The organism is Yersinia similis (assembly GCF_001053095.1).
Taxonomy (GTDB): Bacteria; Pseudomonadota; Gammaproteobacteria; order Enterobacterales; family Enterobacteriaceae; genus Yersinia; species Yersinia similis.
Genome location: NZ_CGBP01000023.1, coordinates 1 through 57,671, shown reverse-complemented (window position 1 = coordinate 57,671; position 57,671 = coordinate 1). Strand labels below are relative to the sequence as shown.

The following is a 57,671-nucleotide window of genomic DNA, read 5'->3' as shown; positions in this document are numbered from 1 at the left end:
TTAAGCCCTTTTTTTATGTCTTGGGGGTGGGCTTGTCCACATTAGAACAAAAGTTAACAGAGATAATTTCAGCACCGGTTGAAGCTTTAGGCTACGAATTAGTTGGCATCGAATTCATCCGGGGGCGCCAATCGACGCTACGAATTTATATTGATAGTGACGACGGGATCACTGTTGATGCTTGTGCTGATGTCAGCCACCAGGTCAGCGCAGTATTGGACGTAGAAGATCCGATTACGGTCGCTTACAACTTAGAAGTTTCCTCTCCTGGCCTTGATCGCCCAATGTTCACGGCTGAACATTATACTCGTTACCTCGGCGAAGAGGTCACTTTGGTTTTGCGGATGGCAATGCAGAATCGCCGTAAATGGCAGGGTATTATTAAAGCCGTTGATGGCGAAATGATCACGGTTACTGTGGATGGAAAAGATGAAGTGTTCGCGCTGAGCAACATCCAGAAAGCGAACCTGGTACCCCACTTTTAAAGTTTGGATGAGGCAACTAGGATGAACAAAGAGATTCTGGCTGTTGTAGAAGCAGTTTCCAATGAGAAATCCCTTCCGCGCGAGAAGATTTTTGAGGCGTTGGAAACCGCTCTAGCGACAGCAACCAAGAAAAAATACGAACAAGAGATTGAAGTCCGCGTCAGTATTGACCGTAAAACCGGTGATTTTGATACTTTCCGCCGTTGGGTCGCTGTTGACGAAGTGACTATGCCAACCCGTGAAATCACGTTGGATGCGGCTCAATTTGAAGATCCTTCTCTCCAATTGGGTGATTATGTCGAAGACCAGATTGAATCTGTGACTTTTGACCGCATTACCACCCAAACAGCCAAGCAAGTCATCGTACAAAAAGTACGTGAAGCTGAACGGGCGATGGTTGTTGAGCAGTTCCGTCAATATCTGGGGCAAATTGTCACTGGTATTGTTAAGAAAGTTAGCCGTGACAGTATTGCACTGGATCTGGGCCACAATGCGGAAGCTGTTATTGGTCGTGAAGATATGCTCCCGCGTGAAAATTTCCGCCCAGGTGACCGTATCCGTGGTGTTCTGTATGACGTACGTCCAGAAGCTCGTGGCGCACAGTTGTTTGTCAGCCGTTCACGTTCTGAAATGTTGGTCGAACTGTTCCGCATTGAAGTACCAGAAATTGGTGAAGAGCTGATCGAAATTAAAGCCGCTGCCCGTGATCCTGGCTCTCGTGCTAAAATTGCGGTCAAAACCAATGACAAGCGTATCGATCCGGTTGGTGCTTGCGTTGGTATGCGTGGTGCCCGTGTTCAGGCTGTGTCCAGTGAGCTTGGCGGCGAGCGCATTGATATTGTATTGTGGGATGATAATCCAGCCCAGTTTGTTATTAACGCTATGGCGCCAGCTGATGTTGCGTCTATTGTGGTTGATGAAGACAAACACACGATGGATGTTGCCGTTGAAGCCAGTAATTTGGCCCAGGCAATTGGTCGTAATGGCCAGAACGTACGTTTAGCCGCGCAGCTTAGTGGCTGGGAACTGAACGTAATGACGGCGGACGATCTTCAGGCGAAGCATCAGGCCGAGGCTCATGCCGCTATTGATACCTTCACTAAATATCTTGATATCGATGAAGACTTTGCCACCGTATTGGTAGAAGAAGGTTTCTCTTCTCTGGAAGAGTTGGCTTATGTGCCAATGAAAGAACTTCTGGAAATCGATGGTCTTGACGAAGATACGGTTGAAGCGCTGCGTGATCGCGCCAAAGCTGCATTGACCACGCTGGCCCTGGCACAAGAAGAAAGTTTTGGCGACCAGAAACCCGCTGATGACCTGTTGAATTTAGCGGGTCTGGAACGTAGCATGGCATTCAAATTGGCTGCGCGCGGTGTATGTACGCTGGAAGATCTTGCCGAGCAGGGTATCGACGATTTGGCAGATATTGAAGGGCTTAGCGATGAGCAAGCCGGTGAGCTGATTATGGCCGCACGTAATATCTGTTGGTTTGGCGATAATGCGTAATAAACTGTAGCAGGAAGGAACAGCATGACAGATGTAACCGTAAAATCGCTGGCAGCAGAGATTCAGACCCCGGTTGATCGCCTGGTACAGCAGTTTGCTGATGCAGGGATCAAGAAGTCTGACGTAGACTCAGTTACCCAGCAAGAAAAAGAAATACTGCTGGCACACTTAAACCGTGAACATGGTAGTGTGCCTAACAAACTCACGTTGCAACGCAAAACGCGTAGCACCTTGAATATTCCGAGCACCGGCGGGAAAAGTAAATCGGTGCAAATAGAGGTCCGCAAGAAACGCACTTATGTAAATACGCCGGAAGCTGAACAAGCGAAAGCGGAAGAACAGGCACAGCGTGAAGCGGAAGAGCAGGCACAACGTGAAGCGGAAGCCACAGCGCAGAAAATCGCTGAAGAAAAAGCTAAGCGTGAGGCCGAAGAACAAGCCAAACGTGAGGCCGCTGAAAAAGCTAAGCGGCAAGCAGCGGAAAAAGAAAAAGTGACGAATCAACAAACCGACGAAAAAACTAAGCCAGCTCAGACCGATAAAGCACGTCGTGAAGCTGAAGCTGCCGAGCTAAAACGCTCTGTAGAAGAAGAAACACGCCGTAAGGTCGAAGAAGACGCAAAACGCGTTGCTGAGGAAGCCCGTAAAATGGCAGCCGAAAATGAAGGCAAATGGCCTGAGCCAGTGGCTGAGCAGACTGAGTCTGCTGACTATCATGTCACCACCTCACAACATGCACGCGCCGCGGAAGATGAAAACGACGCCAAAGTTGAAGGTGATCGCCGCAGCCGTACTCGTGGCGGTAAAGCGACTAAACAGAAGAAAGGCAATAAACTCTCTGAGTCTAAAGCTGATCGCGAAGAAGCACGTGCTGTTGGCCGCAAAGGCAAACGTAAACCAAGCACATTACAGCAGAGCTTTAACAAGCCTGTTGTTGCGGTGAACCGTGATGTTGTGATTGGCGAGACAGTGACGGTTGCTGAATTAGCCAACAAAATGGCGGTTAAAGGTTCTCAGGTCATCAAAGCAATGATGAAACTGGGTGCAATGGCAACCATTAATCAGGTTATCGATCAGGAAACAGCACAGCTGGTTGCTGAAGAGATGGGTCACAAAGTTATCCTGCGTCGTGAGAACGAGCTGGAAGAAGCCCTGATGAGTGACCGTGATATTGGTGTTGAAGCTGCCGCTGAGCACCGCGCTCCGGTTGTGACCATCATGGGCCACGTTGACCACGGTAAAACGTCTTTACTGGATTACATCCGCTCCACGAAAGTGGCGTCAGGTGAGGCTGGTGGTATTACTCAGCACATCGGTGCTTATCACGTTGAAACTGAAAACGGCATGATCACCTTCCTGGACACCCCAGGACACGCAGCGTTTACATCAATGCGTGCTCGTGGTGCTCAGGCGACGGATATCGTGGTGCTGGTTGTTGCAGCGGACGATGGCGTGATGCCACAAACTATCGAAGCTATTCAGCATGCTAAAGCGGCGAAGGTGCCGGTTGTGGTTGCAGTGAATAAAATCGATAAACCAGAAGCTGATCCAGATCGCGTTAAAACGGAATTGTCTCAGTACGGTATCCAGCCTGAAGAGTGGGGCGGTGAGTCTCAGTTCATCAACGTATCAGCGAAAGCGGGTATCGGCATTGATGAATTATTGAACGCCATCCTTCTGCAAGCTGAAGTCCTGGAACTGAAAGCCGTGCGTACTGGTATGGCAAACGGTGTGGTTATCGAATCCTTCCTAGACAAAGGCCGTGGCCCTGTGGCAACTGTGCTGGTCCAACAAGGTACCTTGAACAAAGGCGATATCGTACTGTGTGGCTTTGAATATGGCCGTGTCCGTGCGATGCGTGATGAGTTAGGCCGCGATATTACTTCTGCGGGTCCGTCTATTCCGGTTGAGATTCTGGGCTTGTCCAGCGTCCCTGCTGCCGGTGACGAAGTGACTGTTGTTCGTGACGAGAAGAAAGCCCGTGAAGTTGCACTGTATCGTCAGGGCAAATTCCGTGAAGTTAAGCTGGCTCGTCAGCAGAAATCTAAGCTGGAGAACATGTTTGCTAACATGACCGAAGGTGAAGTTTCTGAACTGAACATTGTTATCAAGTCTGACGTACAGGGCTCCTGTGAAGCTATCTGCGACTCACTAGAAAAACTGTCTACTGATGAAGTGAAAGTCCGGATTGTTGGTTCAGGTGTTGGTGGTATCACCGAAACTGATGCAACACTGGCCGCTGCATCTGGCGCAATCATTCTTGGCTTTAACGTTCGTGCTGATGCTTCAGCGCGTCGTGTAGTGGAAACTGAAGGCTTGGATCTGCGTTACTATTCAGTAATTTATAGCCTGATCGACGAAGTGAAACAGGCAATGAGTGGCATGCTGGCACCTGAGTACAAACAGCAAATCATTGGTCTGGCTGAAGTTCGTGATGTCTTTAAATCACCGAAATTTGGCGCCATCGCGGGTTGTATGGTTACTGAAGGTATGATTAAACGTAACAATCCAATCCGTGTTCTGCGTGACAACGTGGTTATCTACGAAGGTGAGCTGGAATCCCTGCGCCGCTTCAAAGATGACGTTAGCGAAGTTCGTAACGGCATGGAATGTGGTATCGGCGTTAAGAACTACAATGATGTCCGTACCGGTGATGTGATCGAAGTCTTCGAAATTATCGAAATCAAACGTACCATTGCTTAAGCACTTCTGATTTGCAAATATCCATTTGGGGGGCTTTGGCCCCCCAAACTGTCTGGAGAATCCAAATGGCAAAAGAATTTAGTCGTTCTCAGCGTGTTTCGCAGGAAATGCAAAAAGAGATCGCACTCATCTTACAGCGCGAAATCAAAGATCCTCGTGTTGGTATGGCTACAGTGTCTGGCATCGAACTGTCCCGTGATTTAGCCTACGCTAAAGTATTTGTGACCTTCTTGAATGTGTTAACTGATAACGCAGATCCAGATACGGTTAAAAACGGCATTAAAGCTTTGCAAGATGCTTCAGGTTATATCCGCACTTTGCTGGGGAAAGCCATGCGTCTGCGTATCGTGCCAGAGCTGACCTTTGCCTATGATAACTCCCTGATTGAAGGGATGCGGATGTCTAACCTGGTGAGCAATGTCATCAAAAATGATGTAGAGCGTCAGGTTAATCCAGGTAGTGACGAGGAGAAGTAATGGGTCGTCCACGTCGTCGCGGCCGTGACATTAACGGCATTTTGCTATTGGATAAGCCGCTAGGCCTCTCTTCTAATGACGTTTTGCAAAAAGTAAAACGTCTCTTTAGCGCTAACCGTGCCGGTCACACTGGCGCTCTCGATCCGTTAGCAACAGGTATGCTGCCTATTTGTCTGGGTGAAGCGACTAAGTTTTCTCAATTCTTACTCGATTCAGATAAACGTTACCGGGTTGTTGCTCGGCTGGGGCAGCGCACGGATACCTCAGATGCGGAAGGTGCGTTAATCAGTGAGCGTGAGGTCAGTATCACTCAGGCTCAGATCGATACTGCACTGGAGAGTTTCCGCGGTGAAAGCCAGCAGATCCCTTCCATGTATTCTGCGTTGAAACATCAAGGTAAGCCTCTTTACGAATATGCCCGTCAGGGGATTGAAGTCGAACGTGAGGCTCGCAGCATTACGGTCTACGAGTTGCTTTTCATCCGTTGGGAAGGCAATGATCTGGAACTGGAAATTCACTGTTCGAAAGGAACGTACATTCGTACTATCATCGATGACTTGGGTGAATTACTGGGTTGCGGCGCACATGTAAGTTATCTGCGTCGCTTGCAGGTTGCGACTTACCCGAGCGAACGCATGGTAACCTTAGAGCAGTTAACGGCGATGGTTGAGGCTGCGCAGGCAGAGGAACGTTCGCCTAACTCTGAGCTGGATTCACTCTTATTGCCGATGGACAGTGCCGTTCTTAATTTCCCTGAAGTCAATCTGTTACCTTCAGTTGCTGCTTATGTAAAACAGGGGCAACCGGTGCATGTGTCTGGTGCTCCCAGTGAGGGAATGGTCCGAATCACTGAAGGTAAAGAGCGTAATTTCATTGGTATTGGCACTATCGCAGAAGATGGCCGCGTTGCCCCTAAACGTTTGGTTGTGGAAAGCGTGGAAGTAGAAAATCTGCCTGTTGAAAATAAAAAGTAGGCCACACGGCCTGCCTTGCGATCCCTCGATTCAAAGAGTAGAATAGTGCGGCTTACATATTGGGTTGCTGAATTAGAGATCGGCGCCTGTCTTAATTCATTTATATATTTGGAGTTGTATCATGTCTCTAAGTGTTGAAGCGAAAGCTAAAATTGTTGCTGACTTCGGTCGCGGTACTAATGACACCGGTTCAAGCGAAGTTCAGGTTGCTCTGTTGACTGCTCAAATTAACCATTTGCAAGGTCACTTCTCCGAGCACAAAAAAGATCACCATAGCCGTCGTGGTCTGTTGCGTATGGTATCCACGCGTCGTAAGCTGCTGGATTACCTGAAGCGTCAAGATGTAGCGCGTTACGCTTCCTTGATCGAACGTCTAGGTCTGCGTCGCTAAGTCTGCGAGTTTCAGGAGAAAGGGGCCAAGTTGGCCCCTTTTTTCTAAGAAGTAATGATAGAATACGTTAGTATATTGTTATTATTATATAAGATTTATAAATAGGATCTTCCAATGCAGAGGTTCGCGCGGCTAATGAGAGACTTTAACTTAATGAAAGTTAAGGATTGTCATTAGTCGCGAGGATGCAGTGTGAAGGTATCAGTAACAGGTGGATTCGATCGTCAATACGATCAGGCACCGCAAAGCATAAGGGTACAATTTTGCTGACTCCGATTATTCGTAAATTCCAGTATGGTCAACATACCGTAACTATCGAAACTGGTATGATGGCTCGCCAGGCCACTGCAGCCGTAATGGTAAGCATGGACGACACTGCAGTATTCGTGACTGTTGTTGGTCAAAAGAAAGCCAAACCAGGCCAGAGTTTTTTCCCTCTGACGGTTAACTATCAGGAGCGTACTTACGCTGCTGGCCGTATCCCAGGTAGCTTCTTCCGTCGTGAAGGCCGCCCAAGTGAAGGCGAAACACTGACTTCACGCCTGATTGACCGCCCAATTCGTCCACTGTTCCCAGACAGCTTCCTGAACGAAGTTCAGGTGATTGCAACCGTCGTTTCGGTTAACCCACAAATTAACCCAGACATCGTGGCACTGATTGGTGCATCTGCGGCACTGAGCTTGTCAGGCATTCCATTTAACGGCCCAATCGGTGCTGCTCGTGTTGGTTTTATCAACGACCAGTATGTGCTGAACCCAACCACTGACGAGTTAAAAGAGAGCCGTTTGGATCTGGTTGTTGCCGGTACTGCGGGTGCAGTACTGATGGTTGAGTCAGAAGCCGATATTCTGTCCGAAGATCAAATGTTGGGTGCGGTCGTCTTCGGCCACGAACAACAGCAAGTTGTGATTGAAAATATTAACGCTTTGGTTGCAGAAGCTGGCAAACCTAAGTGGGATTGGCAGGCTGAGCCCGTCAACGAAGCACTGCATGCGCGTGTTGCTGAACTGGCTGAAGCGCGTCTGGGCGATGCATACCGTATCACTGAAAAACAAGAACGTTATACTCAAGTTGATGCTATCAAAGCTGACGTGACCGAAGCGCTATTAGCGCAGGATGACACATTAGATGCAGCTGAAATTCAGGATATCCTGGCCAGCGTTGAGAAAGATGTTGTGCGTAGCCGTGTACTGCGTGGTGAGCCACGTATTGATGGTCGTGAAAAAGACATGATCCGTGGTTTGGATGTGCGTACTGGTATACTGCCACGTACTCATGGTTCAGCCTTGTTCACTCGTGGTGAAACTCAGGCTCTGGTTACCGCTACGCTGGGTACGGCACGTGACGCACAAAACATTGATGAGTTGATGGGTGAGCGCACGGATTCATTCCTGCTACACTACAACTTCCCTCCGTATTCTGTTGGTGAAACAGGTATGGTTGGCTCACCTAAGCGTCGTGAGATTGGCCATGGCCGTCTGGCGAAACGTGGTGTTCTGGCTGTGATGCCAAGTGCGAGCGAGTTCCCTTACACTATTCGTGTGGTTTCTGAAATCACCGAGTCTAATGGTTCTTCCTCAATGGCCTCTGTTTGTGGTGCTTCTCTGGCCCTGATGGATGCGGGCGTGCCAATTAAAGCCGCTGTTGCTGGTATTGCAATGGGCCTGGTGAAAGAGGGTGATAACTTTGTCGTTCTGTCTGACATTCTGGGTGACGAAGATCACTTGGGCGACATGGACTTTAAAGTAGCCGGTAGCCGTGACGGTGTGACTGCACTGCAAATGGACATTAAAATTGAAGGTATTACCCGCGAAATCATGCAGGTAGCTCTGAATCAAGCTAAAGGTGCGCGTCTGCACATTTTGGGCGTGATGGAACAGGCTATCAGCACACCACGTGGCGATATCTCTGAGTTTGCTCCACGCATCTACACCATGAAGATCAACCCTGAGAAAATCAAGGATGTGATCGGTAAAGGTGGTTCGGTGATCCGTGCGCTGACTGATGAAACTGGCACCACGATTGAAATCGAAGATGATGGTACCATTAAGATTGCAGCAACTGATGGCGATAAAGCAAAACACGCTATCCGTCGTATCGAAGAGATTACAGCTGAAATCGAAGTGGGTCGTGTTTATGCGGGTAAAGTAACTCGTATCGTTGATTTCGGTGCATTTGTTGCTATCGGTGGTGGTAAAGAAGGTCTGGTACATATTTCTCAAATCGCTGATAAGCGTGTAGAGAAAGTGACAGACTACCTGCAGATGGGCCAAGATGTGCCAGTTAAAGTAATGGAAGTTGATCGCCAGGGCCGTATCCGCCTGAGCATCAAAGAAGCCACTACTCCTGACGCAGAAGCATCAGCACCAGAAGCAGCAGAGTAATTAAGTCATTCCACAGCTCCTTACTCATCGGTAAGGGGCTGTGTTATCTCAGGGGCGGGATGCTCTTGTGTTAAACAAATGGATGAAAGGATGTTTGTCCAATGTTTGTCTTCGGGAGTAGGAAATGAAGCCTTTCTTGCGCTGGTGTTACGTTGCGACAGCACTCATGCTGGCAGGATGCAGCAACCATGATTGGCGTAAAGACGAGGTTTTGGCAATTCCGTTGCAACCAACGTTACAACAGGAAGTGATTCTGGCACGCATGGAACAAATCCTTGCAAGTCGGGCACTTACGGATGATGAGCGCGCACAGCTTTTATATGAGCGCGGAGTGCTGTATGATAGCCTCGGGCTACGGGCACTAGCGCGAAATGATTTTTCGCAAGCGTTAGCTATTCGTCCTGATATGCCAGAGGTTTTTAACTATCTTGGCATATATTTAACGCAGGCAGGCAATTTTGATGCTGCCTATGAAGCGTTTGATTCTGTACTAGAGCTTGATCCAACTTACAATTACGCGCGTTTAAACCGGGGTATCGCCTTGTATTATGGCGGTCGACTTCCGTTGGCGCAGGATGATCTGCAGGCGTTTTATCAAGACGATCCAAATGATCCCTTCCGTTCATTATGGCTGTATCTGGTGGAAAGAGAAATCGATCCTAAAGCAGCTGTAGTAGCGTTACAGCAACGCTATGAAAAATCGGACAGAGGGCAATGGGGATGGAATATTGTCGAATTCTACCTGGGCAAGATCAGCGAAAAATCGCTGATGGAAAGGCTCAAGGCAGATGCAACGGATAACACTTCGCTCGCTGAGCATCTCAGTGAAACTGACTTCTATTTAGGTAAACATTACCTAAGTCTGGGGGACAAGAACACCGCTTCGGTGCTGTTCAAACTGACGGTAGCTAACAACGTTCATAACTTTGTTGAGCACCGCTATGCATTGTTGGAATTGGCACTTTTGGGCCAAGAACAAGACGACCTATCGGAATCGGACCAGCAATAGCTGACGAACAACTATCAGCCTGATATACCTTGGTTTTTACCAAAGTTAATCACCCTAACAGGTGATGGCCTTTTTGTTCGTTTTATAATCTAATTTGAGCCGGTTCACACTTTTCAATGAAAATGACTGAAAATTTTCTCGACGAGTTATGTAGACTGGCTGCCATTATTAATGAGGCACGTGTACATGACTACTGAGCTTGAAACCTCTTTTGCTGATCTGGGGCTGTCCGCTCCAATTCTTTCCGCTCTGACTGATCTTGGTTATGAAAAACCATCTCCTATCCAGTTGGAATGTATTCCACACCTGTTAAACGGCCGTGATGTTCTCGGTATGGCGCAAACAGGCAGTGGCAAAACAGCCGCGTTTGGTCTGCCGCTGTTACACAATATTAAAGCTGATCTGAAGTCGCCACAGGTTCTGGTGTTGGCACCAACCCGTGAATTGGCTGTTCAGGTTGCTGAAGCGCTGTCCAGTTTCTCTAAACACATTAATGGCGTCAACGTGGTGGCCCTGTACGGCGGTCAGCGTTATGACGTTCAATTACGCGCTTTGCGCCAGGGGCCACAAGTTGTTGTTGGTACCCCAGGTCGTCTGTTAGACCACCTGAAACGCGGTACCCTTAACCTGTCCAACCTGAGCGGTTTAGTGTTGGATGAAGCAGATGAAATGCTGCGCATGGGCTTTATCGAAGACGTTGAAACGATTATGGCGCAGATCCCGGCTGAACATCAGACCGCGTTGTTCTCTGCAACCATGCCAGAAGCGATTCGTCGTATTACGCGTCGCTTCATGAAAGAGCCACAGGAAGTCCGCATTCAATCTAGCGTAACGACCCGTCCTGACATTAGCCAGAGCTACTGGAGAGTGGGCGGCGGTTACCGTAAAAATGAAGCGCTGGTACGTTTCCTGGAAGCTGAAGATTTCGATGCTGCTATTATTTTCGTACGTACCAAAAACGCGACGTTGGAAGTAGCAGAAGCCCTTGAGCGTAGCGGTTATAACAGCGCTGCACTGAATGGTGATATGAACCAGGCACTGCGTGAGCAGACGCTGGAGCGTTTGAAAGATGGCCGTCTGGATATTCTGATTGCAACTGACGTAGCTGCCCGTGGCTTGGATGTTGAGCGTATCAGCTTGGTCGTAAACTATGATATCCCTATGGATTCAGAGTCTTATGTTCACCGTATCGGCCGTACTGGTCGTGCAGGTCGTGCAGGTCGCGCGTTGCTGTTCGTTGAGAACCGTGAACGTCGCCTGTTGCAGAACATCGAACGTACCATGAAGCTGACGATCCCTGAAGTTGAGTTGCCAAATGCAGATTTACTGAGCGAACGTCGTTTAGCTAAATTCGCCGCTAAGGTCAGCCAACAGCTGGAAAGTAGTGATTTGGATATGTACCGCGCATTGCTGGCTAAGTTGCAACCGGAAGAAGAGTTTGATATCGAGACTCTGGCTGCTGCACTGCTGAAAATGGCGCAGGGCGAACGTCCTCTGATCCTGCCACCAGAAGCACCTCGTCGTCCGCAGCGTGAATTCAATTCACGTGATGACCGTGGTAACGATCGTGGTAGCCGTGATCGTGGTGACAGCCGTCGCGATAACCGCTCTGACAGTCGTTCTGCTGATAGCCGTGATGGTGGTGAGCGCCCTGCTCGTCGTGAACGTCGTGATGTTGGCGAGATGGAACTGTACCGCATTGAAGTGGGCCGCGATGATGGTGTTGAAGTTCGTCATATTGTTGGCGCTATCGCTAATGAAGGTGATATCAGCAGCCGTTATATCGGTAATATCAAGTTGTTTGCTTCTCATTCAACGATTGAGCTGCCAAAAGGCATGCCGGGCGAAATGTTATCTCACTTCACCCGTACCCGTATCCTGAACAAGCCGCTGAACATGCAGCTGTTGGGTGATGCACAGCCGCATGAACGCCGTGAGCGTCCAGCGGGTGGTAACGGTGGTGAGCGTCGTGGCGGTGGTCGTCCATTCAGTGGCGAACGTCGTGAAGGCGCAGGTGCACCTCCTCGTCGTTCATTCAGCGGTGATCGTGCTCCTGCGGGTGGCGGTGAGCGTCGTGGTAACCGCGATGGTCAGCGTCCTGCGGCTCCACGTCGTGATGATGCTGCCGCACCTGCCGCTGCTGCACCAGCCCGTCGTCGCTTCGGTGATGCATAAGTTCGCTTAGTCATCTCTGATGATTAAACGTAAAAACCAGCCTTCGGGCTGGTTTTTTTATGGTTGCAATTTGTGTCTGCCTGCGATATTACAGGCGCGGGGTATGCATCAAATCTTGCTGTAAGCTGGCAACGGTTTCAAAGGAATACAGCCGTGCTTGATGATCAAAAATTTGGCCATTAATCATCAATTCGTCAGCCTGTGTTTCCCGTAATAGTGACTGAAGCCCATGGCGTACTTTACTTTTATCACCGACGATGGATAAGCGCAGCGCCTGATCAACACCAAACTGTTCCGCTGGCGAGCAAATTGCCTCCATATTATCCACCGGTGGCGGTAACTGACCCGGTGTCCCTCGGCGCAGGCTTACAAATTGTTGCTGCATCGAGGTAAACAGGAAGCGTGCATCGCGCTCGCTATCTGCCGCGACCACGTTTACGCAGACAATGGCATAGGGTTTTGGCCATTGAGCGGATGGTTTAAAGTTCTCACGGTATAGCGAGAGTGCCTGCAACAACATATCCGGGGCGAAATGTGAGGCAAAGGCAAACGGCAGGCCCATAGCGGCGGCCAGTTGTGCGCTATACAGACTGGAGCCTAGCAGCCACAGCGGAACATGCAGCCCCTGACCTGGAACTGCTTGTACTGCTTGCCCCGGCTGTACCTCGGCAAAGTAATTCTGCAGTTCATGCACATCGGCTGGGAAGTTATCCACCTCACCAGAGAGATGACGACGTAACGCCATCATGGTGCGTTGATCGCTACCGGGTGCACGGCCCAAACCGAGATCGATACGGTCAGGATAGAGCGACGCGAGAGTACCGAACTGCTCAGCAATCACCAGCGGTGAATGGTTCGGCAGCATGACACCACCAGAGCCGACGCGGATCTTATTCGTGCCACCTGCAATATAGCCGATCAGCACCGAAGTCGCCGCGCTGGCGATACCGGTCATATTGTGGTGTTCAGCGAGCCAGTAGCGCTGATATCCCCATTTTTCAGCATGTTGTGCTAAATCCAGTGAAGCATGAAATGCATCCCGTGCTGTTTTACCCTGTGCTATCGGGGATAAATCGAGCACAGAAAGGGGGACAGTATTTTTATCGACTACAGAACTGGTGTTATCAATCATAGAATCGTCCATCTTAACCTTATATCGAGTCGCTTGAAGGGCGAACGCATTATCTTCTTGTTGGTACTTGAAGTTGTAGGTTAGTACTTGAAAATACAGGATTATTATCTGCGCACACTTACCCGAATCACTTACTTATGTAAACTTATCGGGATTATCTCGCTTGCCGCCTTCCTGTAACCCGCATTATTTAGGGTATATAGCCGCATTAATTGACTCACCAAAAATGACGTAAAACATGAGGCTATTACTCTGGCAGCATAATCTAAATAACCGTTGCTGAAGGGGGAATAAATGCGGCGATTAAAAGACGAGTGAGCCTACGAAGAAGAAAAGGTTATTTCCCCTGTTGTTTGTGGCGTTCATTCTTGTCACTTGTGATCAATCCTCTTCACCTTCAGTGACATTTTCGCTAAACCGGAGGATCTCAACCAATGTGATTACGTTGTATAAAGTTTTAGATGGTGGGGTATCTGACTCAGCCAAAGGGTAGACATTTTTTCGCGGGCACATCTTTAGTCTATCGGGTACATCTTTGGTCTATAAAGTGCCGCTGTGATTAAGAGTTAATAAGTATGAATAACAGGGAGGTCAGTGATGATCTCCCTGTTATTGCTTTATAAGGCAAGGCCGTTTACGACACCAGTTCTAACCCGGCAACACGATGCCAGTAGCCGTTACAATCTGCTTTATTGGCTACAGGTAGCGGTGACAGACCCTGTTCGTTAGCACGGAATTGATCGATAACGCTAAGGGTCTCAGGGCCTTGTGGCGAAAGACGGATGATATCCACCAACCCCTGCATTGAGATCAGATCATTGCCGAGGTTATAGCAGTAGCCACTTTGGGTCTGAATACCGTTTAGGATGAAGACCTGTTGGTCTTCTTGTGACATCACCTTGCGCCCTTGTGGATATTTAATGCAGCAGGTTTCGCACTCATCTTTGGCGCGGTCTTCTGAGCGAGCGGTAAAGCAACGGGCGGAATACGCCAGAGGCAGATGACCGTAACTCAGAACTTCAACTTCAAATTGATGACGAAATCCTAATTCGTCGCACTGTTGCAGTACATTTCTCAACCAGTCACGGGACAGCTCAACTGGCATACACCAACGTATCATGCCCTGACGGTGTAAAATGCGCAGGGTATAGGCGTTGTAGCAATTCAGTGCGTGGCCAGCGACAAACGGTAGTCCGCGCTCGGCGGCCATATTCACCGCACCGAGGTCATTGGCTTCCAGTAAAAACTCGCCATTCTCCACATAACGTTTCAGTTCATTCAATTCGGACGGTGCCTGTAACAGCGCCAGCGTAGAAATCACCACTTGTTTGCCGCTGCTTGCGACGGCTTTGGCTAATGCCAACCAGTCACCGACCTTCATTTCACGGCGCTTAGTACAGACATTTTCGCCCAGATAAATAATATCGGCACTGCTGTTGGCGGCCGCTTGATAAAAGGTTTCAATCTCAGTCTTTGGCCAGTAATAGAGTACTGCGCCTAAGGCGTACTTCATATTTCCTCCGGCTACTGCCACTTACGATGATAAGCGCCCAGTGTTGTCTGGGTACCTTCGGACATTGCGCCCAGTTGCTCCATCCATTCTGCTTTGGCGGTAAATTGCGCCGGATTAGCCTGATAGAGGTCAATTGCCTGTCGCCAGACTTTGGCAACCTGACTGACATAGGCAGGGCTGCGCTGGCGTCCTTCAATTTTTACTGAGGCAATATTGGCAGCAAATAACTCGGGTAATAGCGTAAGTGTATTCAGGCTGGTCGGTTCTTCCAGTGCATGGTAGAGCTGGCCATCTACTCGATAGCGGCCTTTGCACAGCGTAGGATAACCGGCATTCTCATTGTCTTCGTAGCGGTCGATCAACACGTTGTTTAGGCGGGATTCCATCCCTTGTGGGGTTTGTTGCCAACGGACAAAGCGTGCGGGTGAGCAGGCCCCCACGGTATTGGGTGATTCACCGGTCAAATAGGAAGAAAGATAGCAACGGCCTTCAGCCATAATACACAAACTACCAAAAGCAAAGACTTCCAGCGGAACCGGGCTGGTACGCGATAACTGCTTTACCTGATGCATTGAGAGCACACGCGGTAATACTACTCGCGCGACATCGAAATGGCGTTGATAAAAGCGGATGGCTTCATCGTTGGTGGCGGAAGCTTGTACCGAGACATGGCGCTCAACCTGCGGATAACGTTCAGCGGCATATTCCAGCATCGCCAGGTCTGCCAGTATCAGCGCATCAGCCCCAAGTTGCGCGGCCATATCCACCGCCCGTTGCCAGCGTGCATAGCCGTCAGGGTGGGCGAAAGTGTTAATGGCGATATGTAATTTACGTTTACGGCTATGAACGTAGTTAACGGCTTCTTGTAGCTTTTTATCGGTGAAATTGAGGCCAGCAAAATGGCGGGCGTTAGTATCATCTTTCAAACCGATATAAACCGCATCGGCACCATTGTCGATTGCGGCCTTTAATGCAGGTAAGTTACCCGCAGGACACAGCAGCTCCATAGAATTTCCCTGATATACCCCTCATGCTTCAAGTTGCAAATTCAAGTTGCAGATGTGGGGGCATAGATGATCTTGGTATTTTATCCAGCGGTAATTTTAGTTAACCTCTTCACATCGCACCTTGATTTAAGGCAGTTTCTTTCGCATTGGTGACATTCTTCTGATATTTAGCAATACATCTGAAGATGTTCTGATGCAAAATTTGTCGATATAGCCCATTTTCATAGGTTAGCAATGTGGCAGAATAGCCGTACTTGGCATTGTCATTTTATTCAGTGCTATCATTTTATTCAGGATTACAAGGAGTCACCGCCTGTGTTGGGAAAACTACGAGCACATCTTGTGCGTCAAGGGCCGGCGCTGCTACGAGGTCCATTAAAAGTCACACCATTTGCCTTGCAGCGTCAGGTACTAGAACACATGCTGGACTGGCAATTCCGTCAGGCTCTGCTGGACGGTGAGTTGGCGTTTCTTGAGTCTCGTTGGTTAAAAATCGAGGTCAGTGACCTTGCGTTACAATGGTTTGTGACGGTAGAAAATGGCAAGCTGCTCGTGAGCCAACAGGCTGACGCCGATGTCAGCTTTAGTGGTGATGCCAACGATCTGATCTTGATCGCTGCCCGTAAAGAAGATCCGGATACGCTGTTTTTCCAGCGCCGGTTACGTATTGAAGGGGATACCGAATTGGGCCTGTATGTTAAAAACTTAATGGATGCCATTGATTTGGAATCGATGCCGACACTACTGCGTGTCGGTTTGCAACAGTTGGCTGAGTTTATCGAAGCGGGTCAGCAAGAGGGCGTGGTGGCAACTTCCCGCGGGTTAGCATCGTGTTGATCCGGGTTGAAATTCCGGTCGATGCTCCGGGGATCGATGCTTTACTGCGTCGGGCATTCCAGCAGGATGATGAAGCGGAGCTGGTACAACAACTGCGTGAAGATGGCTTGCTGACGCTTGGGGTTGTGGCGACTGACGATGAAGGTGTTGTTATCGGCTATGCGGCGTTCAGCCCGGTTGAGGTCGGTGGTGAAGATCGCCAATGGGTCGCATTGGCACCACTGGCCGTGGAGGAGGGCTTGCGTCGGCAGGGCTTGGGTGAAAAGTTGGTGTATGAGGGCCTTGATGCCCTGAATGAGTTCGGTTATGCCGCTGTGGTGGTGCTAGGTGCGCCAGCTTACTACTCACGTTTTGGTTTTGTACCGGCAGCCCGCCATCAACTAACCTGCCGTTGGCCCGGTAGCGAAGAGGCTTTCCAGATATATGCACTGGCAGAAGATACGCTGGTTAATGCCGAAGGTGAAGTGGTGTTCTCTGCCCCGTTCAATCGCTTTTAGCAGCAATATGTTGGGCCGTTAATTCGGTTTTACTGTCAATAACGGCATTAACGAGGAAGGCTGGTTAATCACCAGCTTTTCTTTTTGCTGTTTACTGAGCTGCTTGACTTGGTACTCCAGTTTTAAGGCAGTCGAATGGTCGCCAGCTTCACAATGAAAGACCAACGTTAACTCCCCTTTGCCCCGTAGCGCTTTTGCCCCTTTCCCCGCCTGATGCTGTGCTAACCGCCGTGCTACATTGGTGGTAATGCCGGTATAGAGCATGCCGCTGGAGGTACGCAGCAAATAGAGATGCCAAAGGCTGTCTGACATAATCTTGTTCCAGTCCGAGGGTAACGGTTCCGCATGTTATCACTGGAACAACGCATTGCATCCTGACTTTTTATCTGCCAGCAGCAAATTGGGTTAATGCCACGAGAGTATAGCGAGTGGATGAAGGGCCGAGTGCCGTAGGCGGAAGACAGTAGAGGGGAAGCAGACAGTATAAGAGAAGAAAACAGTGTAAGAGAAGAAAACAGATAGTAGACGAAGTCGGAGAAGCGGGGCAAAAGCGGCCCCGCGATAGATACACCTAGCTAAGATGGATACGCCTGGCTAAATTGCGGCAGTTGGTTGCTGGTTAAAGGAATGTTTATCCGCATGGTCTGCTGTTGGCGGGTTAATTCTATCGATAATGTTTCACCGTTAGTTTTCACCTCAACGTGCAGTAACGGGTTACTGTCATTCAAGTCAAAAACACAGGTTACCTGAGCCTCTGGTTGTTGGTTGCGTAACATCAGGTAGCTGAGATCACGTACCGACGGATTCGCCGGGGCCAGCCCTTGAAATAGCGTGGCATCAGCGGCTAACCAAAGTGTCAGTGGGCGTGCTGTGGTTTGGTAACGGCACGAAATCACCCCGTTCAGTGGTTGGGCGGTCACCTGATGCACATACTGCATCGGGCCGCTGTCACCGAAGGACGCCATTTCACCTTTCTGTTCTGTCGCGGCTCCATCGATATATAGCGTCCAGTCCCACTGTTGCTGATGGGGATTAGCGATATTGCTAATATCGATAACCGTATCTTCCAGCCATAAAATACGGCGGCGGAATTTAACATCACGATAAGACTCTTCATCCCACTGCACGCGGGTATGGCTGTCCAACTTAGGCGCTGTTTGACTCCAATCGACCTCGGTATCCAGCCAACTGAAGTTTGCTGCCTGATGCCAGTGGCGGATGTAAGGCACCGCAGGAGGTTGATTTTCTTGGTTGATACTAAGCGTATTGTGAGTGGCGCTGTTTTTGTAGTAACCATAATGCAACTGTGCGCCATAACCGGTGGTGCCTAAATCGGGTAGGACTTCGTGGCCGCCGTCAAACAGAATCAAATTCAGCCGATCATAATGATCATGCTCGCCGCCATACGGGCTGTGTTTTATCAACAATGCCCGGCTAGCCTGTGGTTGGCGTAGGATGGTTAATCCGCAATCTGGTGCATGTAGTGTATCGGTCGGGATGACATCAATAATTTGCAGTGGTAATGCGTCAGCCCCATACAGCAGTGCATCCAGATTTAAACGGGGTTGCTGGCGATAAATATGTTGCAGGGCCGCCGCATATTCACTATTACCGTAGATCTGATAAGCAAATTCATACAGATGCGCATGATTAAGCTGTTCTTGACCGGCGGTACAATCATTAATACGCGGGAATGTGCCATCAGGCATCAGCAACTTGAGCGGGAAGCTGAGCATGTCGCGGTAATAGGGCAGAGCCAGTAGGCTATAGCGGCTACCTGCCGCCAGTTTTTCAAATGACCAAAAACCTTGCAGTGCATAAAAGTGATAATGCACCGAGCCTTCAAACCATAGCCCTTCATTGAATAAGCCATGCTCCAACTGATAGCGCAGGCCGTAATCTGCGTTAACCGCAAACTCAATGTAGTGTTCCTCTTCAAGGATCAGGCCAATAACCGCGATAGCGCTACTGATTTTAACTTCATGATTATGCAACTGACGGGTACGGTGTTGCATCAAGAAATCAGCGCCCACCCGCAATAAGCGTTCAGCAATACAATCACGTTGCTCCTGGCTGAGCGTATCAGCGATAAAGTCATAGCCCAAGGCAAAATCAAGGAGGCAGTTTGCCTCACACAGGGTCTGTGCATTCGCCTTACCCGGCCCGTTATAAGGAATACCACCGTGGACTTCATAGTCAGGGTAGTAGCGGGCATAACTCATCAGAATGTCCCGCACCTTATCGAAGTAACGTATTTCTCCGGTTAATTGCCACAGCAAGCCCAGTTGATTGCAGGCTTTGGCGTTCAAACCATTTAATGCCCGCCACCAGGCACCGTCGTAGGGTTCGCCGCTAAAAAGATGATCATCTACCGGACAGCGGTGTGCTTGAGGTGAAAAGCGATCCCATACCAACTGGACACCATGCTCAGGGCAATAATAGTAATGATTCCAGGTGGCGATACCGGTGGCGGGCACCAGTGTGTCGGTCTCTAAAACCACCTGATTATCGGCGATCAGCGTGGCAATAATCTCCGGTTGCCGCACGGTCATTTCCGGTTGCTGTACGGTCATTTCCGGTTGCCGCACGGTCATTTCCGGTTGCTGTACGGTCATTTCCGGTTGTAGTACGATCATTTCCGGTTGTAGTACAACGCGCTGGCGGATTTTAACCATCTGCCGATCCGTAAACTGCTTCATATCTGGCGTGTCCTCGGCGATGCTTATTTTTGCGTTATCAGGTTCTGTGTGATTGGGTAAAGTAAGATCTCAACGGTATCTGGGTATTTTGCTATCAGATATTGTGCTTTTTGTTGGAATTCAACGTCAGCAGGGTAGGCGCGAGCGGCCGTAATCATATTGACCAAAGCTTTTTTGTCCTGTACTCCGTCCAGATCTTTATATGGCCATGCTTGGTCGGTATTGATGAAACCAGCAACGTACTGATAGCCTTTTTTCAGGCTGTGTTCATCCAGGCTGAAGTCCCAGATATCTTTCTCGCCAACCTCCCCAAGACGGCCCAATTTGTTGTAGGCCTCCAGATGGAAGTTACTGTAATGCCATGGGCGGGTGCGCTCCAGCTCTGCATTTTGTCGGCCTTGCATATCAAAATGTGAGGGGATACGGCGCAATTGCGTGATTTCCAAACGTTTCTGTGCGGCGGCTTTTTGATCGCTGAATAGGGCAAAAGAGGCGGCCTGCATATCAAAATAGGTGCCGTGATTATTGTGCCAGTTATCTTCTTCGAAACCATTTTGGCTGGTGGTCATCCATTGATAAAAATCACCATACCAACCTTTAATGGCTTGATAATCGCTGTCACTGAGAACATTGGCGGGTCTGATCAATTCAACGGCATCAATCACATCAACTAGCGCCCGGCTATCGATCAAACCAATACCTCGGCCTTCGTTAATCCCTGGAATGGCCTGCGCATATTGTAGATTCGGGTTCATTTTAGTTTCTGGATTTACGAACCAATTAACCAATTGTTCATGCGCTTTTTGGGCATACTCAGGCTTACCGGTAAAGCTATAAGCCAACGCCAGATAATAGACGTCTTCACTGAAGTTGTTCATGCGCTTTTTATCGGTGGCATCACTGTTGGCCGCAGGATTTGTTTCCCCATCTTTACGCAAATAAGGCATACCGTCTTTCTTGCTTGGATCTGGCCACCAATAAGGCGGAAAACTGTAATAGTCGTGTTTATCACCACTGGCGGCCAAGAGGCTTTTATCCATGACGGAGTACAGTGGTTTTTTGAGTGCTTTATCAGCCTTAGCTATCAGATTTTTATAAGATTTTTCATATAATGGGTTGTTTTGTTTAATCTGTTCAATGCTGTAGTTAATATCGTCCATCTTTAATAACAACGGATGACTTTCTGCGGCATAAATAAAGGGGGATGTACCCAGAAGAATAGTCAGCAATAGGTTTTTAGCACCAGAGTTTAACATCATCACTTTCCTTATTTTTATGGATTAAACGGTGTAAATAAAAATATTTCCTTAATTAAATATATTTACTACTTATATTTTAAACGGGAATTTCACTTGTTTACAATGTGGTTATTGACTCTATTCGCAGGTGACAGAGAAAATAAATTCTGTCTCATTTATATTTTGGTTGAATTCTAAGGTAAAGTTTTTGGACTTTTGTGATCCAAGTCTATCTTATGAATTATCTATTAATAATTGATTTAGATTGTGACTGCCTTCAAATTAAATCTCTGTTTTAGGTGTTTTTCCATCATTTTAAGTAATTGCATATTTTTTTTAATTTTTAAAATAAACCATTTAACCTGCTGTTTTTATGTGGTTATTAAGTTTTTATCTTTTTTTTGGTAATTTTACAAATGTGATCTCAAGCAGAAATTTCAAATTGGAATTAAGTTTTGTTTTTTATGGTGTGGTTTTTTGTTTTCCTCTGAGTTCTAATGCTACCGAGTGTTTTACGATTCTGTTTTTTTATTTAAACTTCTGGGTAAATTCATAAAAAATTAGATTTCAACGAGGATGCTAAGATGAAGACACAAATGATAATGTCAAAAGTAAAAATAAAGTCTTTGCTGTTGTTAACTTATTTAGCCATGGGGATCCCTTCTCTTCACGCCGCAGAAACATTGCAAGTGTGGATCCGCGCAAGTAATGACTCTAAAAACATTTATAAAAAAGAAGCTGACACGTTTGAGAAAAAAACCGGCATCAAAATTGAGTATTTCAATGCCACTACTGATTTTGAACAACGTCTGGCACGGGCCGCTGCGGGTAACGCGCTACCTGACCTGATTTTCAACGATGCCGTGGCTATTGGTCAGTTTGTGCAGCTAGGGATTGTCGAACCAATTGAACCAAAAAATATTATTGGCGGAGAGAACATCTTCGATACCGCTTGGAAAAGTACCCAATATATTGATGGAAAATATTATGGGGTTCCTACTTCTGCTCAAACCTTTGCCTTATTTATTCGCAAAGACTGGCGGGAAAAGTTGGGGTTAGAACAACCTAAGAACTGGCAAGACATTAGCACGCTGGCGAAAGCCTTTACCTTTAATGACCCCGATGGCAACGGTAAAAACGATACTTACGGCTTTATTCTGCCCGGTTCAACAACCCGTGGCTACGCCAGTTGGTTTATCAGCTCCTATCTTTGGCAGGCTGGTGGTGACTTTATTCGCCCAGCCGGTGAAGGTAAATTTATTGCCTCGTTGGAGGAGCCTGCAGCCACTGAAACGCTGAGTTTCATGCGTGGAATGGTGTGCGATAAAACAGTCCAGCCGGGGGCTATCAATGCGACCACCGCTGATGCGATCCCTTCATTCCGTTCTGGCCAAAGTGGCATGTTCTTCTCCGGCCCGTATCACATCGTGTTATTTGATAAAGATCCCGGCACCGACGCTTTTGAAGTGATCCCACCACCGACGGGGCTGAAAGGGCAGGCTACGCTGGCTGAAGGCACCACGGTCTTTATGATGAAAAGCAGCCAGAAAAAAGCAGCTGCTCAGAAATTCATTGAGTTCATGATCTCCCCTGAAGGGCAGCAGATAGGCATGGGGATGGGCACCAAAAATATGCCAGTCGTGCGCTTGTCGATCAATAAATTGGTGGATACCAAAGCGGTCTACGACGATCCACGTTGGGCCATGTTCGCCGATCTGTATGCCGAACAGGGCCGCTATATTCCACAAGTTCCTAACTGGACACCTATTCGTCAGGTCACCGCTGAAGCTTTCAACCGTATTTTAGCCAACTGTGACAGTGATATCGTCGCAGAATTAAAAGCGGTGAATCAGAAAGTTAACGATGAGCTGGCTAAACAGAACGTCTTAGGGCAGTGAGTGAATAATGATAACACTAACCCCCCGACTGAAACGTAACCTGGTTCCGTGGCTGTTCCTGGCCCCGGCACTGGTCATCTTCACCTGGTTTAAATTCATCCCGATGTTGCAGGGGCTGGTGATGAGTTTCTACAAGGTTAATTTTAACCAGCCAAATGAGTGGGTCGGGTTTGCCAACTTTTCCCGCGCCTTTGGTGATGAAGCGCTGCACTCCGCTGTCTTCAACACCTTGTTATATGTCCTGGTCACCATGGTGGTGGCCGCTTTTATCGCCTTCTTTCTGGCGATGTTACTGGAAGGGCCGGCACGGCATTTGCGTTTTATTCGTACCGCGATCTTCCTGCCCGCAGTGACCAGTGCAGCGATTGTCGCCGAAATGTGGCGCATTCTGTTCAACCCGACCAGTAACGGGGTGGTGAACCACGTTTTATCGTGGTTCAGCATTGAAGCGCAGGGGTTTCTGGCGGATACCGATCAGGCGTTGTGGACGGTAATGCTGTTGCATATCTGGAAAGCCGTGCCTTACAACATGGTGATTTTTATCGCCGGGCTGGTAGGGATTAGCCGTGATTTATACGACGCGTCAAACGTGGATGGGGCCAACTGGTGGAACCGCCTGCGTTATGTGACGTTACCGGGCATGATCCCCGCGCTCTCTGTGGTCCTGATGCTGTCATTTATTCGTGGCTTCCGCGTGTTTGCCGAAGTTTACGCCACCACTGGCGGTGGCCCGTCTAATGCGACGGAAATGATCATGACGCATATCTATAAATTGGGCTTTGAGCAGTTTGATTATGGTTATGCCTCTGCGGTGTCCTTCCTGTTATTTGCGTTCACTGTGGTGCTGACGATTGGTCATCTCACCTTGAAAAAGCGGATCGCCCGTTACTAACCCGAGCCGGAGACTGGTAATGAAAAGTAAAAGCTGGAACAGTATCGGCCGTTGGATAATTTATGGTCTGCTGCTGATTGTCTTTGTTGGCCCATACTGGGGAATTATTGCCACGGCATTCAGTGGGGCACCGGTGAAACCCGGTGAATTGTTGGCATGGCCCAATCAGTTCTCATGGGATAACTTTATCTTCGCCTGGATGGATATCGGTGTCTGGCAATACTTGCTGAACTCGATCATTGTGGTGTTCTTTGGCACGGTGTTGCAGGTATCAGTCAGTGCGCTGGCGGCCTATGCGTTGGCCCGTAAAAAGTTTGTCGGGGTCTCCCTGACCAGTCTGATCATCCTTTCGACCATGATGCTGCCGGAAGAAGTGATCGCCATTCCTTTGTATATGATCATCAACTGGCAACTGCCGGTGATCGATGCCTCGCTGTACAACAGCTATCTGGGCATGATCCTACCGATTGTCGGCTGGGCCTTCTCTATCTTTGTATTGACCGAATTTATGGCGGCAATTCCAAAAGAGCTGGAAGAGGCGGCACGCATTGACGGTGCCAGCGAATGGCAAATTTTCTTCCACGTGATCTTGCCATTGGTTAAACCTGCATTGGGTACCGTGGTGACCTTCGGCTTTATCATGATTTGGGATCAATACCTGTTGCCATTGATTGTGGTGAATCAGGACAGTCTGAACACCATTCCGGTGATCCTCGGCACGCTACGTACCGATGAGAGCATCACCCCGAACATCTTTATTGCAATCACGCTGTTGGCGATGTTGCCGAGCATCATTGTGTATCTGGGTCTGCAAAAACATTTCAATCGCGGGATCATGTCTGGCGCGGTTAAAGGCTAGGGAGAAAGAAAATGGGATCGGTTGTACTTAAAAACGTGTGTAAATCTTACGGTGACATCCATGTGATCCGCGATGTATCGCTGGAGATCCCTGATGGTGAGTTCTGCGTGCTGGTTGGCCCCAGCGGTTGCGGTAAATCTACCTTACTGCGCATGATTGCCGGGCTGGAGGAGATCTCCGGCGGCACGGTCGGCATCAATGATAAAGATGTCACTGATGTGGAACCGAAGATGCGTGACATCGCGATGGTGTTCCAAAGTTATGCGCTTTACCCCCAGATGACGGTGCGTGAAAACATGGGGTTCGCCCTGAAAATGGCCAAGATGTCCAAAGCAGACATTAACCAAAAGGTCGAATCAACCGCCGAGTTACTCGGTTTACAAGCGCTGCTGGAACGCCTGCCAAAAGATTTGTCCGGTGGTCAGCGTCAGCGGGTCGCCATGGGGCGGGCAATTGTGCGTAACCCACAGGTGTTTCTATTTGATGAGCCATTATCGAACCTGGATGCCAAATTACGCACTCAGGTACGTGGGGAGATCCGCGAACTGCATCAGCGGCTAAAAACCACTTCAGTTTATGTTACGCATGATCAGATAGAAGCGATGACCATGGGCCAGATGATCGTGGTCCTGCGTGAAGGGCGTATTGAACAGGTTGGTTCACCATTAGACTTGTATGACCGCCCGGCCAATCTGTTTGTTGCTGGCTTTATTGGATCGCCTGAAATCAACCAGTTAAAAGGCACGGTGGTACAAGAGGGCGATAAATTCCTGCTGCAATTGGAGGATAACTCATTGCTGGCTTTGCCCGCTGGATTGCACGTCACTGAGGGGCAAAACGTGGTCTACGCCATCCGCCCAGAGCAGGTTAATGTGGTAGATGAAACGCACTGTGCCAGCGCATTGAAAGCGACCATTACGGCGATAGAGAATACTGGCTCGGATATGCAGCTCTTTTGCAGCACGGGTGGGGGCCGCTTTACCTCAGTATTTAAACAACGTTTAGCGGTGAGTGAAGGGGAAACGGTCTATCTGCAACCTAAGCTTGCGGGTATCCATATCTTTGATGCTGCTACGGGGTTGAGGGTTGACTGCCAGGCGGCATAAGGGAGGCCATATTCATGACGCCAATAAAAACACCCGTGACAGCAATAAAAACGGCGGTGACAGCAATGAAACTATATACACTGGATGTTAACTGCCTGATCAAAGCTAAGGCGATATTGCAGCAGCCTTTTTCACCTCTGCAACCGGCGTTACGTCGGTTATTGAGTGAAGCGGATATGTTGCGCGATCAGTCGCCTGAAAGCGTCACCCACAAGACGTTATTGCCTGTCAGTGGTGATATTCACGATTACTATAGTTTTGGCACATACTGGTGGCCTAACCCGCGCAAGCCTAACGGTTTACCCTATGTGCGTCGCGATGGGCATACCAACCCGCAGAGCCAGAACGATGATACGGATACTCAGCGTATCGCACGGATGTGTGACCGCTGTTTGACACTGGGGCTGGCCTACTATTTTACCGGCAATAGCCGCTATGCACAGGTCGCGGCAGAGCAGATCCGTTGCTGGTTTTTGGATGCCAAAACCCGCATGAATCCGCATCTCAATTACGGCCAGGCCATTCCTGGGATTGTGTCCGGGCGCGGTACGGGCTTGATTGATACTCGCATGATGTGGATGGTGATAGACACCCTGGGCCTGATATCACCAGCCAAATTGTTGGATACAGAAGATACGGCGGTATTGCAGCAGTGGTTCCGCGACTTTAACCACTGGATGTTCCACAGCGAAGTGGGCCATTCTGAATATGTCTGGCATAACAATCACGGCACTTGGTATGACGTCCAACGTGCGGCTAATGCCATGTTCTACGGCGATCGTGGGCTGGTAACCACCATTATCCGTCAAGGGATCACGCAACGGCTGGCGGCGCAGATTGCGCAAGACGGTAAGCAGTGGATGGAATTGGAGCGCACCGTGCCTTTCCATTACTCCTTGTTTAATATGGAGGCCCATTTACTGCTGTGCCGCTACGGGGAACATATAGAGATTGATCGCTGGGAATGGGTACAAGACGGTCGCAATGTTCAGCAGGGGGTTGATTATCTGTTGCCGTTTATTGCTGAACCGGAACTGTGGCCTTACCGTGACTTGCGCGGTATTGATTATGACAGCGCATTGCGGCTGCTCTTGCAGGCGGCTCGGGGCTACCCCCAGGATGCCAAACGTTATCAAGCCGTCTTAGCCACTTTCCCGGCCGAGACTCTGACATCCCGTGATCGCCTGTTGTGGCAAAGTTGAAAGAGGCAAAGTTGAATGAGGAAAAGTTGAACGCGGGAAAATTGGCAGGTCAGATCAAATAGTAGAAGAAAATTTCATGTACACTGAACGCTGTTTTTACGCCGGAGAGTGACGTGAATAATCCTGATGACGTGCTGTTGATCAACCGCTTCCTGCGCCAGCAACATGTGTTGACCTTATGCGCGGGCAGCGGCATGGATATGTGGTGCGCTAGCTGTTTTTACGTATTTGACGAAAATCAGATGGCGCTCTTTCTGATGACAGAAAAGCACACCCGTCATAGCGAACTGATGTTGATAAACCCGCAAGTGGCTGGCACGGTTGCCACTCAATCCCGCACTATCGCCTTGATAAAGGGCATTCAATATCGTGGTGAAATTAGCCTCTTGAGCGGCGATGCCGAACAGGCGGCCCGCAACCGTTATTGCCGTCGTTTTCCGGTAGCGAAGGTCTCTTCTGCCCCTCTCTGGCAACTCAATCTGCTGGAAATCAAAATGACGAATAACGCCCTCGGCTTTGGTAAAAAATTGCATTGGTCGCGTCCCTAGTGTTTATCCGCAATAAAATAGGATATCTCTCGTTTAAATAATGGCTTATTAATTATACAGTTATCATCTGATTTTTAATTGTCATTAATCCAGACATTCAGTGTGATGAACATATTATTATAAGCAACTGATTTTATTGACTATGCAACCTATTATCTACAACCAGAGTGATCTATACCGTATGAATAATAACGAGAAATTTTCTGTGATAATTGGGACGAGAGTGGGGCAGTGGTTAGCATTAACCTCAGTTTTACTTCCCTTTATTTTTATGTTTGTCTATATGGAATATGATAAGTACTCTAACCACGCTTTTTGGGAATCTGCTGTAATAATAGCAATTGCTTGTTTTGCTTTGCCATTCCTCTTATTTATCACCCTGTTCAGGGGTAAAAGAAATATGATGACAATAAAGAAGAACGCCTTGGTTTTTGACAAACATGCAGAAATTCCTTTTGACACTATTTCAACATATAACTTTGCGGGCTTGCTCAAACTCAAGCGTGCCGGTCGCCTGACAATGTTTATTCGGGCGCGTGGCGATAATCTTGTCATATTTCATGCGTTCCGCGACGCTTTCATTATTGCAATGTCGAATTGGGTTAACGAGAAAAGTATAAAGAGTGATCATGCATTACCGCAGCGTACTTATTTCTACGGCGCATGGCCTGCACGCGTGGCGGGTGTTCTTGTCATGTTCCTTAATCTGCCTTTCCTCTTTTTCTGTATAACTCGTTACGCTGAGTTACCTACGGGTATGTTTATTTATATAATTATTAGTATGATTATAATTTCATTGATTGGCTTTTTCTTGTGGACGAGTGACCGCAGCATAGGGTGATCATTGGGTGTTTTAGGCATTTGACGCTGGGTGGAGCAAAAATACATGTTATGTTTTTTCGTTTTGCTTTGACGTTTAACGATTAGGCAATCAAATGTGTTGAGGCAATATTGGGTTGAGGCAATGATTGGGTTAAGGCAATGATTGGGTTAAGACAATGATTGTTATCAGCAACCCACTTTTAAGGGCAAAAACATGAAAAATCATTGTTTCCAGGTGCTATACCATAGCGCCTATGGTATGTATTTTTTGAAGCAATAGGTTTCAATGATTGCCCCGTTTTCTAGGTGGCGTTAGGGTCTTTATCGGGAGGTCAGATGGCGAAGGTATTATTACTGGGGGCGAGTGGCCTGGTAGGCGGCGAATTATTGCGCCTGTTGCGTTTGGATGCCCGAGTGACATCGATCATTGCACCAACCCGTAACCCCTTGCCTGCTATGAATAAATTGATTAATCCACACGGCGAAAATATCGGTCAGTTGCTGAAAACGCTGCATGAGCCCGTGGACTTGGTCTTTTGCGCTCTGGGGACCACCCGCAAGCAGGCGGGCAGTCAGGCGGCATTTCGTCAGGTGGATTATCGGCTGGTATTGCTAAGCGGTGAAACCGGCCGGCGTCTGGGCGCGCGGCATTTCCTCTTGGTGAGCGCATTAGGGGCCAATCCCGATTCGTGGCTGTTTTATAACCGCACTAAAGGGGAAGCGGAACGGGATTTGCAGGCTCAAGGCTGGCCGCAATTGACCTTCGCTCGCCCTTCGATGTTGGCCGGTCAACGGGCGACGCCACGGTTGTTGGAGAACCTCAGCGCCCCTCTATTTGCCTTGTTACCGGCTAAATGGCGCTTGATTAACGCCAAAGATGTAGCACAAGCGATGTTGGATCAGGCGTTTGCTCCGCCGCAGGAGGGCGTTACGGTGTTGTCATCTGCCCAAATGCAACCAACCTTGCGTCCTTGACGCCGCAGGGGGGGGCTGTGCGTCCGCGCCCCTTATTCGCACTAAGTTATACCAGCGTAACCGTTTGATTATCATAGGCAACGCTGACCCCGGTGGGTAGCGAGTTGTTGAGGAGCCACCTATCCAACTGGTGGCTGGCGTGTGTCAGTAGCGTCTCCTCTGGCATCAATAAATCCCTGATGGCTAATGCCATGGTCACATCGTTATGATTGCGTGGCGGTGGTGACTGTGGCGCATGGCTGCAATCCAACACCAGTAGGTCAATAGACTTACTGGCCAGAAACAGTGCGCTATCGGCAGATAGCCCAACAGTATCGGTTAAATAAGCGATAGTCCGGTTGGGGCTTTGCAGTAAATAGCCGAAAGTTATTTTGGAATGGACCAACGGCACGGGGGTGACCCGCAACTCACCGCATTGCAACGGTTGGAAAGCGGTCAGTGGCGGCCTGAAATCCAAAATACCGGGGTGCTTGAATAGGTCGTCGCAACCGTCCAGATCGGGGGGGCCATAGACTGGGATCTTATTTCCACACCCCCAACGTAACGGAAATAACCCCTGCACATGATCCATGTGATAATGTGTTAGCAAAAAACGCTGAATTTCACCCGCCCTAAACTGCTGATCCAGTGTCGGCAAACCTGCGTCAATCAACGTGGTTTCTCCCTGATAATACAACATCGCACTGCAAGGTTTACGCCGCCGTGCGGGGTCCACTCTGGCTTGCGTACAGATCACACAGTCACAGCCAAATACCGGCACTTGCTGGGCGCATCCGGTGCCTAACAGCGTCAATTGCATGGCTTATCCTCAACGGGGTCAGATAACGGCGTATCAAGGGTCAGTAATTGCTGTAGTTGGCTCAGGGTGTGTTGTAACTCACCGTCATTACACAGTTGCAAACAGTGAGGAGGAAGTTGCTGCTGATAGTGTTGCGCCCGTTGCAAGCGGGCATCAATCTGTTCACTGTTTTCCCGCCCCCGTTGCCGCAACCGTTGTGCCAGAATCGCTGGGGAGACGGTGAGACAGAGGGGTAACAGTTGGTGGCAATAGCGGCGTTGAGCTTCAGGTAAATACGCTCTGGAGCCATTGACTAACACGTCCAACCCGTGTTGCAGCCAGAGGTTGATTTCAATCCCAATGGCATAGCAGTGCTGATGTGCCTGCCAGTGCAGGGCAAATAAGCCCTGTTCTGCCCGCTGGATAAATTCCTGTTTACTCAGCGCCACATGGTTCTCTGCCCCCGCATCTGCCGGGCGAGTAATATAGCGATGTGCCACCACCCTATTTTGCGGTGTGGCGTTTCGCAGCGCAGATAACAGGCAATCCTTACCCGCGCCAGAAGGCCCCATCAGATAGATTAAGCGCGCCATCAGAACACCCGTATTCCCTGACGCCAGACGTTTTGCACATAAACGTTCTCGCCATGTGAGCGGGCCAGAATCAAGTCAGCCCGTTTACCTTCGGCAATCACCCCCCGGTCATTTAGCCCCAAAGCTCTGGCCGGATTACGGGTCACCAAATTGACCGCTTGCGGCAAGCTGAAGCGGTTGCTTTCGTTGTGTGCGATACGGAACGCTGCATCCATCAGGCTGGCGGGGTAATAATCAGAAGACAAAATATCCAGCACCCCCAGAGAAGCCAGGTGATGAGCGGCAACATTACCGGAGTGAGAGCCACCACGGACAATATTCGGTGCGCCCATCAACACCTGTAAACCGAGTTGATGAGAGGCGGTGGCAGCCACCTCTGTGGTTGGGAATTCGGCAATCACACTACCCAGTGCTTGTGATTCCGCCACATGAGTGGCTGTCGCATCATCGTGGCTGGCTAGCGCAATGCCTCGCTCGCGACATTGGGCGGCAATCGCCGAGCGGTTAGGCCCTGCCCAACGCGCGGAGAGCGCGATCTGCTCTTCTTCAAACGCCGCCATCTGCGGATCGCTAAGATGATATTTACCCTGATAATATTCACGGTACTTCTCTCGTGAAGCGAACTGGCGCTGTCCTGGTGAATGATCCATCAATGACACCAACGATAGCTCAGGTTGCGCCATCAGGGCTTCGAACAGTGGCAGAGTACTTTCATGGGGTAGTTCACAGCGTAAATGAATGCGGTGCTCGGCCCGGTTCAGGCCAGCCCGCTGGCTATCTACCACGGCATTAATCATCTTTTGCAGATTATCCAGCCGGTGACCCCCGTCGCGCACATCACCAACGGCAACCGCATCTAATACCGTGGTGATACCGCAGGCTACCATCAGCGCATCGTGGCTGCTCATCGCTGAATGGGCGGGCCAATCGACATTGGGACGCGGGGTGAAAAATTTGTCCAGATTATCGGTATGCAGTTCAATCAGCCCTGGCAGTAGCCAGCCATTCTCGCCATCTATTGCGGCGGGTAACTGTGTCGGGCGATCACTGTAACTGCGGATGACACCGTCTACGATTTCCAACGATCCACTGACGACGCTTTCTTCAAGAATCAGGTTGACGTTATTGAGGATCATACCGGGATCTCCCTGTGGATCTCTGAAGGGACGGGCGTCATGGTAAGTAAACGATCACTGACATGGTTACGCACACTCTCATCGTGGAAAATCCCGACAATCGCGGTACCGCGCTGTTTGGCTTCATCAATCAGGCTGACCACGGCTGCGCTGTTAGCGCTGTCCAGTGATGCGGTCGGTTCATCCAACAGCAAGATAGGGTAATCCACAATAAAACCGCGGGCGATATTAACCCGTTGCTGTTCGCCACCAGAAAACGTTGAAGGGGCCAGGTCCCACAAGCGTGGCGGGACATTGAGACGGGTTAGCAGGTCCTGCGCCCGTTGTTGGCAGGTGTGCCGATCAACGTCCAGTTCTAATAGGGGCTGCATCACCACATTTAATGCACTAATCCGTGGGATCACCCGCAAGAACTGACTGACCCAACCGACGGTATGGTGACGCACGGCCATAATTTGTCGGGCTTCGGCGGCCACGATATCGATCCATTCTCCTTGATGTTTGATCCAAATATGGCCGCTGTCAGGCAGATAGTTGGCATAGAGGGAGCGTAGCAGTGTGGATTTTCCACTCCCGGAATGGCCGTGTAGCACGACACATTCACCGCTGTTCACCTCCAGTGATATTTGATGCAGTACCGGCAGACGAATACCGTGCTGGTGGTGGAGCACGAAGGTTTTGCTGATATTTTCAACCCGGAGTTGTAGGGGGTTCATGGTGGACCTCGGTTTATGTTTTGTTTCGCACACGGTGAGTGGTTTAGTTTTGCAGTACCGATGAGACCAGGAGTTGGGTGTAGGGGTGATGGGGATCGTCCAGTACCCGGTCAGTAAGGCCGCTTTCGATAACCTGGCCCTCTTTCATCACCAATAGACGGTTAGCTAATAAGCGGACTACCCCCAAGTCATGAGTGACAATCACCACGGCTAGCTGCATTTCCACCACCAAATTGCGCAGTAAATCCAGTAAACGTGCCTGCACTGATACATCCAAGCCGCCCGTAGGTTCATCCATAAAAACCAGTTTCGGATGAGTCACCAAATTACGGGCGATTTGCAGGCGCTGCTGCATCCCGCCGGAGAAAGTGGTGGGGAGGTCATCCAACCGGGATAACGGGATCTCGACATCTTCCAGCCAGCGGCCTGCAAGCTGGCGGATCTCGCCGTAATGGCGCTGGCCGGTAGCCATTAAACGTTCGCCGATGTTGCCGCCCGCGGAGACTTGTGGGCGCAAGCCGTCCAGTGGGTGCTGATGTACCACACCCCATTCGGTACGCAACAAACGGCGGCGCTGACTTTCGGCCATTTCGTATAAATCAACCGGTTGCTGTGTACCCGTGCGGTAAATAATCTGCCCTTGCTGTGGGGCTAAACGGGCCGAAATAGCTTTCAGCAAGGTGGTTTTACCCGAGCCGGATTCGCCGACAATCCCTAAGACCTCACCGGGATAGAGCTGAAAAGAGACATCACTGAATCCTTTGCCCGGCGCATATAAATGAGTGAGATTCTCCACCGACAACAGCGGCTGAGGGGTAGATTGGGCTGACATCATCAGACAGGTACCTCGGTTGGGGATGTGGCTTCTTGTGCGCTGGCTTGAGCCAGTTGCTGCTGGCAAAAATCAGTATCCGAGCAAACAAACATGCGGCTACCTTGGTCATCCATCACCACTTCATCAAGATAACTGTGGCGCGAGCCACACAGTGCGCAGGGTTCATCCCACTGCTGTACGCTAAACGGATGGTCGTCAAAATCGAGGCTCTCCACCTTGGTAAACGGGGGCAGGGCATAAAGACGTTTCTCGCGACCCGCACCGAACAATTGCAGAGCGGGCATCATATGCATTTTGGGATTATCAAATTTTGGGATCGGTGAAGGGTCCATGACATAGCGATCATTCACTTTGACCGGGTAGGCATAGGTGGTGGCGATATGGCCGTAACGGGCGATATCTTCGTACAGCTTTACCTGCATCACACCGTACTCCTCCAGTGCATGCATTTTTCGAGTCTCGGTTTCACGTGGCTCAATAAATCGCAGCGGTTCTGGGATCGGTACCTGATAAATCAGGATCTGATCTTCTGTCAGCGGGGTTTCCGGTATGCGATGGCGGGTCTGGATTAATGTGGCTTCAGTGGTTTTTTCCGTGGTTGCCACCCCGCTGACCCGCTGGAAAAAGCGGCGGATCGAGACGGCATTGGTGGTGTCATCTGCGCCCTGATCAATGACTTTCAACACGTCGGTGTGGCCAATCAGACACGCCGTCAACTGAATGCCGCCAGTCCCCCAGCCGTAAGGCATTGGCATCTCACGCCCACCAAATGGCACTTGATAGCCTGGGATTGCGACGGCTTTCAGTATGGCACGGCGCAATGTACGCTTGGTTTGCTCATCCAAATAACCCAGGTTGTAGCCAGTGAGAACCTCAGTCATGGTGTGGCTCCTGTCGTTGAGAGGATGGTGGTTGTGAAGATGATGGTAGTGAAGAAGACGATAATTGCGGTGAGAAAAGGGTGGATGACGCGGCCAGATGTTCACTGCGTAGGCGTTTGAGCAGTGCCAGTTCCGCCTGGAAATCGACGTAATGGGGCAGTTTCAGATGAGAGACAAAACCAGCGGCCTCAACGTTATCGGCATGGGATAACACGAACTCCTCATCCTGCGCCGGGCTGGAAACGTCTTCCTGATACTCACGGCTTTGCAGGGCGCGATCCATCAGCGCTATCGACATGGCTTTGCGTTCACCACGGCCAAAAACTAAGCCATAGCCCCGGGTAAAATGGGGCGGTTCTGAGACCGGATCGACAAAACCATTGACCATCTCGCATTCGGTCAACAGGATCTCACCAATATCGATCGCAAAGCCCAGTTCTTCTGGCTGAATGGCAATGGTCAGGTAACCGGTGCGGATCTCGGCGGCGAACGGGTGAGTGCGGCCATAACCCCGCTGGGTGGAGTAACCCAGCGCCAGCAGAAAGCCTTCATCACCTCTGACCAATTGTTGTAGCCGTGCCGAGCGATTACAGGGATAAACTGGCGGGTTCCGGGTGATATCATCTGGCGGAGTGCCGTCATCTTGCTCCGGCAGTGCTAACTGCTCTTGGGTCAGTAAATCAAATACGTGAGCGCAAGGCTCTGGCAAGGCTTCTTCGCCACGGGGGGCAAGGGGCGCTTCGCCAGAGGCCAACAGGGTAAAATCCAGCAGCCGGTGGGTGTAATCATAGGTGGGGCCGAGCACTTGCCCACCGGGCAGATCCTTATAAATGGCCGAAATACGCCGTTCCAGGCGCATATTGTCGGTTGCCAGCGGCAGACTGACCGCCAGACGGGGTAAGGTGGTACGGTAAGCCCGCAACAGGAAGATGGCTTCGACCAGGTCACCACTGGCCTGCTTAATGGCCAGCGCCGCCAATTCGCGATCATAGATACCGCCCTCGGTCATCACCCGATCAACGGCTAAACCTAACTGCTGCTCAATTTGCTCACAATCGATGGCCGGGATCTGAGTATCGCCCCGCCGCTGGTTTTCCAGTAATTGATGGGCAGCGGCAATGGCTTTTTCGCCTCCTTTCACGGCAACATACATCAGCACACCTCCACATGAGTGGTCCGTGGGAGAGCCATCAGGTGCTCACCACAGGTCAACAGGAAATCAAGGCCTGCGGGGAACACGGCAGGCCGATTAAGCGGGTGGTTCATGAGCAGGCGGTTCGTTAATAGATAGTTCATCAGAGGCTGGGGCAGTTGCGGTGAAACAATGCGGTTCTGTTCAATACCGGGGCCGTGTAATCGCAAAGGTGTACCCTGGTTCAGGCTGTCCACCTGAATAATGACCGTGACAGACTGCTCTGGTGAGAGCTCATCGCCCGGTGGGCAGGTGGCTAATTGCATCTCAGTAAGCCCATTGCCCAAGACCGCAAAGCAGGCGGTTGCGATATCAGCTGTCAGTGGCACACCAGTATGAAAGCGTAGGTTTTGCTGTACCCCCTCGCTCGCTATTTGGCTGTCCAGATAGAGTGGTGTCTCCTGATCGGCCAGGGTTAGCAGGATGCTGGTGGTTGCAGGATTTAACGGTTGCCAACCAGTAGAATGCGGTAGTGTCACTTGCACCCCCGGTTCACTCAGTGCTTTCAGTATGCGACGAAAAGCATACTGGGCCTCAACCACTGGCTGGTCAAAATGCGTCAGTAAACTCATCAATCTTCTCCCCGAACCAATGTGAAGAAATCGACCTTACTGGCGGCGATATTCTGGGCGCGCAGTTGGCGTCGTTTCTGCTGTATTGCGGCGAGTGGGTTAATCACGGTTTTCAATAACAATTCATTCAGTCCAGCGGGCCTGCCTTTCAGCGTTGAATATTGCAGCAAGGCATCCAATAACGCACAGAGTTCGGCATGGGGCTTGTTACGTCCGGCGATGTAGCTGTAGCCATAGATATCGGCGCAGTCATTGAGTTTGATAACCGCACGGGTGACCGTCATATCACCGAGAATAAAACGGCGGCCGGCGGCGCCCATCCGCGCCTGCAATTGATTAAGACCAATCTCAGGTGCCCGGATCACCTGATACTCCGGTGATAGATTTAAGGGCTGCCAGTGGGTGAGAAGTTCTGTGGGCTGGCTATGGGCCAAGATCGACATCCAGTTTTGCCGGGTCATCAGCGTGCTTTCCATTCAGTGCTCCATGGTCAGTTCAATCATGTCGGCGCGAGTCAGGCTGATGGAATATTCCGCCACCTGTTGGTTATCAACACGGGTATTTAGCGTTCGCACGCACAGGAGCGGCGCATGGGTGGCAATCTCCAGCAAGGCGCTCTCTTTTGCTTGAGCACGCCGGGCGCTGATGCGCGTTTGGCTACGTTTCAGAGGCTGCTGTAAATGTTGTGTGATGAACTGATGCAGTGAACCCGAGTGAAACTGTTGTAGAACTGGCCACCAACTGAGATCGGGCAGGTAGTGATCGATAATGCAGACCGGCACACCATTAACCCGCCTCAGGGTGCGCAAATGAACGACCGATTCCCCCTCTACCAGCGAGAGTGCTTTTGCAACATGCTCGACTGCAGGGCGTAAAACGGCAAGTAAGCGCTCACTGGTGGGGTCACTGCCTTGATCGAGTAGGTTTTGGCTGAAACGCGCATTGGCATGGAGCGGGTAGTCATAAGGGCGCATGAGCACCAGAATGCCGATGCCCTGACGGCGTTGTAGCCAGCCGCGCTCGACCAATTCATCCACTGCCCGGCGCAGGGTATGGCGGTTAACCTGATAGCGGTCGGCGAGCTGTTGTTCGGAGGGCAGATAATCGCCACAGCGGTAATGGCCGCGCAACTCCTGCTCTAACTGGGCCGCAATATGTTGATAGCGGGTGGGATAGCTGGTCGGTGGTCTAGATAAGTTCATGGCAAAGATACCCTCTCAGCATCATCACCACGGGCTGCCGCTTTTTGTCCAAGACAACGACATGAAAAGAAAAAGCAGGCGGGCAGGTGGCGAATTGTCATGTTGATAACCGGTAAGTTTTCTCACCGTAATGCTGGCTGTTTTTGATGACAGTGGGGTTAAGCTAGGATGGCGGAATGATGAATATTTTTGCTCCCCCCGTGTTTCTTATCAGGAGGCGCAGGGGCTTAGCTAACGTCGTGGGTTTATCTATTAAACTAAGCTGATTTATTTGCCGAATCGGATTTATTTACCGAATATAGTAAATAACCTGATTGCTGCTGCCGCGCCAGATAAGTGAAGGATCTTTCAGGTCTTGTACGAATTTTCCGTCGATCAGTACGTTGATCAAATCAACCACTTGCTGTTGTTCGGCAGTCAGCTCAGCCAAGGTATAGCCGGTCCATAGCCAGATATCTTTCCCATCGCATTCGCGGTGAACCCGTTGTACCAGTTGAAGAATGGTGGACAAATTTTGTGGATGCAACGGATCGCCGCCGGAAAGGGACAGCCCTTGCCGCCGGATACGCGTGTCGTTCAGGTCGGCGATGATTTTATCTTCCATCTCGCGGGTAAACGGCTTGCCTGAATTGAGTCGCCAGGTACTTTTGTTATAACAGCCGACACATTGGTGCACGCAGCCTGAAACGAACAACGTACAGCGGGTGCCGGGGCCATTAATCACATCGACCGGGTAGTATTGATGGTAATTTATAGTAAATGCCCTTTCGTATTTGTAGCCGTGTTGGTTAGCTTCGTTACTCAGCCCATCAGCAGGCCTCGCATTTACGAGGCCTGAGGTTGTCGCCTACCTACAACGCCAATTATTTTGGGTAATACTGTTTTGGGTAATACTGTTTTGGGTCATATTCTGCTTGGCGTTTCAGCCCAACTGCCCGTTAGCCAGATGTTTCACCCGGCGTTTCACTTCTTCTTGTTTACCTGCATTAAATGGCCGTGCATCTGGGCTACCCAGATAACCACATACCCGGCGGGTGACCGACACTTTCGATGGCTCATGGTTGCCGCATTTCGGGCAGGTAAAGCCTTTGCTGGTACAAGAGAATTCACCGGTGAAGCCGCACTCATAGCACTCATCAATTGGCGTGTTGGTGCCGTAATAAGGAACCCGGCTGTAGCTGTAATCCCAGACGTCTTCCAGCGCCCGGAGGTTGTGCTGCAAGTTAGGGTATTCGCCGTAACAGATGAAGCCACCGTTAGCCAGAGGCGGATAAGGGGCTTCGAAATCCAATTTGTCGTATGGATTCACTTTTTTCTCAACATCCAAATGGAAGCTGTTGGTGTAATAGCCTTTATCCGTTACCCCTTCAACCACGCCAAATTCAGCGGTATCAAGGCGGCAGAAGCGGTCACACAAGTTTTCACTTGGGGTGCTGTACAGGCTAAAGGCATAACCGGTTTCATCTTTCCAATCATCGGTAGCCTGTTTCAAATGAGTCACAATGGCGATGGCTTTTTCGCGCAGCTTCTGGTCATCAAAGAGATGGGTCTGATGGCCGAACAAGGCATTAACGGTTTCATGTATCCCGATATAGCCCAGCGAGATCGACGCGCGGCCATTTTTAAAGATTTCGGCAATATTATCATCCGCTTGTAAGCGTACGCCGCAAGCCCCTTCCATATACAGAATAGGAGCGACTCGCGCTTTGATCCCTTCCAAACGGGCAATTCGGGTCATCAGCGCTTTTTTCGCGATAAGCAGGCGCTCATCCAGCAACTGCCAAAATTGGTTTTCATCCCCTTTTGCTTCCAACGCGATACGCGGCAGATTAAGGCTGATCACCCCCAAATTATTACGGCCATCGTGGATTTGTTGACCCTCCTCTTCATACACACCGAGGAAGCTACGGCAGCCCATTGGCGTTTTAAAGGAGCCAGTGACTTTAACCACTTGATCATAATTAAGAATATCTGGATACATGCGCTTGGTTGCGCACTCCAGCGCCAACTGTTTGATATCGTAATTAGCATCGCCAAATTTGTGGTTCAGGCCATCGCGGATAGCAAATACCAGTTTTGGGAATACCGCCGTTTTACGATTTTTACCCAAACCTGCAATACGATTACGCAAAATAGCCTGCTGGATCATGCGTGATTGCCAACTGGTGCCCAAGCCGAAACCGAAGGTGACGAAGGGCGTTTGGCCATTTGCGGTATGCAGTGTATTGACCTCATACTCCAGTGACTGGAAGGCGTCGTAACACTCTTTTTCGGTACGCGACATGGCATAACCTGCAACATCAGGGATTTGCCACTCTTCGGCAACAGCCTTATGTTTATTAAAGCTTTCCGTGACAAAGGGGGCCAAAACCTCATCAATACGGTTAATGGTGGTGCCACCATAGATATGGCTGGCAACCTGCGCGATAATTTGTGCGGTTACAGCGGTCGCGGTAGAAATGGATTTTGGCGGCTCTATTTCCGCATTACCCATTTTAAAACCTTGGGTTAACATGCCTTCCAAATCAATCAACATACAGTTGAACATCGGGAAGAACGGCGCGTAATCCAGATCGTGATAGTGAATTTCACCACGCTCATGGGCCAGCACCACATCGCGGGGCAAAAGATGCTGTTTAGCGTAGTGTTTGGCAACAATACCGGCTAACAGATCGCGCTGGGTAGGGATCACTTTGCTGTCTTTGTTGGCATTTTCGTTCAGCAGTGCTTTGTTGCTTTGCTTCACTAACCCCTGAATTTCCTGATTCAGGCGGCCACGCAGTTCCCGTGAGATATCACGATCATGACGATATTCGATGTAAGCCCGGGCTAACTGTTTGTATTGACCGGCCATCAGTTGGTTTTCTACCGCGTTTTGAATTTCACGGATATCAACCTTCGGCTGGTTTTCCATCGTTTGAGCGACCACTCGGGCAACGGTTGCACAATAATCGGCATCGACCACGCCAACAGCTAATGCTGCGCGCTCAACGGCCTCTTTGATACGAACTTCATCAAAAGGTACCTGGCAGCCGTCCCGTTTAATCACTACTGTTTTCACAATGTCACTCCTGTATACCGCCGCATAGGGTTATCCACAAGGCAACCCGCAGCACATCAGGGCTGCGGGGGGGATGTGGATGCTTTTGTGGATAATTACTATATATAGATACTTAAAATATTACAGACACTATATATGGGTATCTGGCTGAGTGACAGTCAACTGATAGCCAATATTGTTGACCTAGAACAAGGAAATTGGCGTTAGGGTTATTCCCTGTTCAGTGCGTCACAGAATTGTGATTTCTATGGAGAGGGATTGTAGTTACGAAAAGGTCTTGTGTTTATGGAAAGGTATTGTGTTCACGAAAAGGTATGGTGTTGATAGGGTTCGCCTGATATTCGATTGGTTCTTTTTACTGACCTCGTAATGTCACTTACCCGAATCACCCAAACTTACCCCATCGAATGCTCTGCCGACGCTAAATCTTCCCGCGAGAATTCCCTTACAATACGGCCATGCTCCATCAAAACTGCGCGCTCAGACATATGCGCCACCACATCGCTGTCGTGGCTAACCAGCAAATAGGTCATGCCGTGTTCGCATTTTAAATGATTAAGCAGGTTAAGAATTTCGGCCTGAACGGACATATCTAACGCTGAGGTGGGTTCATCTAGCAACAGCAATTTAGGCCGCAGCAGCAGAGCGCGGGCAATAGCGATACGCTGACGCTGGCCTCCGGAGAACTGATGGGGGTAACGTAAGGCGGCAGAAGCAGGCAAACCCACCTGCTCTAGTGCCTGATCAATGCGCTGAGAGATATTTTTCTCGCCGTGGATCTTTAACGGCTCACCCAAGGTTCGTTGAATATTATGCTGAGGGTGCAGCGAGGCATACGGATCTTGAAACACCATCTGTACATCTTTACGTAGTTGGCCGGTGAAACGTTGGCCCGGTTGTAACCGCTGGCCCAGCAAGGTAATTTCCCCCTGCCACTCGCGCTGTAACCCGGCCAATGTCCGCAATACGGTGGATTTTCCACAGCCAGATGCCCCGATCAGACTGAATGTTTCATTGGCTTCAACCGTAAAACTGACCGATTCAACCGCTGTTTTGACCTGGTTCTTTTGGGCAAAGCTGACCTGCAAATTGTTTACTTCAATCAGTGCCACGGGAGCCTCCGGAGAAATCTACGCTGCGATCCAATACCGGCAGATCCGTGCCATAGGTGTGGGCATTCGGGCGGCAAGCCCATAGCGTGTGAGTATAAGGGTGGGTTGAATGGGGCAGATCAGCGGCCAGACCTTGATCAACCAGCTTCCCCTGATACATCACTAACACGCGGTGACAATGTTCGGCGACTAATGGCAGGTCATGGCTTATCAGCAACAGGCTCATTTTTCGTTGTTCGGTTTGCTCAACAATTAATTCAAGGATCTGGTTGCGTAATTTGGCATCTAACGCGGATGTCGGTTCATCGGCAATTAATACTCTGGGATTATTCACCAAAGCGATTGCCAGCATCGCACGTTGCCCCATACCACCAGAAAGCTGGCCGGGGTAGCTGTGGTAGGCGCTGGCATTTAACCCAACCGAGGCCAGTGCATTTAATACCCGTTCATGTGCATCAGCGCCTGAAAGGGTGTTATGCAGCAACAGAGACTCTTCAATCTGCTTGCCAACAGTTTGTACCGGATTTAATGCATAGCGGGGGTCTTGTAACACCATCGCAATTTCACTGCCCCGTAATGCGCTCCATTGCCTGGTGTTTAGACGCAGTAAATCGTGTTCAATGACCTGACCGGGATGGCCCTGATCATCCGTGTTATCAGAGTAATAACTCAGCTTTTTGGCACTGACTTTACCGGGGTGTCTGACTAAGCCCATCAGCGCCCTGGCAGTGATCGATTTACCGGAGCCGGATTCGCCTACAAGAGCAACACGTTCGTGACCGAGGTGAAACGAAATGTTATCCACCACCCGCAGTTGCTGAAAATCGACGCACAGGTTATCGACGGTAAAAATAGAATCAATCATGGTGAGGGTCCAGAATATCGCGTAGGCCATCGCCTAACAGGTTAAAGGCCATGCTGCTGAGTAGGATCGCACAACCTGGAATGGCCGCAATCCACCATTGGTCAAAAATAACCTGCATACCATCGGCGACCATTGAACCCCATTCAGACATCGGTGGGCGGGCGCCCAGCCCCAGAAAACCTAAACCTGCGGCTGCTAATATAATGCCCGCCAGATCCAGTGCCAAACGCACAACGGCAGACGGTAAGCATATGGGCAAAATGTGGCCCCACAGGAGCCGTAGCCCTCGGATACCCATCATTTCAGCCGCGGCTAAATAATCACTTTTACGTAATAACTGAATTTCGGCTCTGGCCTGACGGGCATACGCAGGCCAGGTTGTCAGTGCCAGCGCTAATGCGCCGTTCAGTAAACCTGGGCCGAGCATGGCAACAAAAGCAAAGGCTAGAATCAACCGTGGCATCGACATCACCACATCAGTGATTCGCATCAGAATGCGTTCGAGCCAGCCGCCGTAATAGCCGGAGAGCACCCCGACCAACAACCCCAGAGGCAATGTTATCACGGTGACCAGCAGCACCAATCCCAAGGTTGGCCGGGTACCGTAAATCAAGCGCGACAGCATATCGCGGCCATAGCTATCCGTGCCCAGCAAGTGGCCTGAATCACCCGGCGGTAACAACCGGTCTGCCGCGTTTTGCCAGTTAGGATCCTGTGGTGCAAGCCACGGAGCAAAAACCGCAATGATAACCAGCAATGATAGAATAAACAGACCTATGCTGGTGGAAGGGGAACGCTTTAGGGTGTGGTAGAACTTTATTATTGGCATATCAGTATCATCGACATATCAGCGCGTTCTCGGATCTAGCAGGCGGACGAGCAGATCCGTCACATTGTTAATCAAAATAAAGCACATACCGAGCAGCAAGGTTCCGCCCATAATCGCCGTGGTGTCCCCGGCAAATAGGGCGCTGGTCAGGTAGCGACCAATGCCAGGCCAGGCAAAAACGGTTTCGGTTAACACCGCACCTTCCAACATACTGGTATAGGCCAGCGCAATGACCGTCAGTAAGGTGCCACGAATATTGGGCAGTACGTGCATCAATAAAATACGCATTTCACCTGCACCCTTGGCCCTTGCCAGCGTGATGTACTCTTTATTCAATTCACTTAGGCAGGCCGAGCGGGTCAGGCGGGTGATACTGGCTAACGCATAGTAAGCGAGCAGGGAGACCGGCAAAATCATGTGGGCGATAGCATTATTAAAGGCCCCCATATCACCCGATCGCCAGGTATCGATAAGTACAAAACCGGTCTTGGCTTCAACAGTATATTGGTAGATATCATCCAGACGACCCGGACCGGGGTTCCATTGCAACCGCGCATAAAACAACAGCAGCATCAGCAAGCCGAGCCAGAAAATGGGCACTGAATTACCCAGCAGAGTGATAAAGCGGATAGTGATATCCAGCTTGCTACCTGCCCAGCGGGCGCACAATAAACCGAGGAAAATACCCAGTGCACCGCCCACGAGCAGCGATAAGGTTGCCAATTCTAACGATGCAGGGAAGACGGTCAGTAGATCCTGTAATACCGGCTGACCACTGGCGCTGGCGACACCCAAATCTCCGTGAGCCAATCGCACCAGATAGTGCCAGAATTGCACCAATAATGGTTGGTCCAACCCGAGTTGCTGTCTGACCTGTTGGTAAGTGGCTTCACTGGCGTGATCGCCCACAATTTGCAGTACTCGGTCCACCGGTGACAGTGCCGAGAGGAAGAACGTGATCACCAACAGGCCGAATAGCGTTAGGGCCAGGGTGAATAGCCCCTGTAAAAAAACCAAAAGGCGACGCCGGGAGGGGATTCCCGGCGTAGTATTTAATGCTACAGACATTGGCTATCGGCTCGCTTGTCGCTTGAGTTACATGTGTTCCACAAATAACTAATATCACATCTAACTCATTTCACAAATAAGTCAGCACAAGGGTCTTATTTACTGACACGATCATAATAGACCATATCGGCATTCAGACCTTGTTGATAGCCTTTTACATTATCTCGTAATACAACTTGTGCTTTGGCTTGATCAATAAAGATATAAGGCGAATTTTGTTGCAGTTCCTGCTGTAACTGGGTGTACAACTGGGTGCGTTTTTCTGGATCTACTTCAGCGACGGCAGCCAGTGTTTGCTTATTCAGTTCAGGAATAACCCAGCCGTTTAGGCCCGCCACCGTACTGCTTTTACCGTCGTTGTAAGCGAAGGTGCTGGCATTGGAATGTGCATCGAAATAATCTGGGATCCACAGGCGAATCGCTGACTGATGCTGTTTAGCCCGCACCCGGCCATAAACTTGGCTACCGGCTGCTGGCAGCAATACCAGTTTCACACCGCCCTGCGCAAAGCTGGCCTGTAACGACTGAGCAATGGTGATAAACGGAGGTTTGTTCTCAACATCCAGTGTCAGTGTGGCATCTTTAATGCCCGCTTTAGCCAGAATTTTTTTGGCGGTGGCCGGGTCAAAAGTGAACGGATTGCTTTCCAATGCCCCTGGTAAACCGACGGGTAGGAAGCTTTGATGAATGAAATACTGATCTTTCAACAGATTTTTGGTAATGCCCTGATAATCAACCAGATAACGGGCTGCTTGCCAGAGCTCTGGTCTGCTCAGCAGCGGGTTAGCGGCATTAGCGGTGTTAAAAACCAAATAGTTTTGTTCTGCTGATGGGATTTCAACGACCTTGACGCCAGCCTGTGTTTTCAGCGCGGTAATTTGGTCCGGCCCTAATTCCCGTGCAATATCAGCATCACCTTGTTGAATTAACAGGCGGCGGGCACTGGGGTCAGGCACGTTTTTGATAATAATATTCTTAATTAATGGTTGATTACCCGGTGACGTAGGGTTGGCATCCAGCACAATGGCTTGGTGCGGTTGATAAACACGCATTTTGAATGCGCCGCTACCTGCAGAATGCATTTTTAGCCATGCATTGCCGTAATCGTCATCTTTGATATTCGCCGTCACGGTTTTTTTATCAACAATGGATGCAATTGGCGTTGATAAAATATTCAAGGCAACCGCTGGGCTGACATCTGCACTCCAGCTTACTTGCACGGTATTATTATCAATTTTCTTTAGGTGTTGGTCGATATTATCGGCTTGCCAGCCCAAGACGTTAAGAATAAAAGCAGGTGAGCGATTCATTTTCACTGCACGGGTGAAAGAATAAATGACGTCATCCGCTTGTACCGGATTACCCGATGCAAATACCGCCTGTGGACGCAATTTGACCGTTAATGTTTTGGCTGCTGCATCGCCTTGCCAGCTTTCTGCCAGAATTGGTACTACTTTAGCTGGGTTATCGCGATCGGCTTGAACTAAACGCTGGTAGAGGCTAGGTACCGTCTGAATGCTGGACAGCTCATTACTTTCGGCGGGATCAAGGCTGACGATGTCATCCAGGGATTGCACGACTACCAGCGTATCCGGTGGCGTTGCTGCCAATGTGCCGCCAGATAACGCTGCCAGAACGAATAATGACAGAACTTTTGCTTTCATTGAGACTCCCAAGAATAGATTACCGCCATCGCGTTTTTCTAGTATTAAGTAGTTAACATCGATAGGAAATTAGTGTTTTTTTATTTATTTCACTCACCGCAGCTTGTCACCATAATCACTTTACTGTCTGTGGTAAAAGTCTCAACAGTTATTTGTTATAATATTTAGCGATAATAAAATATTCCGTAAAGGAATAATGATGATGTTCTTTCCAGCAACGGTAATCATCGCCACAACACCATCATCCGTAGGCTGAAAAATAAATAATCAGCAAAATACACCGTAAATATCCCATTTTATGAATGCCAACCCGCTTATACCCGTCGCCCTTCAAGATGCAGGGGTGTTAGCTGCCCTTGCTCACCCCAGTCACTTAGTTATCTAAGCTCCTGGGGATTTACTCGGTTGCTGCCTACCTGCATCTTGAAGTAACTTGGGTATATAATAAAACAGCATTTCATTTTCATAAGACAAGGGAACATCATGATTATCGGAAATATTCATCATTTGGCACTGCTGCCTTATCTGCCAGCCCAATTGCGGGACGCTATCGAGTATGTGAAAAGCCATATCAACGCAGATACCCCATTGGGTAAGCATGATATTGATGGCAATAATGTGTTCGTGTTGGTTTCCAATGACAGCACTGACTTATTAGAGAATCGCCGTGCGGAATATCACGCCAAGTATTTGGATATCCAAATTATTTTGGCAGGGCAGGAAGGGATGGCTTTCAGTAATCTACCCGCAGGAAAGCCAGATACCGATTGGTTGGCAGACAAAGATATTGCCTTCTTACCCGCAGGCACAGATGAAAAACACGTAGTGCTGCAAACCGGTGATTTTGTCGTATTTTTCCCAGGTGAAGTGCATAAGCCATTATGTGCCGTGGGTGAGCCGGCGAATGTGCGTAAAGCGGTTGTTAAAATAGCGGTGAAATAGGCTATCTCACTGGCCAGCTTTAGCTTCGGGGCAGTGCTCGCCGCCGTCACGTACTGCGTGTACGCTCCGTTGGCTGCGCGCTGTCCGCACTCAATCTACCTGCGCCGATAACGCCTATTTAATCTGGTTGGCTATTTTCATTAATTGATAGCGAAAAACGACCAGCTTGAGCTTCGGGGCAGTGCTCGCCGCCGTCTGAATTTTATAGGCAAAGGGCCGATACAGATAACTAATCGGCCCTTATTATTGTTATCGGCTATCTTTATATTTTGCTCATCGTGGCGACCATCACGGCTTTGATGGTATGCAGGCGGTTTTCTGCCTGATCAAATACAATGCTATGAGCTGATTCAAATACCTCTTCAGTCACTTCCATGCCGCCGGGTAAATCATATTGTTCAGCCATCTGCTTACCGATGGTGGTTTGATCATCGTGGAAGGCCGGTAGGCAGTGCAGAAATTTTACCTGTGGGTTACCGGTCAGATTCAGCACACGCATATTGACCTGATAAGGTTTGAGCAAGGTGATGCGTTCCTGCCAGACCTCTTTTGGTTCCCCCATCGAGACCCATACATCGGTATAAAGAAAATCAGCGCTGCTCACACCCTCGGCAATATCTTCTGTCAGCGTGATTTTGCCACCCGTTTTCTGTGCCAGCGCTTGGCAACTGATAACGAGGGCTTCTTCTGGCCAACAGGCTTTCGGTGCGACCAGGCGTAAATCCATTCCTACCAGTGCAGCCGCTTCTAACAGGCTATTCCCCATGTTATTGCGTGCATCTCCGAGGTACGCCAACGTCATTCTGTTCAGCGATTTATTGGGCAGATGTTCTCGCATAGTCAACAAATCAGCCAGGAGTTGGGTTGGGTGAAACTCATTGGTCAGGCCATTCCAGACCGGTACGCCGGCAAATTCTGCGAGTGTTTCCACCACGTGTTGCCCATAGCCACGGTATTGAATACCGTCATACATACGGCCTAATACGCGGGCGGTATCCTTGATTGATTCTTTATGCCCAATCTGGCTTCCCCCTGGCCCGAGGTAAGTGACGCGAGCACCTTGGTCATATGCGGCAACTTCGAAAGAGCATCGAGTGCGAGTCGAGTCTTTTTCGAAGATGAGCGCGATATTCTTACCTACTAATTTTTGCTGTTCACAGCCGGATTTTTTGCCTTTTTTCAACTCAGTAGCCAAATCAAGCAAGGCAGTAATTTCAGCGGGGGTAAAATCTAACAACCTCAGAAAGTGACGTTTATAGAATTGATTCATCTGTTCGTCTCCACGTGCCCTTCATCCTTGATGCTACAACACCAATTATTTGGGGGTAAATTGAATTTTAATGTGAATTTAAATTCAATTTATAGGTATAAATATTCAATTACAACCCAAATTAATAATTCTTTCTCGTTTATAGTGGAGGCAATAGCTAGGGTGTGGGAAAATGGCGCAATATAACGCCCATTAACTGAGGATAAAGGCATGGCAAACCGCGAACTGCTAGACGAACAACGTGATGAGACCCGCCTGATCATCGAGGAACTGCTGGAAGATGGCAGCGATCCTGATGCGCTATACACCATTGAACATCACCTCTCTGCTGAGAAATTCGAGGTGTTGGAAAAGGCCGCCGTTGAAGCGTTCAAGTTAGGTTACGAAGTGACAGATGCTGAAGAGCTGGAAGTTGAAGACGGCTCTGTGGTGATGTGTTGTGACGTAATCAGCGAAGTCGCTCTGAATGCAGAAATTATTGATTCTCAGGTTGAACAACTGGTCACATTGGCTGAAACCTGTGGCGTTAATTATGACGGTTGGGGCACCTATTACGAAGATCCAAACGCAGAAGATGACGAAGACGGTGAGTACGACGACGAAGAGTTAGTTGATGAGGATGACGACGGTAAGCGTCACTAAATTACCCTTCGTCCTTGGCGCTACAGCTGTGTTAGCGGCACTCACTTACCCGAATCACTTACCTGAGTAAGCTCATCGGGATCGTTCGTTTGCTGCCTTGCTGTAACGCCAATGACTTTGGGTAATCTCTGTCGTATTTGAAGGCGTCGGTTTCTAGCTAATCATATCAGGGCGCTTGATGCGCTCTGAGCTGTGAATAGTTAAAGCATTTTCAGCATTGTTACTTCGCAATCGACATGGCCAGTATTCCCCATCGCACCGCCAATATGTTCAAAACCTAATCTTTCGTATAAACCAACAGCACTGGTCAGGCTGGCAGTGGTTTCCAAATAGCAGCGACCAAACCCCTGCTGGCGGGCAAATACCAATGCCTGTAGTGCCAACTGTTTTGCTAACCCCTTACCACGCAGTATTGGCAGAAAATACATTTTCTGTAATTCGCATAGATCGGTTTCGCCGCCCAGTAGTGGCGCGATACCCCCCCCACCCGCGATGTGACCATCCACCTCAATCACCCAATAAGCGCTACGTGGCTGGCTGTACAACTCATACAAGTGATCCAGATTAGGATCGGACACGGTATAGCCTTTGTCCGCAGTCAGGCCGAATTCTGCCGAAACCTCACGGATAACATTGGCAATGGCGAGGTTATCTCCTGCGGTGATGGGGCGCACCAGTAGTCGGATAGGTGTGGTTGTGGTCATGCTCTATAAACCCAAAGGTAATATCTTAGTAATAATCTGTAATACCATCGAATGGTGCCAGGGTGCAATGGTAAAAAGTAGGGGCCATGATAGTGAATAATTATCATGGCCCCTGGTGACGACTGACTGATGGTTTGATTAATTATAGTGCAGCGATAATCGCCTGCTGCTCAATTAACTTCTGTTTGGCTTCAGCACAAGCGGCCAGTCTTTCACGCTCTTTGGCAACTACCGCTTCTGGCGCACGCGCCACAAAACCTTCGTTACCCAGTTTGCCTTCGATGCGCTCAATTTCAGCATCCAGTTTCGCCACTTCCTTCGCCAAACGATCCAACTCGGTGGCTTTATCGATCAGACCTGCCATTGGGATCAGCACTTCAGCACCTTCAACCAATTTAGTGACCGATACTGGGCCTTTATCACCTTCAGCTAGCAAGGTGAGAGAGGACAAGCGCGCCAATGACTGGATAAAACTCTGGTTTTCCAGCACCCGACGCTGTGCTTGTGTGTTGGCACCCCGCAGCATGACCTCAAGTGGTTTACCCGGTGCAATGTTCATTTCTGCCCGGATATTACGCACCGCGATAATGGTTTGCTTAATCCACTCTAAATCACTGAGTGCTTGTTCATCGACCTGGCTGGCGTCATATTCCGGGAAAGGCTGCAACATAATGGTGTCTGCGGTAATGCCTTTCAGGTTTTTCACCCGCTGCCAGATAGTTTCAGTGATGTAAGGAATAATAGGGTGCGCCAGGCGCAGCAAGGCTTCCAGCACCTGAATCAGCGTGTGGCGGGTGCCACGTAGTTCAGCTTCGGAGCCACTGCTCATCACCGGCTTGGTCAGTTCCAGATACCAGTCACAGAATTGGTTCCAGGTGAATTCATACAGAATACCGGCCGCCAGATCGAAGCGGTAGGTGTCCATCGCTTCGCGGTAGGCTTTGATGGTCTGGTTGAATTCCGCCAAAATCCAGCGGTCAGCCAGTGATAGCACCATTTTGCCACCGTTCTGCCCACAATCCTGCCCTTCGGTATTCATCAGCACGAAACGGCTGGCATTCCACAGCTTATTACAGAAGTTGCGATACCCTTCCAGGCGTTTCATATCCCAGTTGATATCACGGCCAGTTGAGGCCAGTGCCGCCAACGTGAAGCGCAGCGCATCAGTGCCGTGCGGCTCGATACCGTTCGGGAACTGCTTTTCAGTGCGCTTGCGAATTTTCTCCGCCAACTGTGGCTGCATCATATTGCCGGTACGTTTTTCCAGCAACGCTTCCAAAGAGATACCGTCAACCATATCCAGTGGATCGATCACGTTGCCTTTGGACTTGGACATTTTCTGCCCTTCGTCATCACGGATCAGACCGGTCATATAGACCGTTTTGAACGGCACCTGCGGTTTACCATTTTCATCTTTCATAAAGTGCATGGTCAGCATGATCATGCGGGCAATCCAGAAGAAAATAATATCAAAACCACTGACGACCACGCTGGTCGGATGGAAGGTTTTCAGTGCGTCGGTTTGCTCAGGCCAGCCCAGTGTAGAGAATGTCCACAGACCGGATGAGAACCAGGTGTCCAACACATCTTCGTCCTGACGCAAAGCCACCTCTGCGCCCAGATTATTGTCGCGGCGCACTTCGGCTTCGTCGCGGCCAACATATACTTTACCCTGCTCGTCATACCAGGCCGGAATACGGTGGCCCCACCACAATTGACGTGAGATACACCAGTCCTGGATATCGCGCATCCATGAGTAATACATGTTTTCGTACTGTTTAGGGACGAACTGGATCTCGCCGTTTTCTACGGCTTCAATCGCGACTTTGGCCAGCGGGGCGGTGCGCACGTACCATTGGTCGGTCAGCATGGGTTCGATAACCACGCCGCCACGGTCGCCATAAGGTACTGTCAGGTCATGAGGTTTAACCTCTTCCAACAGACCGAGTTTCTCGAATTCCGCGACCACCGCTTTACGGGCAGCAAAACGTTCTAGCCCTTGGAACTGCGCAGGAATAGCGTTACTGCATGCATCAGTCGTTTCACCGTGGGTATCAAATACCTCGGCTTCTGAGCGGATATCCCCGTCGAAGGTCAGAATGTTGATCATTGGCAGGGCATGGCGCTTACCGACTTCATAGTCATTAAAGTCGTGGGCTGGAGTGATTTTCACACAGCCAGTACCCTTCTCCATATCGGCGTGTTCGTCACCGAGGATCGGAATACGGCGGCCAACCAGCGGCAGGATCACTTCTTTGCCAATCAGATCTTTATAACGCGGATCTTCCGGGTTAACTGCGACACCAGTATCACCCAGAACGGTTTCTGGACGGGTGGTCGCCACCACCAGATAATCTTTGCCTTCCGCAGTCTTGGCACCATCGGCCAGCGGATAACGCAGGTGCCACATGGAACCTTTGGATTCGCGGTTTTCTACTTCCAGATCAGAAATGGCAGTGCGCAGTTTCGGATCCCAGTTCACCAGGCGCTTGCCACGGTAAATCAGATCTTCTTTATGAAGGCGCACGAACACTTCTTTAACTGCGTTGGACAAGCCTTCATCCATGGTAAAACGTTCACGTTCCCAGTCCACGGAGTTACCCAAACGACGCATTTGGCGAGTAATGGTGCCGCCGGATTCGCCTTTCCACTCCCAGATTTTATCGATAAACGCATCACGGCCGTAATCGTGGCGGGTCTTGCCTTCTTCGGCGGCAATCTTGCGTTCCACAACCATCTGGGTCGCGATACCTGCATGATCGGTACCTGCCTGCCATAGGGTATTTTTCCCCTGCATACGCTGATAGCGAATCAAGGTATCCATGATGGTCTGCTGGAATGCATGACCCATATGCAGGCTGCCGGTCACATTCGGCGGCGGGATCATGATGCAGTAGCTTTCTTTGCTGGTATCGCCGTTTGGTTTGAAATAACCCTGTTTTTCCCAATGTTCATACAGCGGCTGCTCAATTTCCTGCGGGCTGTATGTTTTATCGAGGGACGGCTCAGTTTTGTCGATATGAGAAGGTGTATTTTCCATTTTCTTTTTATTTCAATTAGTTGGCGGCGTTGCCGTGGTCAAGTGGAAGCCGACGCTGCGATAAGATTTATATCGGTCGCGCGCCAACTGTTTCAAATTTTCTTCGTAAGGCACGAAGTCTACCACTTCATGGAAAGCGGTGGCAAAACCTGCGAATTCTGGCAGCAGGCTGATAAGCAGGTCGCGCGGTGAATTCCCGCGTCTTTCCGGCCACGCCAGTTCGACGGGAGCGCCATATTTTGGCCCTTCACCGGCCAGATTATGTGGCACAAATTGTTCAGGAGCGCGCTGCCAGAGCGCTTCATCCAGCCGCTGAGCTTGTTCCTGGCTTTCACAGGCGATCAACACCCGCTTGCCTGCCCGCCAACGTTCAGCCGCAACCTCGCAGGCCAACGCTTCGTGCGCACGCAGCTCACCGGTGGGCGTGTCGTGTTCGAGCAGGTAGAAGGTAGCGTTTTTCATAAATTCTCTACAACGTAAAGGGCACAAAAGTGTGCCCTCAGACTGCTAACAAAATCACATGAAGGGGAAACGTGCCGTTGGGGTCGTAGTAACCGTCTTGCTTGTCAATCCTTCACTCACTGTTGTCGTTAACCTTCAATATATCAAACGATTAATCGTCGCCGTTTAAGCCCGCGCGATTCAGTAGGAACTGAGACAACAACGCGACTGGCCGGCCAGTCGCGCCCTTGTTCTTACCTGAACGCCACGCGGTACCCGCGATATCCAGATGCGCCCAACTGTATTTACGGGTGAAGCGCGATAAGAAACAGCCTGCGGTAATAGCCCCACCCGCGCGGCCACCAATATTGGCCATATCAGCGAAATTAGAGTCCAGTTGCTCGTAGTACTCCTCACCCAGTGGTAAGCGCCATGCGCGGTCGCCCGCCTGTTCGGATGCGCCGATAAGCTCATGAGCCAACGGGTTGTGGTTCGACATCAAACCGGTGAGGTGATTACCTAGCGCCACAACGCACGCGCCGGTCAGTGTTGCGATATCAATGACCAACTCTGGTTCAAAACGCTCAACGTAAGTCAGTGCATCACACAACACTAAACGGCCTTCGGCATCGGTATTCAGCACTTCTACGGTTTGACCAGACATGGTGGTCAGAATATCACCAGGGCGATAAGCCCGGCCACCCGGCATGTTTTCACAGCCTGCCAGTACACCCACTACGTTCAGTGGCAATTGTAACTCGGCAACAACCCGCATCACGCCATAAACGGTTGCTGCACCGCACATATCGTACTTCATTTCATCCATGCCTTCGGCAGGCTTGATGGAAATACCACCGGAATCGAAGGTCAGACCCTTACCCACTAGCACAATTGGCTTAGCATCTGCGTTTGGGTTGCCTTTATATTCTATTACCGACATCAATGATTCGTTTTGCGAACCATGGCCGACAGCCAAATAAGCGTGCATGCCCAGCTCTTTCATCTGCTGCTCACCAATCACGCGGGTGACGATATTGGTACTAAAAGCATCCGCCAATTGGCGAGCCTGAGAAGCCAGATAGGCGGCGTTACAGATATTGGGTGGCATATTGCCCAAGTCTTTTGCCGCTTTGATACCGGAAGCGATAGCTAAACCGTGCTGGATAGCACGCTCGCCGCTGGTCAATTCACGGCGGGTTGGCACGTTGAAGACCATTTTACGCAGTGGGCGACGAGGCTCGGTTTTATTACTCTTAAGTTGATCGAAGGTGTAAAGCGTTTCTTTGGCTGTCTCTACCGCCTGACGCACCTTCCAATAAGTATTTCGGCCTTTGACATGCAGTTCAGTCAGGAAGCAGACTGCCTCCATTGAACCCGTATCATTAAGGGTATTGATGGTCTTTTGGATCACTTGCTTGTATTGGCGCTCATCAAGCTCACGCTCTTTACCACAGCCAATTAACAAGATGCGTTCGGAAAGAATGTTAGGCACATGGTGCAGTAACAGTGTCTGCCCGACTTTGCCTTCAAGTTCACCACGGCGCAATAACGCGCTGATGTAGCCATCACTAATTTTGTCGAGTTGTTCGGCAATGGGAGATAGACGACGAGGTTCAAAAACGCCGACTACAATACAGGCACTACGCTGTTTTTCCGGGCTGCCGCTCTTTACACTGAACTCCATGTACTCTCCTGAATCTTAAAGACAAAGGTGGGAGCTGCCGTTAGAATATGGCGCTCCGCAACGATCTCTCTCCGTTGTGTTAACGACGTGTGTTAACCTTAACGGCATAAGTTGTTTTGTTTTGGCGACTATAAGCATGTTCCTATAGGACACCCAAACGCTAGATGTTGTAATACTATTTTAGCTGTGAAGGTTGCCATATGATGAGAATAAATGGCGGATTAACGATGAAACTATCGATTTTCCTGCAAAAAGACAAGTTTTCACAGGCGTATTAGCGTGATCATCATTAGATATCTGGTACGGGAAACCCTCAAAAGCCAAATTGCGATCCTGTTCATCTTGCTATTAATCTTCTTTAGCCAGAAGTTAGTTCGGATATTAGGTGCCGCAGTTGATGGTGAAATCCCGACAAATGTAGTTTTATCCCTTTTGGGGCTTGGTGTGCCGGAAATGGCACAACTCATCTTACCATTGAGCTTATTCCTAGGGCTGCTGATGACCTTGGGAAAACTGTACACGGAGAGTGAAATCACCGTGATGCATGCCTGTGGCATGGGCAAAAAATCCTTGATTATGGCAGCGTTAATTCTGGCGCTCTTCACCTCCGGGCTGGCAGCCATCAACACTATCTGGCTTGGCCCTTGGTCTTCTAAACATCAAGATGTCGTACTGAACGATGCCAAAGCCAATCCGAGTCTGGCCGCGCTTGGCGGTGGGCAGTTTAAATCTTCAAACGATGGTAATTCAGCTCTCTTTATTGGCAATGTGGCGGGTAAAGAGTTTAACCGTGTATTTTTGGCACAATTGCGCCCGAACGGTAACCAGCGGCCCTCTGTGGTGGTGGCCGATAGCGGCCATATGAGTGAGCGCCCGGACGGTTCACAAATGGTTATTCTGAACAAAGGGACTCGCTATGAAGGCACCGCCTTGCTGCGCGACTTCCGTATCACTGACTTCGTTGATTACCAGGCTGTTATAGGGCACAAACAAGTACAGCAAAGCAGCAACGGGGCCGATCAGATGTCAATGAAAGAGCTATGGCGCTCTCAAGAACCTGATGCACGGGCTGAGTTCCACTGGCGTCTGACACTGATTGTTTCGGTCGTTATTATGGCATTGCTAGTGGTGCCGTTGAGTGTGGTTAACCCACGCCAGGGCCGTGTCCTGAGTATGTTACCGGCCATGTTGCTGTATTTGATTTTCTTCCTGCTACAAAGCTCCCTGCGTTCTAAGGCGGGTAATGGCCAACTGGATCCACTGGTCTGGATGTGGGTTGTTAATGGTGCTTATTTGGCTCTCGCGATAATCTTGAACCTGTGGGATGGCCTGATGGCTCGTAAATTACGTGCTCGATTGAGAGGTGCTGCCTGATGTTTGGTGTATTAGACCGCTATATCGGACGGACTATCCTCAATACTATCCTGATGACATTATTAATGTTGGTGTCGCTGTCGGGCATCATCAAGTTTGTCGATCAGTTGCGTAAAGTTGGGCAGGGGGACTACTCTGCGGCCTCTGCGGGTATGTACACCATCCTGAGTATTCCTAAGGACATTGCGGTTTTCTTCCCGATGGCGGCCCTATTAGGGGCATTACTGGGGCTTGGGACTTTAGCCAGTCGCAGTGAGTTGGTGGTTATGCAGGCGTCAGGTTTTACCCGTATGCAAATCGCAGCGTCAGTGATGAAAACCGCGATCCCTCTGGTGTTGCTGACCATGGCTATCGGTGAGTGGGTGGCACCGCAAGGTGAGCAGACCGCGCGTAATTTCCGGACACAGCAGATGTACGGTGGTTCGTTACTCTCAACTCAGTCGGGTTTATGGGCGAAAGATGGCTCTGACTTTATTTATATTCAGCGGGTGTCTGGCGAAAGCGAGTTGACGGGCGTCAATATTTATCATTTTGATAAAGAAGATCGTCTGCTTTCGGTGCGGTATGCGGCGACGGCGACCTATGAAAAAGACAATAAAACCTGGCGATTATCGCAGGTCGATGAATCTGATTTAAGTAATCCTACTCAGGTGACCGGTTCACAGACACTGACCGGTGAGTGGAAGACCAATCTGACGCCTGAGAAGTTGGGTGTGGTGGCGATGGATCCAGATTCGCTCTCCATCAGCGGGTTGCACGACTACAGTAAATACCTACAGCAAAGTGGCCAAGAGTCTAACCGCTACGAACTGAGTATGTGGGGTAAGGTATTTGCCCCCTTCTCTGTTGCGGTCATGATGCTGATGGCGCTGTCGTTTATTTTTGGTCCATTGCGCAGCGTGCCAATGGGTGTTCGGGTGGTCACCGGTATTTTCTTCGGCTTTGTTTTCTACGTGCTGGATCAAGTTTTTGGTCGACTTAGCCTGGTTTATGGCATCCCACCAATGCTGGGTGCGCTGTTGCCGAGTATATTATTCCTCCTAATCAGCATTTGTTTGCTGCTAAAACGGCGGTAATGACGTTTTTTTCAGCACTTAGACTAAACGTAGTGGAATAACAGTTGCATGCGGATCATTGGTAGGTATAATTCATCTCGTTTTCCGCATACTACTACTTCAGTGCCGAAGTGGCGAAATCGGTAGACGCAGTTGACTCAAAATCAACCGCCGCGAGGCATGCCGGTTCGATTCCGGCCTTCGGCACCATTAGTATGTAAAGAGACGTCTACGGACGTCTTTTTTTATGTCTAAAATCCAGTCACAGCAAGGCTCTTCTCGCTTTTTCACTCAACATAAGTCAACCTGATTCAATCTACATCAACTTACTGATGTGGGTACAAATGCGGGTATATCCCGGTTCGATAATGTTTGTACCCACACAGAACCCTTGAAAGGATACTCAATATGGCTCTGAGTGATGTAAAGGTTCGTACGGCTAAGCCTGAAGAAAAAGCCTATAAGCTTACTGACGGTGAAGGCATGGTATTGCTGGTTCACCCTAACGGCTCGAAATACTGGCGACTACGCTATCGCTTCGGTGGTAAAGAAAAGATGCTGGCATTGGGGAAATACCCTGAAGTGTCGCTGGCGGATGCAAGGGCACGACGTGACGATGCGCGTAAGCAGTTATCCTGCGACTGGACGACAACCCCCTAAGAAATGTAAGGTAATGCCGGTGCG

At 49.7% G+C, this 57,671-nt stretch carries 52 protein-coding genes, 1 tRNA gene and 1 pseudogene; 26 read left to right on the top strand and 28 right to left on the bottom strand.

The window, feature by feature from the left end; genetic code table 11:
- The first annotated feature begins 32 nt into the window (after positions 1-32).
- The 10 genes from rimP to AC971_RS15775 all read left to right on the top strand — a co-directional run bounded on the left by rimP (position 33) and on the right by AC971_RS15775 (position 12,106).
- Complete coding sequence (gene rimP, locus AC971_RS15815; RefSeq protein WP_002222054.1) at positions 33-485, top strand: ribosome maturation factor RimP; 453 nt, start codon at positions 33-35, stop codon at positions 483-485.
- A gap of 21 nt (positions 486-506) precedes the next feature.
- Positions 507-1,994 (top strand): transcription termination factor NusA, encoded by a 1,488-nt coding sequence (gene nusA, locus AC971_RS15810; RefSeq protein ID WP_002209253.1) that lies wholly within the window; start codon positions 507-509, stop codon positions 1,992-1,994.
- Between the two features lie 24 nt (positions 1,995-2,018).
- Positions 2,019-4,697, top strand: a complete 2,679-nt coding sequence (gene infB, locus AC971_RS15805) for a translation initiation factor IF-2 (RefSeq protein WP_025382416.1) — start codon at positions 2,019-2,021, stop codon at positions 4,695-4,697.
- A 65-nt stretch (positions 4,698-4,762) separates the two neighbouring features.
- Complete coding sequence (rbfA, locus tag AC971_RS15800) at positions 4,763-5,173, top strand: 30S ribosome-binding factor RbfA (RefSeq protein ID WP_002209255.1); 411 nt, start codon at positions 4,763-4,765, stop codon at positions 5,171-5,173.
- Positions 5,173-6,147, top strand: a complete 975-nt coding sequence (truB, locus tag AC971_RS15795) for a tRNA pseudouridine(55) synthase TruB (RefSeq protein WP_025382417.1) — start codon at positions 5,173-5,175, stop codon at positions 6,145-6,147. Before rbfA ends, truB begins: the two co-directional genes overlap by 1 nt.
- Positions 6,148-6,268: 121 nt before the next feature.
- Positions 6,269-6,538 carry a 30S ribosomal protein S15 gene (gene rpsO / locus AC971_RS15790; protein ID WP_002209257.1) on the top strand — a complete coding sequence of 90 codons (270 nt, stop codon included), beginning with the start codon at positions 6,269-6,271 and terminating at the stop codon, positions 6,536-6,538.
- Positions 6,539-6,801: 263 nt separating this feature from the next.
- Positions 6,802-8,922 (top strand): polyribonucleotide nucleotidyltransferase, encoded by a 2,121-nt coding sequence (pnp, locus tag AC971_RS15785; RefSeq protein WP_025382418.1) that lies wholly within the window; start codon positions 6,802-6,804, stop codon positions 8,920-8,922.
- Positions 8,923-9,046: 124 nt separating this feature from the next.
- Entirely contained in the window at positions 9,047-9,931 is an 885-nt protein-coding gene (gene nlpI, locus AC971_RS15780; RefSeq protein ID WP_025382419.1) for a lipoprotein NlpI, read from the top strand.
- 116 nt (positions 9,932-10,047) lie between these two features.
- The gene (gene yrbN / locus AC971_RS25795) at positions 10,048-10,128 is read left to right on the top strand and encodes a protein YrbN (RefSeq protein WP_096335046.1); all 81 of its coding nucleotides are present in this window, start codon (positions 10,048-10,050) and stop codon (positions 10,126-10,128) included.
- On the top strand, positions 10,118-12,106 hold the full coding sequence (locus AC971_RS15775; protein ID WP_025382420.1) for a DEAD/DEAH family ATP-dependent RNA helicase: 1,989 nt from the start codon (positions 10,118-10,120) through the stop codon (positions 12,104-12,106). The genes yrbN and AC971_RS15775 overlap by 11 nt, the downstream gene beginning before the upstream one ends.
- A gap of 88 nt (positions 12,107-12,194) precedes the next feature.
- On the opposite strand, the gene AC971_RS15770 is transcribed toward AC971_RS15775, so the two are convergent.
- The 3 genes from AC971_RS15770 to ubiU all read right to left on the bottom strand — a co-directional run bounded on the left by AC971_RS15770 (position 12,195) and on the right by ubiU (position 15,758).
- Positions 12,195-13,250 carry a luciferase-like monooxygenase gene (locus AC971_RS15770; protein WP_025382421.1) on the bottom strand — a complete coding sequence of 352 codons (1,056 nt, stop codon included), beginning with the start codon at positions 13,248-13,250 and terminating at the stop codon, positions 12,195-12,197.
- A gap of 622 nt (positions 13,251-13,872) precedes the next feature.
- Positions 13,873-14,751, bottom strand: coding sequence for a U32 family peptidase (locus AC971_RS15765; RefSeq protein WP_025382422.1), 879 nt, complete (start codon positions 14,749-14,751; stop codon positions 13,873-13,875).
- Between the two features lie 11 nt (positions 14,752-14,762).
- Positions 14,763-15,758 (bottom strand): ubiquinone anaerobic biosynthesis protein UbiU, encoded by a 996-nt coding sequence (ubiU, locus tag AC971_RS15760; RefSeq protein ID WP_025382423.1) that lies wholly within the window; start codon positions 15,756-15,758, stop codon positions 14,763-14,765.
- Between the two features lie 315 nt (positions 15,759-16,073).
- Between ubiU and ubiT the strand changes: the two genes are divergently transcribed.
- Positions 16,074-16,595, top strand: a complete 522-nt coding sequence (gene ubiT / locus AC971_RS15755) for a ubiquinone anaerobic biosynthesis accessory factor UbiT (RefSeq protein ID WP_025382424.1) — start codon at positions 16,074-16,076, stop codon at positions 16,593-16,595.
- Positions 16,589-17,092, top strand: a complete 504-nt coding sequence (locus AC971_RS15750; protein ID WP_025382425.1) for a GNAT family N-acetyltransferase — start codon at positions 16,589-16,591, stop codon at positions 17,090-17,092. The genes ubiT and AC971_RS15750 overlap by 7 nt, the downstream gene beginning before the upstream one ends.
- Positions 17,093-17,110: 18 nt before the next feature.
- Here the strand turns inward: AC971_RS15750 and AC971_RS15745 are convergent, their stop codons facing one another.
- From AC971_RS15745 to AC971_RS15735, 3 genes are all read right to left on the bottom strand, one after another.
- Positions 17,111-17,404, bottom strand: coding sequence for a GIY-YIG nuclease family protein (locus AC971_RS15745; RefSeq protein ID WP_025382426.1), 294 nt, complete (start codon positions 17,402-17,404; stop codon positions 17,111-17,113).
- A gap of 263 nt (positions 17,405-17,667) precedes the next feature.
- Positions 17,668-19,686, bottom strand: coding sequence for a heparinase II/III domain-containing protein (locus AC971_RS15740; protein WP_038402519.1), 2,019 nt, complete (start codon positions 19,684-19,686; stop codon positions 17,668-17,670).
- 128 nt (positions 19,687-19,814) lie between these two features.
- Entirely contained in the window at positions 19,815-21,050 is a 1,236-nt protein-coding gene (locus tag AC971_RS15735; protein WP_025382428.1) for an alginate lyase family protein, read from the bottom strand.
- Between the two features lie 563 nt (positions 21,051-21,613).
- Between AC971_RS15735 and AC971_RS15730 the strand changes: the two genes are divergently transcribed.
- The 8 genes from AC971_RS15730 (at position 21,614) to AC971_RS15695 (ending at position 29,331) form a co-directional block, all read left to right on the top strand.
- Positions 21,614-22,927 (top strand): ABC transporter substrate-binding protein, encoded by a 1,314-nt coding sequence (locus AC971_RS15730; RefSeq protein ID WP_025382429.1) that lies wholly within the window; start codon positions 21,614-21,616, stop codon positions 22,925-22,927.
- A 7-nt stretch (positions 22,928-22,934) separates the two neighbouring features.
- Positions 22,935-23,819: a carbohydrate ABC transporter permease gene (locus AC971_RS15725; protein WP_002209278.1), complete on the top strand. Its 885-nt coding sequence runs from the start codon at positions 22,935-22,937 to the stop codon at positions 23,817-23,819.
- A 19-nt stretch (positions 23,820-23,838) separates the two neighbouring features.
- Positions 23,839-24,678, top strand: a complete 840-nt coding sequence (locus tag AC971_RS15720) for a carbohydrate ABC transporter permease (RefSeq protein ID WP_002209279.1) — start codon at positions 23,839-23,841, stop codon at positions 24,676-24,678.
- Positions 24,679-24,689: 11 nt separating this feature from the next.
- On the top strand, positions 24,690-25,784 hold the full coding sequence (locus AC971_RS15715; protein ID WP_025382430.1) for an ABC transporter ATP-binding protein: 1,095 nt from the start codon (positions 24,690-24,692) through the stop codon (positions 25,782-25,784).
- A gap of 35 nt (positions 25,785-25,819) precedes the next feature.
- Complete coding sequence (locus AC971_RS15710; RefSeq protein ID WP_025382431.1) at positions 25,820-26,986, top strand: alginate lyase family protein; 1,167 nt, start codon at positions 25,820-25,822, stop codon at positions 26,984-26,986.
- Positions 26,987-27,099: 113 nt separating this feature from the next.
- Positions 27,100-27,534: a YhbP family protein gene (locus tag AC971_RS15705; RefSeq protein WP_025382432.1), complete on the top strand. Its 435-nt coding sequence runs from the start codon at positions 27,100-27,102 to the stop codon at positions 27,532-27,534.
- A 181-nt stretch (positions 27,535-27,715) separates the two neighbouring features.
- Positions 27,716-28,375: a hypothetical protein gene (locus AC971_RS15700; protein WP_144236067.1), complete on the top strand. Its 660-nt coding sequence runs from the start codon at positions 27,716-27,718 to the stop codon at positions 28,373-28,375.
- Between the two features lie 317 nt (positions 28,376-28,692).
- A complete protein-coding gene (locus AC971_RS15695; protein WP_012105736.1) occupies positions 28,693-29,331 on the top strand; it encodes a Rossmann-fold NAD(P)-binding domain-containing protein in 639 nt (212 codons plus the stop codon).
- A 46-nt stretch (positions 29,332-29,377) separates the two neighbouring features.
- On the opposite strand, the gene phnP is transcribed toward AC971_RS15695, so the two are convergent.
- From phnP to AC971_RS15610, 17 genes are all read right to left on the bottom strand, one after another.
- Positions 29,378-30,130, bottom strand: a complete 753-nt coding sequence (gene phnP / locus AC971_RS15690) for a phosphonate metabolism protein PhnP (RefSeq protein WP_025382434.1) — start codon at positions 30,128-30,130, stop codon at positions 29,378-29,380.
- Positions 30,121-30,702, bottom strand: coding sequence for a ribose 1,5-bisphosphokinase (phnN, locus tag AC971_RS15685; protein ID WP_025382435.1), 582 nt, complete (start codon positions 30,700-30,702; stop codon positions 30,121-30,123). Before phnN ends, phnP begins: the two co-directional genes overlap by 10 nt.
- Positions 30,702-31,838 (bottom strand): alpha-D-ribose 1-methylphosphonate 5-triphosphate diphosphatase, encoded by a 1,137-nt coding sequence (gene phnM / locus AC971_RS15680; protein ID WP_025382436.1) that lies wholly within the window; start codon positions 31,836-31,838, stop codon positions 30,702-30,704. The genes phnN and phnM overlap by 1 nt, the downstream gene beginning before the upstream one ends.
- Positions 31,835-32,554 carry a phosphonate C-P lyase system protein PhnL gene (gene phnL / locus AC971_RS15675; protein WP_025382437.1) on the bottom strand — a complete coding sequence of 240 codons (720 nt, stop codon included), beginning with the start codon at positions 32,552-32,554 and terminating at the stop codon, positions 31,835-31,837. The genes phnM and phnL overlap by 4 nt, the downstream gene beginning before the upstream one ends.
- 43 nt (positions 32,555-32,597) lie before the next feature.
- Positions 32,598-33,389, bottom strand: coding sequence for a phosphonate C-P lyase system protein PhnK (phnK, locus tag AC971_RS15670; protein ID WP_025382438.1), 792 nt, complete (start codon positions 33,387-33,389; stop codon positions 32,598-32,600).
- Positions 33,389-34,270, bottom strand: a complete 882-nt coding sequence (locus tag AC971_RS15665; protein WP_025382439.1) for an alpha-D-ribose 1-methylphosphonate 5-phosphate C-P-lyase PhnJ — start codon at positions 34,268-34,270, stop codon at positions 33,389-33,391. Before AC971_RS15665 ends, phnK begins: the two co-directional genes overlap by 1 nt.
- Positions 34,263-35,423: a carbon-phosphorus lyase complex subunit gene (locus tag AC971_RS15660; protein ID WP_025382440.1), complete on the bottom strand. Its 1,161-nt coding sequence runs from the start codon at positions 35,421-35,423 to the stop codon at positions 34,263-34,265. Before AC971_RS15660 ends, AC971_RS15665 begins: the two co-directional genes overlap by 8 nt.
- Entirely contained in the window at positions 35,423-36,034 is a 612-nt protein-coding gene (phnH, locus tag AC971_RS15655) for a phosphonate C-P lyase system protein PhnH (RefSeq protein WP_025382441.1), read from the bottom strand. Before phnH ends, AC971_RS15660 begins: the two co-directional genes overlap by 1 nt.
- Positions 36,034-36,510, bottom strand: a complete 477-nt coding sequence (phnG, locus tag AC971_RS15650; protein WP_025382442.1) for a phosphonate C-P lyase system protein PhnG — start codon at positions 36,508-36,510, stop codon at positions 36,034-36,036. The genes phnH and phnG overlap by 1 nt, the downstream gene beginning before the upstream one ends.
- Positions 36,511-37,236, bottom strand: a complete 726-nt coding sequence (phnF, locus tag AC971_RS15645) for a phosphonate metabolism transcriptional regulator PhnF (protein ID WP_025382443.1) — start codon at positions 37,234-37,236, stop codon at positions 36,511-36,513.
- Positions 37,237-37,525: 289 nt separating this feature from the next.
- The gene (nrdG, locus tag AC971_RS15640) at positions 37,526-37,990 is read right to left on the bottom strand and encodes an anaerobic ribonucleoside-triphosphate reductase-activating protein (RefSeq protein ID WP_025382444.1); all 465 of its coding nucleotides are present in this window, start codon (positions 37,988-37,990) and stop codon (positions 37,526-37,528) included.
- Between the two features lie 168 nt (positions 37,991-38,158).
- Entirely contained in the window at positions 38,159-40,297 is a 2,139-nt protein-coding gene (nrdD, locus tag AC971_RS15635; RefSeq protein WP_025382445.1) for an anaerobic ribonucleoside-triphosphate reductase, read from the bottom strand.
- Positions 40,298-40,692: 395 nt separating this feature from the next.
- Positions 40,693-41,409, bottom strand: a complete 717-nt coding sequence (locus AC971_RS15630; protein WP_025382446.1) for an ABC transporter ATP-binding protein — start codon at positions 41,407-41,409, stop codon at positions 40,693-40,695.
- Positions 41,396-42,274 (bottom strand): ABC transporter ATP-binding protein, encoded by an 879-nt coding sequence (locus AC971_RS15625; protein ID WP_025382447.1) that lies wholly within the window; start codon positions 42,272-42,274, stop codon positions 41,396-41,398. The genes AC971_RS15630 and AC971_RS15625 overlap by 14 nt, the downstream gene beginning before the upstream one ends.
- On the bottom strand, positions 42,267-43,103 hold the full coding sequence (locus AC971_RS15620) for an ABC transporter permease (protein ID WP_025382448.1): 837 nt from the start codon (positions 43,101-43,103) through the stop codon (positions 42,267-42,269). Before AC971_RS15620 ends, AC971_RS15625 begins: the two co-directional genes overlap by 8 nt.
- An 18-nt stretch (positions 43,104-43,121) precedes the next feature.
- Positions 43,122-44,171 carry an ABC transporter permease gene (locus AC971_RS15615; protein ID WP_025382449.1) on the bottom strand — a complete coding sequence of 350 codons (1,050 nt, stop codon included), beginning with the start codon at positions 44,169-44,171 and terminating at the stop codon, positions 43,122-43,124.
- A 95-nt stretch (positions 44,172-44,266) separates the two neighbouring features.
- Positions 44,267-45,835, bottom strand: a complete 1,569-nt coding sequence (locus AC971_RS15610) for an ABC transporter substrate-binding protein (RefSeq protein ID WP_025382450.1) — start codon at positions 45,833-45,835, stop codon at positions 44,267-44,269.
- Between the two features lie 483 nt (positions 45,836-46,318).
- Here AC971_RS15610 and AC971_RS15605 point away from each other — a divergent pair, with 483 nt between their 5' ends.
- On the top strand, positions 46,319-46,777 hold the full coding sequence (locus tag AC971_RS15605) for a NanQ anomerase/TabA/YiaL family protein (protein ID WP_002209301.1): 459 nt from the start codon (positions 46,319-46,321) through the stop codon (positions 46,775-46,777).
- Between the two features lie 262 nt (positions 46,778-47,039).
- On the opposite strand, the gene argF is transcribed toward AC971_RS15605, so the two are convergent.
- Positions 47,040-48,047 carry an ornithine carbamoyltransferase gene (gene argF, locus AC971_RS15600; RefSeq protein ID WP_025382451.1) on the bottom strand — a complete coding sequence of 336 codons (1,008 nt, stop codon included), beginning with the start codon at positions 48,045-48,047 and terminating at the stop codon, positions 47,040-47,042.
- A 210-nt stretch (positions 48,048-48,257) separates the two neighbouring features.
- Here argF and rraB point away from each other — a divergent pair, with 210 nt between their 5' ends.
- Positions 48,258-48,689, top strand: a complete 432-nt coding sequence (rraB, locus tag AC971_RS15595) for a ribonuclease E inhibitor RraB (protein WP_025382452.1) — start codon at positions 48,258-48,260, stop codon at positions 48,687-48,689.
- A 200-nt stretch (positions 48,690-48,889) separates the two neighbouring features.
- On the opposite strand, the gene AC971_RS15590 is transcribed toward rraB, so the two are convergent.
- From AC971_RS15590 to pepA, 4 genes are all read right to left on the bottom strand, one after another.
- Positions 48,890-49,393, bottom strand: a complete 504-nt coding sequence (locus AC971_RS15590; protein ID WP_025382453.1) for a GNAT family N-acetyltransferase — start codon at positions 49,391-49,393, stop codon at positions 48,890-48,892.
- A gap of 142 nt (positions 49,394-49,535) precedes the next feature.
- On the bottom strand, positions 49,536-52,433 hold the full coding sequence (locus AC971_RS15585; RefSeq protein ID WP_025382454.1) for a valine--tRNA ligase: 2,898 nt from the start codon (positions 52,431-52,433) through the stop codon (positions 49,536-49,538).
- Between the two features lie 12 nt (positions 52,434-52,445).
- Positions 52,446-52,895 carry a DNA polymerase III subunit chi gene (locus AC971_RS15580; RefSeq protein ID WP_025382455.1) on the bottom strand — a complete coding sequence of 150 codons (450 nt, stop codon included), beginning with the start codon at positions 52,893-52,895 and terminating at the stop codon, positions 52,446-52,448.
- 151 nt (positions 52,896-53,046) lie between these two features.
- Positions 53,047-54,558, bottom strand: coding sequence for a leucyl aminopeptidase (gene pepA / locus AC971_RS15575; RefSeq protein WP_025382456.1), 1,512 nt, complete (start codon positions 54,556-54,558; stop codon positions 53,047-53,049).
- A 279-nt stretch (positions 54,559-54,837) separates the two neighbouring features.
- On the opposite strand from pepA, the gene lptF reads away from it, so the two are divergent.
- The 4 genes and pseudogenes from lptF to AC971_RS15555 all read left to right on the top strand — a co-directional run.
- Entirely contained in the window at positions 54,838-55,932 is a 1,095-nt protein-coding gene (gene lptF / locus AC971_RS15570) for an LPS export ABC transporter permease LptF (RefSeq protein WP_025382457.1), read from the top strand.
- Positions 55,932-57,008, top strand: a complete 1,077-nt coding sequence (gene lptG / locus AC971_RS15565; RefSeq protein WP_025382458.1) for an LPS export ABC transporter permease LptG — start codon at positions 55,932-55,934, stop codon at positions 57,006-57,008. The genes lptF and lptG overlap by 1 nt, the downstream gene beginning before the upstream one ends.
- A 104-nt stretch (positions 57,009-57,112) precedes the next feature.
- A tRNA-Leu gene (locus tag AC971_RS15560) sits at positions 57,113-57,197 on the top strand.
- A gap of 198 nt (positions 57,198-57,395) precedes the next feature.
- Positions 57,396-57,623: pseudogene (locus AC971_RS15555) on the top strand (Arm DNA-binding domain-containing protein); the annotation flags it as partial.
- Positions 57,624-57,671: the final 48 nt, after the last annotated feature.

Bases quoted from the DNA above. Each gene is read 5' to 3' on its own strand.
- nusA (WP_002209253.1), top strand. From the start codon at position 507: ATGAACAAAGAGATTCTGGCTGTTGTAGAAGCAGTTTCCAATGAGAAA.
- infB (WP_025382416.1), top strand. From the start codon at position 2,019: ATGACAGATGTAACCGTAAAATCGCTGGCAGCAGAGATTCAGACCCCG.
- rbfA (WP_002209255.1), top strand. From the start codon at position 4,763: ATGGCAAAAGAATTTAGTCGTTCTCAGCGTGTTTCGCAGGAAATGCAA.
- truB (WP_025382417.1), top strand. From the start codon at position 5,173: ATGGGTCGTCCACGTCGTCGCGGCCGTGACATTAACGGCATTTTGCTA.
- rpsO (WP_002209257.1), top strand. From the start codon at position 6,269: ATGTCTCTAAGTGTTGAAGCGAAAGCTAAAATTGTTGCTGACTTCGGT.
- nlpI (WP_025382419.1), top strand. From the start codon at position 9,047: ATGAAGCCTTTCTTGCGCTGGTGTTACGTTGCGACAGCACTCATGCTG.
- yrbN (WP_096335046.1), top strand. From the start codon at position 10,048: ATGAAAATGACTGAAAATTTTCTCGACGAGTTATGTAGACTGGCTGCC.
- AC971_RS15775 (WP_025382420.1), top strand. From the start codon at position 10,118: ATGACTACTGAGCTTGAAACCTCTTTTGCTGATCTGGGGCTGTCCGCT.
- AC971_RS15770 (WP_025382421.1), bottom strand. From the start codon at position 13,250: ATGGACGATTCTATGATTGATAACACCAGTTCTGTAGTCGATAAAAAT.
- AC971_RS15765 (WP_025382422.1), bottom strand. From the start codon at position 14,751: ATGAAGTACGCCTTAGGCGCAGTACTCTATTACTGGCCAAAGACTGAG.
- ubiU (WP_025382423.1), bottom strand. From the start codon at position 15,758: ATGGAGCTGCTGTGTCCTGCGGGTAACTTACCTGCATTAAAGGCCGCA.
- AC971_RS15745 (WP_025382426.1), bottom strand. From the start codon at position 17,404: ATGTCAGACAGCCTTTGGCATCTCTATTTGCTGCGTACCTCCAGCGGC.
- AC971_RS15740 (WP_038402519.1), bottom strand. From the start codon at position 19,686: ATGACCGTGCGGCAACCGGAAATGACCGTACAGCAACCGGAAATGACC.
- AC971_RS15735 (WP_025382428.1), bottom strand. From the start codon at position 21,050: ATGATGTTAAACTCTGGTGCTAAAAACCTATTGCTGACTATTCTTCTG.
- AC971_RS15730 (WP_025382429.1), top strand. From the start codon at position 21,614: ATGAAGACACAAATGATAATGTCAAAAGTAAAAATAAAGTCTTTGCTG.
- AC971_RS15725 (WP_002209278.1), top strand. From the start codon at position 22,935: ATGATAACACTAACCCCCCGACTGAAACGTAACCTGGTTCCGTGGCTG.
- AC971_RS15720 (WP_002209279.1), top strand. From the start codon at position 23,839: ATGAAAAGTAAAAGCTGGAACAGTATCGGCCGTTGGATAATTTATGGT.
- AC971_RS15715 (WP_025382430.1), top strand. From the start codon at position 24,690: ATGGGATCGGTTGTACTTAAAAACGTGTGTAAATCTTACGGTGACATC.
- AC971_RS15700 (WP_144236067.1), top strand. From the start codon at position 27,716: ATGAATAATAACGAGAAATTTTCTGTGATAATTGGGACGAGAGTGGGG.
- AC971_RS15695 (WP_012105736.1), top strand. From the start codon at position 28,693: ATGGCGAAGGTATTATTACTGGGGGCGAGTGGCCTGGTAGGCGGCGAA.
- phnP (WP_025382434.1), bottom strand. From the start codon at position 30,130: ATGCAATTGACGCTGTTAGGCACCGGATGCGCCCAGCAAGTGCCGGTA.
- phnN (WP_025382435.1), bottom strand. From the start codon at position 30,702: ATGGCGCGCTTAATCTATCTGATGGGGCCTTCTGGCGCGGGTAAGGAT.
- phnM (WP_025382436.1), bottom strand. From the start codon at position 31,838: ATGATCCTCAATAACGTCAACCTGATTCTTGAAGAAAGCGTCGTCAGT.
- phnL (WP_025382437.1), bottom strand. From the start codon at position 32,554: ATGAACCCCCTACAACTCCGGGTTGAAAATATCAGCAAAACCTTCGTG.
- phnK (WP_025382438.1), bottom strand. From the start codon at position 33,389: ATGATGTCAGCCCAATCTACCCCTCAGCCGCTGTTGTCGGTGGAGAAT.
- AC971_RS15665 (WP_025382439.1), bottom strand. From the start codon at position 34,270: ATGACTGAGGTTCTCACTGGCTACAACCTGGGTTATTTGGATGAGCAA.
- AC971_RS15660 (WP_025382440.1), bottom strand. From the start codon at position 35,423: ATGTATGTTGCCGTGAAAGGAGGCGAAAAAGCCATTGCCGCTGCCCAT.
- phnH (WP_025382441.1), bottom strand. From the start codon at position 36,034: ATGAGTTTACTGACGCATTTTGACCAGCCAGTGGTTGAGGCCCAGTAT.
- phnG (WP_025382442.1), bottom strand. From the start codon at position 36,510: ATGGAAAGCACGCTGATGACCCGGCAAAACTGGATGTCGATCTTGGCC.
- phnF (WP_025382443.1), bottom strand. From the start codon at position 37,236: ATGAACTTATCTAGACCACCGACCAGCTATCCCACCCGCTATCAACAT.
- AC971_RS15625 (WP_025382447.1), bottom strand. From the start codon at position 42,274: ATGATTGATTCTATTTTTACCGTCGATAACCTGTGCGTCGATTTTCAG.
- AC971_RS15620 (WP_025382448.1), bottom strand. From the start codon at position 43,103: ATGCCAATAATAAAGTTCTACCACACCCTAAAGCGTTCCCCTTCCACC.
- AC971_RS15615 (WP_025382449.1), bottom strand. From the start codon at position 44,171: ATGTCTGTAGCATTAAATACTACGCCGGGAATCCCCTCCCGGCGTCGC.
- AC971_RS15610 (WP_025382450.1), bottom strand. From the start codon at position 45,835: ATGAAAGCAAAAGTTCTGTCATTATTCGTTCTGGCAGCGTTATCTGGC.
- AC971_RS15605 (WP_002209301.1), top strand. From the start codon at position 46,319: ATGATTATCGGAAATATTCATCATTTGGCACTGCTGCCTTATCTGCCA.
- argF (WP_025382451.1), bottom strand. From the start codon at position 48,047: ATGAATCAATTCTATAAACGTCACTTTCTGAGGTTGTTAGATTTTACC.
- rraB (WP_025382452.1), top strand. From the start codon at position 48,258: ATGGCAAACCGCGAACTGCTAGACGAACAACGTGATGAGACCCGCCTG.
- AC971_RS15590 (WP_025382453.1), bottom strand. From the start codon at position 49,393: ATGACCACAACCACACCTATCCGACTACTGGTGCGCCCCATCACCGCA.
- AC971_RS15585 (WP_025382454.1), bottom strand. From the start codon at position 52,433: ATGGAAAATACACCTTCTCATATCGACAAAACTGAGCCGTCCCTCGAT.
- AC971_RS15580 (WP_025382455.1), bottom strand. From the start codon at position 52,895: ATGAAAAACGCTACCTTCTACCTGCTCGAACACGACACGCCCACCGGT.
- pepA (WP_025382456.1), bottom strand. From the start codon at position 54,558: ATGGAGTTCAGTGTAAAGAGCGGCAGCCCGGAAAAACAGCGTAGTGCC.
- lptG (WP_025382458.1), top strand. From the start codon at position 55,932: ATGTTTGGTGTATTAGACCGCTATATCGGACGGACTATCCTCAATACT.